The sequence below is a fragment of the Stenotrophomonas sp. 78350_Sma genome (assembly GCF_056482105.1).
Genome location: NZ_CM151182.1, coordinates 3568958 through 3625166 on the forward strand (window position 1 = coordinate 3568958; position 56209 = coordinate 3625166).

Genomic DNA, 56209 nt, shown 5'->3' on the forward strand with positions numbered 1-56209 from the left:
GTCGGCCGCGCCCTGGCGCAAGCCCCATGCCTTGTCGGTTTCCATCGCCTTTGTGCTGACGATGATCACCGGGATGTGCTTGATCGCCGCATCACGGGCCATCGCGCGGGTGGCCTGGAAGCCGCTCATGCCGGGCAGGACCACGTCCATCAGCACCAGCTGCGGCACCTGGTCGCGGACCAGCTGCAGTCCATCCTCGGCGTTGTCCGCTTCCAGCACCTCGTGGCCGGCACGGCGCAGCCACTGGGTGAACACCGCGCGGTCGGTCGGTGAATCCTCGATCAGAACGATACGAGCCATTGTGCCTTTCCCCCCTGGTCAGGCGTTGACGTATGTGCGGATGGCACCCAGCAGTTCTTCACGCGTGAAAGGCTTCGTCAGGTATTGCTCCGAGCCGACGATGCGTCCCCGCGCCTTGTCGAACAGGCCATCCTTGGACGAGAGCATGATGACCGGGGTCGCCTTGAACAGCTGGTTGCCCTTGATCAGCGCACAGGTCTGGTACCCGTCCAGGCGCGGCATCATGATGTCGACGAAGATGATCTGCGGTTGCTGGTCTGCGATCTTCGCAAGCGCTTCAAAGCCGTCGGTGGCGGTCACCACCTCGCAGCCTTCGCGCTTGAGCAGCGTTTCCGCAGTCCTGCGGATGGTCTTCGAATCATCGATGACCATCACCCGGAGTCCTGCGAGTTCCCCGCCCGCAGTCGTGTTTTCAGTCATTGCCTATCCCCAAGCGCACGGCCCGATCTCTGGCGGGGGCCGCTACGAAAGCGTATCTATATCGCACTTTCCGCGCCCGCTTCAAGGCCGCCCCATGGCGCGGGGCATGGCACCCTCCTGAACGTGACGGGTTTCGCAATGACTGCGCGAGCGCCGGGCGGACGCTGCGTTGCAGTACGGCGGGGAGGCGCGCGACCGGCGTTGCCGCTACCATCAACGCCTTGCCTGACAGGTGCGCCCATGCCGTTGAACGTCATCGTGGTGATGGATCCCATCGCCCACATCAAGATCGCCAAGGACACCACCTTCGCCATGCTGCTGGAAGCCCAGCGCCGCGGCCATGCCCTGCACTACGTGCGCCCGGGCGGCCTGGCCCTGGAGGGCGGCGTGGCGGTGGCCCAGACCGCGCCATTGCAGGTGCGCGACGACCCGGCCGGCTGGTACGAGCTGGGCGCGTTCAGCCGCACCGAATTCGGCCCCGGCCAGATCGTGCTGATGCGCAAGGACCCGCCGGTCGACGCCGAATACATCTATGACACCCAGGTGCTGGACGTGGCCGCAGCGGCCGGCGCCTGCGTGGTCAACAACCCGCAGGGCCTGCGCGACTACAACGAGAAGCTGGCCGCCCTGCTGTTCCCGCAGTGCTGCCCGCCGACCCTGGTCAGCCGCGACGCCAAGGCATTGAAGGCCTTCGCGCTGGCGCATGGCCAGGCCGTGCTGAAGCCGCTGGACGGCATGGGTGGCCGCTCGATCTTCCGCAGCGGCCAGGGCGACCCGAACCTGAACGTCATCCTGGAAACCCTGACCGACGGCGGCCGCAGGATGGCACTGGCGCAGAAATTCATCCCGGACATCACCGCCGGCGACAAGCGCATCCTGCTGGTCGATGGCGAGCCGGTCGACTACTGCCTGGCGCGCATCCCGCAGGGTGATGAATTCCGCGGCAACCTCGCCGCCGGCGGGCGTGGCGAAGGCCGCCCGCTGAGCGAGCGCGACCGCTGGATCGCCGCCCAGGTCGGCCCGGAAATGAAGCGCCGCGGCATGCGCTTCGTCGGCCTGGACGTGATCGGCGATTACCTGACCGAGGTCAACGTGACCAGCCCGACCTGCGTGCGCGAACTGGATGCGCAGTACGGCCTGAACATTGCCGGCACCCTGTTCGACGCACTCGAGGCCGGCCTGCGCTGATGCCGTCCGCACCTGCCGTACTGCCCCCGCCGCCGCGCGAAGCGCAACGGCTGGGGGCAACCATCGCGCTGTCGGTGCTGGTCCACGCCCTGCTGATCCTGGGCGTGGGCTTCGCCGTGAAGGGCGATGCGCCGCTGGTGCCGACGCTGGAAGTGATCTTCAGCCAGACCCGCACCGCGCTGACCCCGAAACAGGCCGATTTCCTGGCTGCGGCCAACCAGGAAGGGGGTGGCGAGCACGACCGCGCGCAGCGTCCGCGCGACAACCAGGCCGGCATCGTGCCGCAGGCCCAGTCCGGAATCAGCCCGGTTCCACAGCAGCAGCAATCGGCCGCGCCGGTTCCACCGCCACAGGCACGGGTGGTCAGCAGCCGCAATGGCGAAGAGGTGGTGGCGCAGGCACAGTCCCGCCCCACGCCGGATCAGCCCGAACCGGATGCGCCGTTGAGCGCACGCGAGCAGCGCGATGTGGAGATGGCGCGGCTGGCTGCCGAAGTGCATCTGCGCTCGGCGCAGTACGCCAAGCGTCCGAACCGCAAGTTCGTGTCGGCCAGCACGCGCGAGTATGCCTACGCCAATTACCTGCGCGCCTGGGTCGACCGTGCCGAGAAGGTGGGCAACCTGAACTATCCGGACGAGGCCCGGCAGCGCCGCCTCGGCGGCCAGGTGGTGATCAGCGTGGGCGTGCGCCGCGATGGCAGCGTGGAGAGCAGCCGGATCCTGCGTTCAAGCGGGACGCCGTTGCTGGATGAGGCGGCGCTGCGGGTGGTGAAGCTGGCGCAGCCGTTCCCGCCGTTGCCGAAGACCGAGGATGAGATCGACATCCTGCAGGTCACCCGTACGTGGGTGTTCCTGCCGGGCGGCACCCTGCACGACGACCGGTAGGGGTTTGTTGCCCGGGCCTGCGGCCCGGGACCCGCTGCAAGGCTGGAGCAACGTCAAAATCAACGTCAACAGCAGCGGTCAGGATGCTGGGCTTGGCGGGGCGGTGTCGGGTGGCGGGGACGCCGCAAGTACGTCCCTGTAAGCTTAGCCGCGGCATCCATGCCGCGGATACCCCGCAACCCGACACCGCCCCGCCTCTGACAGATCGCGGCGCACCATTGCTTTGGTAGGTGTCGACCTTGGTCGACACACATCCACGCCACGCGTGGATGCGAGCGAAGCGACCCGCTTTTGACTTTGAATTTTCTTTTCTTGATTTTCCGTGGCGGACGCACACGGAAACTGTCAAAGGCCGGGCGGGTGGGCTGCGCAGGGGCGTGAGCCGCATGGATGCGGCGACCGAGCTTACATGGACGTACTTGCAGCGCCCCCTGCGCAGCCCACCCGCCCGGCCAAACCACGGCTTGTGCTTTCGCCCTCCGCCACGAGGGGCTCAGCCGTTGGCCTTCGCCTTCGCCTCGCGCGCGGCCTGCTGCTCGGCCAGGGTCAGTGCCACGTTGTCACGCAGGTACGCCGGCTCGACCTTCTCCGGTGCAATGGCTTCGCCGCGAGCGAACGCCGGCACCGCCAGTGCCAGTACATCCGATGCCCGCGGCAGCGCCGTCGCATCAAAGCCGCGCAGGCCGTTGCCCAGCTGGGCCACCAGTGCCCCCTCTGCTGCACCGAAACCGGTGCCGACACCGTAGGCCGACATCCCTCCCGGCAGCGCAACCGCAGCGGGTGCGCACACGCGTTCGGCATCACGAGCCACCGGCAGGCCGTCCACACGCTCGAAGCGCGCGAAATACAGCTCGCCCATCCGTGCATCGATCGCCGACAGGATCTGCGTTTCTTCTGCCGGTGCCCGCAGCGCCAGCACCTGCAGCGTCGAGACCGGCAACAGCGGGCGGTCCAGAGCCAGTGCGATGCCCTGGGCAATGGCGATCGCCAGGCGCACGCCAGTGAACGCACCGGGGCCGCGGCTGAGCGCAATGCCGTCCAGCTGGCGGCGGCTGATGCCGGCGTCGGCCAGCAGCGCCTCGGCCCACGGCAAGCTCAGTTCGGCATGCCGGCGCGGGGCGATCTCGAAGCGTTCCAGCACCTGCCCATCGACATGCAGGGCAACGGAACAGGCTTCGGTGGCGGTTTCAAAGGCGAGCAGTTTCATCGGATCGGGTCAGAACAGGGGGAACGTGGCACCGGGCGCCGGCTCGGGGCCGGTCGCAACAGCGGCCGGGGCAGCCGCATCATCGGCCACGGGCGCCCATTGTGGCGTAAAGAAGGCCTGCACATCGGCCAGGCTGCGGGTACGGCGGAACGGCGGCAGTGAATCGAGGAAGACCCGACCATAGCCACGGTTGAGCAGGCGCGGGTCGCACAACACCAACACACCACGGTCGCTCTCGCTGCGGATCAGGCGGCCGACGCCCTGTTTCAGCGCAATCACCGCCTGCGGCAGCTGCTCATCGCGAAACGGATTGCCGCCCTGGCTACGGATCGCCTCCAGCCGTGCCTCGTACACCGGATCGTCCGGTGCCGCGAACGGCAGTTTGTCGATCATCACCACGCTCAGCGCCTCACCCACCACGTCCACGCCCTCGCGGAAACTGGCCGACCCCAGCAGCACGCCATTGCCCGATTCGCGGAAGCGCTGCAGCAGCGTCGCGCGCGGCGCCTCGCCCTGCACGAACAACGGCCATGGCCCATCACGCAGTGCCTCGGCGGCCTCGCGCAATGCACGGTGCGAGGCGAACAACAGGAATGCCCTGCCGTGCGAGGCCTGCAACACCGGCCGCAGGGTCTGGATCAGCGCAGTGCCGAAGCCACGTGCGGCCGGATCGGGCAGGCCTTCGGGCAGGTAGCACAGCGCCTGCTCGGGCCAATTGAATGGACTCGGCTGGACCAGCGTATGCGGGTCGTCCAGGCCCAGGCGGGTGGCGATGTGGTCGAAGCCACCGCCCACGGTCAGTGTCGCCGAGGTGAAGATCCATGCCGCGCGACTGCGCTCGCGATGCTCACGCAACGGGCCAGAGACATCCATCGGCGTGCGCTGGCAGCGGAAACCACGTGGCGTGAGCTCGTACCAGAGCACATCAGCGGCACTGGCTGTGTCCGCCGGATCGGTATCGAAGTCGAGCGTGGGCTCATCATCGCCCAGCCAGCGGCTGAGTCGCGAGACCGCCTCGCGCGCCCGCGCGTGGCAGGCATCCAGGCCCGCAGCCGCTTCGCGCAGCGGCTGCAGTGCCCGCTCCAGGGTCACCAACCCCGCCATCACCGTATCGAATCCGTCGCGCACCTGTGGCATCGCCAGCGCGCGCCATTGCGTGCCACGCGACGGCAGTCCCTCCATCGCCGAGCGCAGCGCCAACAGCGACTGCTGCAACTGGTCGACCGGTTCCTGCAGCGCCGACTGCGCGCCTCCCACGCCACGCGCTTCGGCCAGGCAGTCGCGGCCCAGTTCCTGCCACGGGCGCATGCCGAAACCTTCGCCGAAGAACTGCGCGGCCAGCTCGGGCAACTGGTGTGCCTCGTCGATGACGAAGGCCTGGGCCCCCGGCAGCAGTTCACCGAAACCGTCCTGCTTCAGGGCCAGATCGGCCAGCAGCAGGTGATGGTTGACCACGACCACATCGGCGGCCTGCGCACGCTGCCGCGCACGCACCACGAAGCAGTCATCCCAGAACGGGCAGTCGGTACCCAGGCAGTTGTCGACGGTGGAGGTGACCATCGGCAGCAGCGGCGAATCATCGGCCAGGCCTTCCAGTTCGGCGATGTCACCGAACTCGGAACGACCGGACCAGGCCAGGATGCGCTGGAACTGCGCCGCCTGTTCAGGGCTGGAGAACCGCGGCTCGCCCCGCGCCTGCTGCAGGCGATAACGGCACAGGTAGTTCGCGCGTCCCTTCAGCAGCGCACTGCGCAGGCCGACACCGAGCGCCTGGCGCACGCGCGGCAGGTCACGGTGGTAGAGCTGGTCCTGAAGCGCGCGGGTACCGGTGGAAATGATGGTGCGCAACCCGGACAGCAGCACCGGCACCAGATAGGCGAAGGTCTTGCCGGTGCCGGTACCGGCCTCGGCCAGCAGCAGATCGCGCTGCTGCATCGCGTCGGCGATGGCTTCGGTCAGGCGCAGCTGGGCCGGGCGCGGGACGAAGGCGTCCAGATGCGAGGCGAGCGCGCCGCCGTCGCTGAGGGCTTCGCGGCTGGCATGGACAAGGTCGGACATCAGAGGGAAAGGATACCCGGCCGGGCGCTGCCCGGCACCCGTTTCAAGCCAGAGCACCAGCAAAAGCAACGGCAACAGCTTGGTTCATGGCTCTGGGTTTCTACGTGCTGGGCGGGTCGGGAGGGGCAGGCAGGACACGCCGTAAACCCATCCCTGGGGGCTCGATGGCGCCATCCATGGCGCCAACGGTCCTGCCTGCCCCTCCCGACCCGCCTTCGACAGTTTCCCGGTGACGGAGGGACGCGCTCCGTAGCGTCGAGCCTGCTCGACTGGCAGCTCAGAAGCTGTGGCAGGAACGGGAAAAGAAGATGGACTACTGCGAGCGCGCGCAGCGCGCGACCCGCTTTTGATTTTCTTTTTCTTTTCCGTGGCTGGCCGCACACGGAAATTGTCAGAGGTCGGGCGGGGTGGGTTCGCGGGGGTGTCCGCGGCATGGATGCCGCGGCCAAGCCCCCATGGATGGGTTCACGGCGTCCCCCGCGAACCCACCCCGCCCGGCCAAGCGCGGCTTTTGCTTCACGCGGCCAAACAGCCAGCCACGAGGGGCTGCGCCGTTGGCAGGAAACCTAGTACCGCTTGATCCCAGGCACAGTGCAGCCTTCCAGCTGCGCATGCGCCGACACCGCATTCTCCTTCTCGCCCCGCGCCAGGCGCGACTGCTCGATCGTCGCCCAGTGCCGCCGGCACAGCGGCCCGGTCTTCGAGCCCAGATCCACCGCCTTGCGCGCGAACGCCTCCGCCTGCGCCCACTGCCCCTGCAGCAGTGCCAGTTCGGCACGTTCCTGCAGCACTGCCGGGTCGCCGGCGACGATTTCCAGCGCGTGGTCCAGGCTGCTGGCGGCACCGGCCAGGTCGTTCGCCTGGCGTTGCGCCTGCGCGGTCACCCGCAGGTCTTCCACCTGCGAATCACGCAGCGGCTGCACCGACAGCTCCTTGTCGTCAGGACCTGCGGCCGCATCCACCGCCGCCAGGCGCTGTGCCGGCGTAGTGGTATCGACCGGTTTGATCACCGTCGGTGCACTGCTCACGCAGGCGGCCAGGGCCAGGCTGAGGCCGGTCAGGGCCAGGGGCTGCAGCAGGGATCGCATGTTCATCGGCATCATCGGCTCGGGGGAGGAGTGGCGGCGGGCGCCGCAGCAGGTTCGGCAGGCGGTTCCGGCTTGCGGTCCAGGCCGAACCAGCTGCGCCAGCCACCGCCCTCGCCTTCGGCACCCTGCCCGTCCGGCGACACCGCCGGCGCACACGGAGCATAGGCCGGCGCATAGCCGACCACGAACGGGAAGCGGCGCGCTCCCGGGCAGCCCTCATCAGTCGTGTTGAGGCCGGTGGCGGCCACCGACTGCCAATCCAGGCCCTTGTTGCTGACCCGCAGCGGCGCACTGGGAAGGCGCTGGAAGATGCCCGACCAGACCCGCATCGCGCCGGTGGCACCGTACAGGCCGGCCTGCTCGTTCTGGTCGTTGCCGATCCAGATCACCGCCAGGTGATCACCCGTGTAACCGGCATACCAGCTGTCGCGACCATCGTTGGTGGTACCGGTCTTGCCGGCGGGCTGCAGGCGGCCCAGGCCATCGGCGTTCAAGCGCTGCGCGGTGCCGCTGGAAACCACCTGCTGCAGGCCGACACTGATCAGGTTGGCGGCAATCGAGTCGCCCTCCTGCGCCGGTGCGGGGGTCTTGTCATAACGCTTGAGCAGCTTGCCCTGCGGATCGAGCACGCCACGCACCGCGTGCAGCGGCTGGATCTCGCCACCGGACGCCAGGAACTGGTACAGCTGCGCCATCGCGTACGGGCTCTGGTCGGTCGAGCCGAGGATCACTGCAGGGTTGGCCTCAGCCTTGATGCCCGCCAGCACATGGATCAGCTGGGTCACGCGCTCGGGACCAACCTGCATGCCCACGCGCACCGTGGCCTGGTTGTAGGAATGCGCCAACGCATCGATCAGGCGCACTGTACCGTGGCTGCGGTTGTCCGCGTTGCCGGGGTTCCAGTTGCGGCCGCGGCCGAGCTGCACGGTCACCGGTGAATCATCGACCCAGCTGGCCAGCGAGTAACGATCCGGCTGCGCCAGCGCCAGCAGGTAGACGAACGGCTTCAGCAGCGAGCCGACCGGGCGCTGTGCTTCGATCGCGCGGTTGAAGCCCACCTCGGACACTTCACGGCTGCCGATCACCGCCAGCACGTCACCGTTGTGCACGTCGGTCAGCACCATGCCGGCCTGCAGTTCGGGACGGCGCTTGCTTTCCAGCGACTTGATGGTGCGGGTCACCGCGCCTTCGGCATAGGCCTGCGCGGACGGCGACATGCCGGTCATCACGCTCAGGCCGGCGCCCTGCAGCGCCGATTCCGGATAGTCATGGCCGAGCTGGCGGCGAACCAGGTCCACATAGGCCGGGAAGCGGTTGGCTGCCACCAGGCCCGGCGTCTTGGGCACGCCCAGCGGCGCCTTCAGCGCACGCTGGTACTCGGCATCGTCGATCAGCGTCGCCTCGTGCAGCTTGCCCAGTACGAAATTGCGGCGATCCAGCGCGCGTTCCGGGTTGCGCCGCGGGTCGTAGAAGGACGGGCCCTTGACCAGGCCGATCAGCAGCGCGATCTGCTCGGTTTCCAGCGACTGCAGGTCACGGCCGAACCAGAACTCGGCGCCGGAAGACATGCCGTGGATGGCCTGGCTGCCGCGCTGGCCCAGGTACACCTGGTTGAGATAGGCCTCGAAGATGGTGCGCTTGTCGTAGCGCGCTTCCATGATCAGCGCGTACAGCACTTCGTTGAACTTGCGGGTGACCGTCTGTTCCTTGCCGATCCCGAGCAGACCGCTGCGGGCCAGCTGCTGGGTCAACGTGGAAGCACCCTGGCGGCTCTGGCCACCGGAGCGGATCGTCACCCACACCGCGCGCGCGATGCCGGACAGATCGATGCCGTGGTGACGATTGAAGTCCTTGTCCTCCACCGCCTGCAGGCCGGTCACCAGCAGGTCCGGCGCCTCGTCCATGCGGATCAGGCGGCGTTCTTCCTGCTTCTGCCCGTACAGGGTGGCAATACGTGCCGGGTCCAGGCGCGCAGCCTTCAGCGCCTTGCGGTTGTCGGCGTCACGCAGCGAGGCGACCGCACCGTCGGCCAGCGACAGTTCCAGCCGGCGCGGTGCGACGCGGCCATCCACGTCGTTGTAGCCACGGCTGGAAATGACGAAGCGCCCGCCGTTCACCGCATAGGTGGCCGGCTCCTTGCCCTGCCCGTCATCGCGGTAGGCGGATGCGGCGAGCTCGGTCTTCAGGGTCGCCGCGTCCATCGCCTTGCCCGGCGTGAGCACCAGCGGGCGTGCGTACACGCGGGTCGGAATCTGCCAGCGAAGTTCGCCGAAGCGCTGGGTCACCTGTTGGTTCAGGTACAGCGTATAAGGGATCAGGAAGCCCAATCCCAACGCGACCGCAGCCATGCTCCAGGTGATCAGGCGACGCCGCCACAGCGGGCTGTCGTCCTGCTGGTCGTCGTCGTCGAAATCGTCGATGTCGTCGGAATCGTAGCGTCGGGGCACGGGGATGCAGGCAGGTAGGGTCTGGCGAGTCTAACGCAGGCGCCGCGGTGGCTGGCAGGCGATGGCCCGCGGTTTCACTGCAGTTCAAGCAGCGCGCGGCGCCCGCCACCCGGCCCAGGCGCCCGCAAGCGCTGCCCAGCCCCCTTTCCAGCCGCCCCCCGCCAGGCAGACGTTGGCCAGGCGTGCGATCAACCGCGGCGCATCATGGGCGATCCAGCCTGCCGGCACATCCACGCGGCGATACAGCTGCAGTCGCGACCAGGCCATGCGCCAGGCGAGCGCGTGAAGTCCCTGGAAGCGCTCCGGCGCCACCACCACGCCACGCTGCCCCAGCAGATCGGCCAGGGCGAGCAGGCGCCGGGCCGTGCGCTGGCGTGCCTGCGAATCGAACAGATCGAGATGGCGCAGGCGTTGCAGGAAACCGCGGCGACTGGCACCGATCTGGTTGTTGCCATGCTGCCGGTAGTCGATGGTCGGTTCGGCCAGCATGTCCAATCCTCCACGCAGCGATGCGTGGACCGCCAGCCATTCGTCGTGGCTCCAGCCCGGCGGGACCGGCAGCGATTCGGCCAGCAGGCCACGGCGCAGCGCACAGGTGGCACCGGTGATGAAGTTGCGCAGCAGGATCGCGTCGATCGCAAGGCCCGAGCGTTCCAGCTCGACTTCAGCCGGATGGACCACCAGTACCTCCAGCAGCCGCTGGCCCAGCGGCGCGCCCTGCGCGTCCACCAACCGCGCATCGCTGTGCAGCAGCAACAGGCCCTGATCGGCGTGGAAGCGCTCCACGTAGCTGCGGACACGCCCCGGATGCCAGACATCATCCTGGTCGCACAGGAACAGGATGTCGGCCTGGCAACGCATCAGTGCGTCGGCGAAATTGCGCACATAGCCGAGATTGCGCGCGTGCTGGACGATCTCGACACGGATGCCAAGCGCCTGTGCGCGCGGCACGAAGGCCTGCAGCAGCTGCGGCGTCTGGTCGCTGGAACCGTCATCGCCGATCATGATTTCGTTCACCGGAAGATCCTGGTCGAGGATGCTGTCCAGCTGGGCCTGCAGGTAGCGCGCACCGTTGTAGGTGCACAGCGCGACGCCAATGCGCTCGGCAGGGGCCGATCGGGATGGCGCGTCAGGCATCGAACGTACTCGCGGAAACAAGGGCCGGGGGATGGTAGCAGAGCCCCCCAGGCGGATGGATACGGTGGCTGGCTAGCCGTTGCCGGGATGCGCAGCGATCCGCTGCAGGGCCTGGGCCGCGCTCATCGGTCGCCACGTGTCCGCGTCAGGCTGGAACGGCCGCGGATGTACGCCCAGCAGCGCCTGCAGCGGGCCGTTGTCCGCAATCAGATCCTGCTGCAGGCGTGACACCGGACCACGCGCTCGCGGCAGCACCGCAGCCAGGCCTCGCAGTGCACCGCCCGGCAACGGCAGCGCCAATGTTGGCTGTGCCAGGCTGGCGTGCACGCGGCGGAACATCGCTTGGTACGGCAGGCGCTCGCCGCCGCCGATTTCCAGCACCCGCGCCGACGCTGCGCCGGTGGCGATGCAGGCCACCACGGTGCGGGCGATATCGTCGGCATGCACCGGTTGACGCAGGCCTCCCACCAGCGGTATCGGAAACAGGCGCAGACGCAGCGCACGCTGCACGATCGGGGTGATGCTGCGGTCGATGCCGGCCCCATAGATCAGGGTTGGCCGCAGGATCGTCCACCCCATGCCAAGACGTTCGGCCTGCGCAATCAGGCCCGCCTCGCCCCGCTGCAGCATCGCCACAACGTCCTGTTCGTCGGCCTGCTCGGAATGCTGCTTGCTCAGCACGCTCATCGAACTGGTGGCGATGACCTGCCGCGCCGGGGCCGCCGTTTGCCGCGACAACCATTGTGCCAATGCTTCAAGGGGGCCAAAGCTGGCAATGGCCTGCCACTCCGGAGACGGCACGCTGTCCAGCGCAGCCGCCAGGTCCCCACACAGCCACTGCACGCCGTCCTGTGCCGGTTGCGGTCGCCGGCTCACCGCCTGTACACGCCCATGCGCCTGCACCAGGCGCGGCAGCAGGAACCGGCCGATCTGGCTGGTGGCTCCGGAAACGAGGACGGTCATCGGCACTCCGTGGGGATGTTGCGAGGGGTGGCTACTATAGCGGCCCCTCCGGCAGCGGCGGGCTCAGGGCGACGACACCCCGATGTCACGCAGCCGCTGCCGCAACTGCTGGTACTCACTGCTGGAAGTGCCAACGCCAAGCTCGCCCGCCTGCTGGAGCGCACGTTCAGCAAAGGCGACATCACCGTTGCCCAATCGCTCGCTGCCGATCGCAAGCCAACGCTGCGCGAGGCGCTGGCGGGCAGCAGGCAGGCCACCCGCGGTGGGGGCCAGCGTCTGCCAAGCCTGCAGGCAGGCACCTGCAGCCTGCACCCGGTTCTGCCGCAGGTTGTCGTCGAAGCAACTGCGACTGGCGGGCAGCAGGCGCGCGGCAGCGGCCTTCACCCGTGCATCGCGCGGTGCCAGCGCCTGTGCTTCGCGCAGGGCATCGAATGCGCTGTGCCCCGGCGGGCTGATCCATTGCCCTGCGCGCTCGGCGCGTTCGATCCGGCGCAGGTGATCGCGCAGCTCGCGTTCACGCTGCGCGTTGCCCACCGCGGGCTGCTGCAGTGCCCCACGGGCCTGCCGTGCACGCTGCAGGCGCTGCGCCAGTTGCTGTTGTGCCGCCTGCGAAGCGCCCAGCGCTTCCGCCAGCACGGCATCACGCTGCGCCGCCTCGAACTGGAAATCGTCGGCCTGGACCTGGCTTCGCGCCAGCACCGCCTGCAGCACCTGCTCACGGCCCCGCTGGGCAGTGGGATCATCCGGCGCCACCGCCAGCACGGCCAGGAACCCCTTTGCGGCACCTTCCAGCTGCTGTCGTTTCAGTGCGCGCTGTGCCTGCCGCAAGCGCTCGTCGACCGCCCGTGCCAGTGCCTCCTGGCTGGCGGGCAGATCGGAGTGGCCTGCGTCGAACAGGCGCGCGCGCTGCAACGTCGCAGCGGATTCAGCCAGTTCCCCGCGTCCGGCCAGCGTGCGCGCGTGCTGCAGCAGATCGCTCAGCGCGTCCTCGCGCCCCTCCAGAGCAGGCAGGTTGTCCGGCTGCAGTGCCAGGATGCGCTGGAACAGCGGCAACGCACTGCTGTCGCCATCGTCCAGCCGGCCGGCCGCGAACGCGTTGCGGGCCTGGGCCAGCAACGCGCCTATACCGGCGCCGGCGCTACGCCGCGCCTGCAGTTGCCGGGCCACGGCGTCGGCGTCGCCCTGCGGCACCTGCAGCTCGCGGGCCAGCGCCAGTGACTGCGCGCTGCCGTCAAGATCGTCGCGCTGCAGCTTGTCGCGGGCCTGCTGCAGGGCCGCCGCTGCGGTTCGTGCAAGGCCCTGGCGGGCCTGCGGCCGATCACCATCCAGTGCCAGCACCGCCTGGTAGCGCTCCCGCGCACCACTGCCGTCGGCCGCACTCAGCCGGCCGGCGGCGAGCGCACGATCACCTTCGACCAGCAGCTGTTCGATCTGCGGCTCATCCCAGAACCAGTCGGCCAGCGGCTTGCGCAGCAGCACCAGCAGCACGAACACCGCCAGCGCCGCGACCAGCGCCCAGCGCCAGACCCGCCGCGCATGACGTGCCTGCAGCCACCACCAGCGGCCTTCGCGACGGACGCGATCCAGCGCAGGATGTTCAGCGCCATGCGGGCGATGCGGGGGCTCGCGTTCCATGCGTGCAGGGTAGCCGGGGCAGCGTGAAGCTCAGCCGAGGCGACGCGCCTCGCTCACGCCCGGCAGCGCGTCCAGCTTGCCCAGCAGGTTCGACAGCTGGTCGTAGTCGCTGACCTTCAGCCGCAGGCGCAGATGGGCACGGCCACTGTTGCGCACGTTGTCACTGTGGATGTCCAGCACGTAGGCGTCTTCCTGGGCGATCAGGTTGGTGATGTCCTTCAGCAGCCAGCGTCGGTCGACCGCATCGACCACCACGTCCACCTCGTAGCCGCCCCCGGCCTGGCCCCATTCCACCGGCAGGATGCGCTGCGGGCTGGTGGCCGCCAGCCGGGCCAGCGCGGCACAGTCTGCCCGGTGCACGGTGACACCGCGGCTACGGGTGAGGTAGCCGACGATCGGTTCGCCGGCCACCGGCTGGCAGCAGCGCGCCAGCTGCACCAGCAGGTTGCCCACGCCCTGCACCGTGAACTTGGACTTGCCCAGGTTCTCGCGGCGGGCGGTCGGGCGCGGAAGCGTCGGCGCAGGGGCCGGCTGGCTGGCCGCGCGTTCTGCTTCCAGCAGGGTTCGGCTGACCTGGTTCGGGCCGGTATCGCCCAGCGCCACCTGGATGTAGAGGTCATCAACGCTGTCGGCGTGGAACTTCTTCGCCGCCACCACCAGATCCGAATGCTGCAGGCCCAGGCGCTTCAGCTCGCGCTCGAGCAGTTCGCGCCCGGCCTGCACGTTGCGCGCGCGGTCCAGCTTGTGGAACCAGCTGCGCACCTTTTCGCGCGAGCGGTTGCTGGCCAGGAAGCCCAGCGCCGGCATCAGCCAGTCGCGGCGGGGGTCGGCTTCCTTGCCGGTGAGGATCTCGACGCGATCGCCGCTGCGCAGGCGATAGGTCAGCGGCACGATGCGGCCATTGACCTTGGCGCCACGGCAGCGGTGGCCTACCATCGTGTGTACCTGGTAGGCGAAATCAAGCGGCGTGGCTCCCTGTGGCAGGTCCAGCACCTCGTCCTTCGGGCTGAGCGCATAGACCCGGTCCTCGGTCAGCTCGGCGTCGAGTGCGCCGGCCAGCTCATTGCCCTGCCCGTCCTGTGCCTGCTCCAGCAGCTGGCGCATCCAGGTGATCTTGCGATCGAACGACTTTTCCGCGCCCTTGCCGCCTTCCTTGTACTTCCAGTGCGCGGCCACGCCCAGCTCGGCCTGCGAATGCATCTCGTGGGTGCGGATCTGCACTTCGATCGTGCGCCCTTCCGGGCCGACCACGGCGGTGTGCAGCGAACGGTAGTCGTTGGCCTTCGGGCGTGCGATGTAATCGTCGAACTCGCTCGGCACCGGCGCCCACAGCGCATGTACCACACCCAGCGCGGCGTAGCAGGCGGCCACGTCGTCGACCATCACCCGCACCGCGCGGATGTCGTACAGCTGGTCGAACGCCAGCCGCTTCTTCTGCATCTTCCGCCAGATGCTGTAGATGTGCTTGGGGCGGCCACTTACTTCGGCATGGATGCCCTGTGCGGCCAGCTCGCGCGACAGCTGCTTCTTCACGTTCTGCACGTAACGCTCGCGCGCCACGCGGGTTTCGTCCACTTCACGCGCGATGCGGCGATAGGTTTCCGGCTCCAGGTGGCGGAACGCCAGATCCTCCAGCTCCCACTTCAGCTGCCAGATGCCCAACCGGTTGGCCAGCGGCGCGTGGATGTCGCGGGTCAGCTGTGCCAGCGCCCGGCGCTGTTCGTCGTCCAGCTTGTCGGCAGCGCGCATTTTCGCAAGCTGCCGGGCCAGCAGGATCGGCACCACGCGCAGGTCGCGGATGATCGCCAGCAGCAGGCGGCGCAGGCCCTCGCTGTTGCGCCCGGCCTCCCGGCCAGCATGCAGCGCCCAGACCGGATCGGCGGCGTCCTGGCCGTCGAGCAGGCCGATCACCGCCGCCTTGTGGTTGCCCAGCGGCAGCTGGTCCAGGCTGGCGCGCAGGCCGGGAAGGTCGAACAACAGCGCGGCGACCACCGCGCCTTCGTCGGCCGAGAGCATCGACAACGCATCGAGGGTATCGCCCAGCACCGACCAGCTGGCGCGCATCTGGTGGTCGCAGTCCGGTGCTTCCCAGTGCTCGCGCAGGGCCTGGCGCAGCGGAGCGGGCAGCACCGCTGCGGAGGGACGGTTCAACAAGGCATCCAGGCCGGGGACAGAAGCGCGGTTCACAGCATCGAGCAGGCAAGACAGAGGTTCCTACACTAGCGCCGGCGCCGTTCAGGGACAATCACCGCGGCCACCATCACCCGGCATGAAGACATGCCGCTACACTCGCGGGCAAACCCAGGAGAGTTCCGCCATGCCCTCGATCGCCCCGCGTTTCCGCCCACGGCTGCTGGCCTGCGCCGCACTGCTGCTGTCCCTGTCGGCACCTGCGCTGGCCCAGCGCGTGGTGGACGGTGACCTGCAGCAGCAGATGTCGCCGACCGAGTTCAAGGCGGCCGGCCTGGACAAGCTGAGCGCGCAGGAACTGGCCACGCTCAACCGCTGGCTGCAGGGCAAGGTCGAAGCAGCGACGACCCAGGCGGTAGCGGCGGTGCGCGAAGAAGCCCGCGAACAGGGCCGCCAGGAAGTGATCGTGAAGAACCGCGGGTTCTTCGATTTCGGCAGCAGCGAGCCGATTACCGGCGTACTGCAGGGCGAGTTCCGTGGCTTCGGCAAGGGCCGTGTCTACGTGCTGGACAACGGCCAGGAATGGGAGCAGACCGACAGCACCAGCGTGGTCGGTGTGCGCAAGCAATCGCCCAAGGTCAGCATCAAGCCTGGCGTGATGGGCGTGTGGTACATGAAGGTGGACGGCGTGAACAGCCAGCCCAAGGTGCGCCGCTCCAAGTAATAGATCCACGCCACGCGTGGATGACATTCCACCGCACCCCGCCGGTCATTGTCCGGCGGGGTCGGGCCGGGGGTTACGAGGCCTGGCGCAATGCGCTCACCCGCTGCGCCAGCTTCTTCGCGGAGATGCCGGTGCGCGCGCCCAGCTCCTGCGCGAACAGCGACACCCGCAGCTCTTCCAGATCCCAGCGCAGCGCCTGCCATTGCGGGCGATCGCGCAGGCCCTGCTGCTCGCCCACCTCCAGCGCTTCCAGGAATGGGTGCAGTTCCAGCATGCGCGCCTGATCACGCGGCGGATCACGCTTGGCGCGCTCGGTGCGCAGGATCATCGCCTTCAGGTAACGCGGGTACTGGGCAAGGGCATCGGCCGGCGTATCGCGCAGGAAGCCGGGGTGGATCAGCCCGGCCAGCTGCGCTTCCATGTCGTCCAGGTTGCCGCGCGCCCAGCCCATCAACGGCGCCTCCAGCATCGGCTTCAGTTCCGCCACCAGCGCCAGGATGGACTCGGCCAGTTTCAGCCGCGACATCGCCTCGCCGAACAGGGTCTTGGCCGCATGCTCGCGGCGTTGCTCGAAGGCTGCCGCATCGCGGATGTCTTCCAGGCCTTCGGCCAGCACCGCGTTCATCGCCGCATCCACCAGGTCTCCACGCAGGCGTTCCTGCGATTCGATCGCGGCATACAGCAGGCCGGTCTTGGCGCCCACCGGCAACTGCTTGCGCGCCTGCTTGACCTTCTCGGCCAGGGCAATCTCCAGCAGCCGGCGCACGCCCAGCGGGTGTGCCTCCTGTGCCTGCTGCCGATCGGCGAAGATGCGCAGCGCCACGCTGTCGCCCTCGTCCAGCAGCGCCGGATAGGCCGGAACGCCGGCTTCACCGGGTACCTGCAGCGGAATCGGCGTGGCCGGGAACGTGCGCAGGCCGTCAGCCGCCATTTCGCGCCCGGCACGCGCTGCGAAGGCATCGCCGGCACGGCCACCAAATTTCGCGCGCAGCGCTTCCAGATCGCGCGAAGTGGCCAGCACCTTGCCCTGTTCGTCGCGCAGGCGCAGGTTCATGTGCAGGTGCGGTTCGATCGAACCCGGCTCGAAATCGAGCGCGGTCACCGTGGCGCCGGTTGCGCGTGACAGGAAACGCGCCAGCTCGCCAGTGATGGCATCGGCGCTGGGCTGCGGGAACGCCTCGAAGAACGCGCGTCCGAAATCCGGGGCCGGCACGTAGTTGCGGCGCATTGCCTTGGGCAGGCTGCGGATCAGCGCCGACGCCTTGTCGGCGACGAAGCCAGGTGCCAGCCAGCCCAGCTGCACCGGGTCCAGTGCATTGAGCAGGTGCAGCGGCACATCCAGGGTCACGCCGTCATCGTCGGCGCCCGGCTCGAAGCGGTAGTGCAGCGGCAAGCGCGCCTGGCCGAGCGCCAGGTACTTCGGGTAGCGCTCCTGCTCGCTGCCCTCGCCGGGCAGCAGGTCTGCCAGCGACCAGTGCAGGGTCTTGCGCTGTTCCGGCGCCAGTCCCTTCCACCAGGTATCCAGGCCCGCGGACGAATGGATCTGCGGCGGCACCCGGTCCAGGTACCAGCGTGCCTGCCAGTCTTCGTCGGCAACGATGCCGGCACGGCGCAGCTTGGCCTCTTCCTCGCGGGCCAGGTCCAGCACCTTCTGGTTGTCGGCCACGAAGCTGGCGCGGGTGTTGATCTCGCCGGTCACCAGCGCCTGGCGCACGAAGATGTCGTGCGCTTCAATGGGCTCGATGCGGCCGTAGTGCACCGGCTTCTTCGGTGCCAGCACCAGGCCGAACAGGCTGATCTGCTCGGACGCCAGCACCTGTCCCTGCGCGCGCGACCAGTGCGGGTCGAAGTGCTTGCGCAGCAGCAGGTGCGGCAGCTCGGCGATCACCCAGTCCGGCTCGATGGCGGCCAGGGTCATGCCCCACACCTTCTGCGTGTCCAGCAGGTTGGCCACCAGCAACCACGGCGGCGGCCGCTTGGACAGCGCCGAACCCGGGAACGGCAGGAAGCGGCGCTGGCGTGGTGCCTGGAAATCGCCCTTCTCGGTGCGGTGGCCGATCTGCGTCGGCAGGCCCGCCACCAGCGCCCGGTGCAGGGTCTGGTAGGCGGCAGCGCGTGCACGTTCGCTGAAGCCCCCACCGGCGGGCGCCTGTTCCTTCTGCGCGCGCACCGCCACCGGTGCGGGTGCAGCCTCCGCTTTGCCTTCGCGGGCCAGGCGTGCAGCGCGGTGCAGCTGGCCGCGGGTAGCCTTTACCGCGGCTGCGTCATCACGCGCCGGGGCCGGCGCACTGCTGCCGGCCAGCAAGGGTGCCATCGACGCATCGACAGCCTCTTCCTTCCAGCCCAGTTCTTCGCACAGCAACCGCAGCTGCCGGTGCAGCTCACGCCACTCGCGCATGCGCAGGAAACCGAGGAAGTGGCGGCCGCACCAGTCGCGCAGCTTGGACTGGGTCAGGTCTTCATGGGCCTGCCGGTAGCCATCCCACAGGCGCAGCACGCCGACGAATTCCGAACGCCCATCGGCAAACTGCGCATGCGCGCTGTCGGCCGCACCACGCGCTTCGGGCGGGCGTTCGCGTGGGTCCTGGATGCCCAGGAACGAGGCGATCACCAGCATCGGCCGCAGGCAGCCGGCGGCCTGCGCGGCCACCAGCATGCGCGCCAGCTTCACGTCCACCGGCAGGCGGGCCATCTGCTTGCCGATGGTCGTCATGCGCCGTTCGGCGTCGATCGCGCCCAGTTCGGTCAGTTGCTGCCAGCCATCGGCCACCGCACGCTCGTCCGGGGCTTCCAGGAACGGGAATTCCTCGATGCGGCCCAGGCCCAGCTGCAGCATGCGCAGGATCACCCCGGCCAGGCTGGAGCGGCGGATCTCCGGATCGGTGAACTCCGGCCGCGCCTGGAAATCGGCTTCGGCGTACAGGCGGTAGCAGATGCCCTCGGCGATACGACCGCAGCGGCCCTTGCGCTGGTTGGCGCTGGCCTGCGAGATCGGCTCGATGTGCAGGCGGTCCAGCTTGTTGCGCGGGCTGTAGCGCTTGACGCGGGCGAAGCCCGGATCGACCACGTAACGGATGCGCGGCACCGTCAGCGAGGTTTCCGCCACGTTGGTGGCCAGCACGATGCGCCGGTTCGGTCCGGGATTGAATACCCGGTCCTGGTCCTGGTTGGACAGGCGCGCGTACAGCGGCAGCACCTCGGTGTTGCGGTACTTGCGCCGTTCCAGCGATTGGTGCGCATCGCGGATCTCGCGTTCGCCCGGCAGGAAGATCAGCACGTCGCCACGTGAATCCAGGCGGGTGATCTCGTCGATGGCCGACACGATGGCATCGTTGACGGTGCGTTCGCCCTGGTCTTCGCCCTCGCCTTCCAGCGCGCGGTAGCGCACCTCCACCGGGTAGGTACGGCCTTCGACGCTGATCACCGGCGCATTGTCGAAATGCTGGGCGAAGCGTTCGGTGTCGATGGTGGCCGAGGTGACGATCAGCTTCAGGTCCGGGCGCTTGCGCAGCAGCTGCTTCAGGTAGCCCAGCAGGAAATCGATGTTGAGGCTGCGTTCGTGCGCCTCGTCGACGATGATCGTGTCGTAGTTCGACAGCCAGCGGTCACTGGCGATTTCCGCCAGCAGGATGCCGTCGGTCATGAACTTGATGCGGCTGTCGTCGCTGACCTTGTCGTTGAAGCGCACCTGGTAGCCCACCAGCTGGCCCAGTTCGCTCTGCAGTTCCTGCGCCACGCGGCTGGCCACCGCACGTGCGGCAATCCGTCGCGGTTGGGTGCAACCGATCATGCCGGCCTGGCCACGGCCTGCGGCCAGGCACAGTTTCGGCAGCTGGGTGGTCTTGCCCGAGCCGGTTTCACCGGCAATCACCACCACCTGATGGTCGCGGATCAGCCCGATGATGGCGTCGGCTTCACGCGCAATCGGCAGCTGCGGGTCCAGAGTAATGGACGGCTGCTGTTGCGCCCGCACCTGCCGGCGCTGCACCGACGCCTGCAAGGCCTGCTCGAAGGTGGCGGCCAGCGCCGCATCCTGTGGCTTGGCCTGGCAACGCGAGAGCATCCCCAGCAAACGGCCCCGGTCGCGGCTCATGGCGCCGTCGATGGCGGCGCGCTGTTGGCGCAGGCGGGGCGATGGATTTTTATCGATAGAGTTCATCAATCGGTTCGTTCAAAACTTTGAAAGCGACCAGTCATCACGACCGGTTTATTGTGAAGGCCAACGATTCCACAAGGAGGAACCCCATGGCGAAGACCAAGAGCACGACCAAGGCCAAGACCGACAAGCAGAAGCTTGCAGCGGCGGCACCGTCGGCACCGAACATCGATATCGGGATCACCCAGGGCGACCGCAAGAAGATCGCCGACGGTCTGTCGCGCTTCCAGGCCGATGCGTTCACGCTCTACCTGAAGACGCACAACTTCCACTGGAACGTGACCGGGTCGATGTTCAACTCGCTGCACACCATGTTCGAGACGCAGTACACCGAGCAGTGGGCGGCACTGGACGACGTGGCCGAGCGCATCCGCGCGCTGGGCTTCAATGCCCCGGGCTCCTACCGGGAGTTCGCTGCGCTGACCTCGATCGCCGAGGAACCGGGCCTGACCGACAGTGCGGACTGGCGTGAAATGGTACGCCAGTTGGTGGTCGCCAACGAAGCGGTCTGCCGTACGGCACGTGAAGTGCTGGAGGTGGCGGCCAAGGGTGACGACGCTCCGACCGAGGATCTGATGACCCAGCGTCTGCAGACGCACGAGAAGTACGCCTGGATGCTGCGCTCCCTGCTGCAGTAAGGGGTGGGGGTGTTCGGCAGGGCTGCGCCCTGCACCCGCAGAGGCCGAAGCAACAGCAACTGCCAGAGCAAGAGCAAGAGCTGGTTTCCTGTGGGTTGGCGGGGTGGGTCCGGTTGCGGGAGACGCCGTAAACCCGTCCTTGGGGGCTTGGCAGCCGCATCCATGCGGCTGACACTCCCGCAACCGGACCCACCCCGCCCTTAGACAGGCTTCCGCGATCTGTCGGGCCAGAGCTGGGGGTCGGATCCGTTTTCCTACCGAAAACGGATCCGACCCCATTTTGTTTGTCGATATCTGACAGATTTCATCCACGCATGGCGTGGATCTACGAGCCGCCGGCCAACTGTCGAAGGTGGGGCGGTGTCGGAGTGCGGGGTGTCAGCCGCATGGATGCGGCTGCCAAGCCCCCAGGGACGGGTTCACGGCGTCCCCGCACTCCGACACCGCCCCGCCAACCCACGGATAGCCCGCTTTTGACGTTGACGTTGCCGTTGATTCGGCGGGTGCAGGGCGCAGCCCTGCCGACTCCCCCGCCGAGGTAAACTAACCGGATGGCTTCCCGTCCCGCGCACGACCTGCTCCAACGCGTCTTTGGTTACGACGATTTCCGTGGTCCGCAGCAGGACATCGTGGAGCATGTGGCTGCCGGTCACGATGCCCTGGTGCTGATGCCCACCGGCGGCGGCAAGTCGCTGTGCTACCAGGTCCCGGCCCTGCTGCGTGACGGATGTGGCATCGTCATCTCGCCGCTGATCGCGCTGATGCAGGACCAGGTCGAAGCCCTGCGCCAGCTCGGCGTGCGTGCCGAGTACCTGAATTCAACCCTGGATGCCGAGACCGCCGGCCGCGTCGAGCGCGAACTGCTCGCCGGTGAGCTGGACATGCTCTATGTCGCTCCCGAGCGGCTGCTGACCGGTCGCTTCCTGTCGCTGTTGTCGCGCAGCCGGATCGCCCTGTTCGCCATCGACGAAGCACACTGCGTGTCGCAGTGGGGCCATGACTTCCGCCCCGAATACCGCCAGCTGACCGTGCTGCATGAGCGTTGGCCGCAGATCCCGCGGATCGCGCTGACCGCGACCGCCGACCCACCGACCCAGCGCGAGATCGCCGAGCGTCTCGATCTGCAGGAAGCGCGCCACTTCGTCAGCTCTTTCGACCGTCCCAACATCCGCTACACCGTGGTGCAGAAGGACAACGCCCGCAAGCAGCTGACCGATTTCCTGCGCGGCCACCGTGGCGAGGCCGGCATCGTCTACTGCATGTCACGGCGCAAGGTCGAGGAGACCGCCGAATTCCTGTGCGGCCAGGGGTTCAATGCCCTGCCCTACCACGCCGGCCTGCCGCCGGACGTGCGCGCGAACAATCAGCGCCGCTTCCTGCGCGAGGACGGCATCGTGATGTGCGCCACCATCGCCTTCGGCATGGGCATCGACAAGCCGGACGTGCGCTTCGTGGCGCATACCGACCTGCCCAAGTCGATGGAAGGCTACTACCAGGAAACCGGCCGCGCCGGTCGCGATGGCGAGGCCGCCGAGGCATGGCTGTGCTACGGCCTGGGCGACGTGGTCCTGCTCAAGCAGATGATCGAACAATCCGAGGCCGGCGAAGAACGCAAGCAGCTGGAGCGGGGCAAGCTCGATCACCTGCTGGGCTACTGCGAATCCATGCAGTGCCGCCGCCAGGTGCTGCTGGCCGGTTTCGGCGAGACCTATCCCCAGCCCTGCGGCAACTGCGACAACTGCCTGACACCGCCGGCCTCGTGGGACGCGACCATTCCGGCGCAGAAGGCGCTGAGCTGCGTTTACCGCAGCGGCCAGCGCTTCGGCGTCGGCCACCTGATCGACGTCCTGCGTGGCAGCGAGAACGAGAAGGTGAAGCAGCAGGGCCACGACAAGCTCAGCACCTACGCCATCGGCCGCGATCTGGATGCGCGCACCTGGCGCAGCGTGTTCCGCCAGCTGGTCGCCGCCAGCCTGCTGGAAGTGGACAGCGAGGGCCACGGTGGCCTGCGCCTGACCGATGCCAGCCGCGACGTGTTGACCGGCCGCCGCCAGATCAGCATGCGCCGCGACCCGGCCAGCAGCACCAGCGGACGCGAACGCAGCGCACAGCGCACCGGCCTGTCGGTGCTGCCGCAGGACCTGGCCCTGTTCAATGCCCTGCGCGGCCTGCGTGCCGAACTGGCGCGCGAACAGAACGTGCCTGCCTTCGTGATCTTCCACGACAGTACCCTGCGCAACATCGCCGAGCAGCGCCCGACCAGCCTGGACGAACTGGCCCGGGTCGGCGGCATCGGTGGCACCAAGCTGAGCCGCTACGGCCCGCGCCTGGTCGAGATCGTGCGCGAAGAGGGGTAGCGCCTGGCCGTGTCCGGCGACCCGCTGATTGGCCGCGCTTCGCGCTCGCCGGGCGTGGCCCGGCGCTACCCTGGTCGTGCTCCAACCTTGAACCGGCCATTCAGCCGGAAGTGCATCCACGCCCGCTTGCGGCTAGATTAGCGCCATGTCCCTGGCCTCGACCCTGCTCCGTGTCGTGCTCATGCTCAGCCTGTTGCTCAACGGGCTGAACGCGGCCATGGCCAGCGGTCATGAGGAAATGGGGCGGATGGCCCATGCCATGGCCGCCACGGTTGGAGGCGGCGATGCCGACTGCCACCACCACGCCGCCATGCAGGCCGACGAGGCCCCGCAGGCCAAGGCCCCGGCCCACGACGCCCACTGCCAGATCAAGGACTGCGTGCGCAGTTGCGCCCAGCACCCGCTGCTGGTGGTGCAGCCGTTGCCGTACCTGGCGGGCCCGGCGTTGTCGCTGGCACCACAGCCGATGCCGGCCACCGGCCGCCCGTCGCCGCCGCTGCCGCCCATCTCACGCCCTCCCATCGGCTGATTCCCCACGCACTGTGCGCCCTGCGCACCGAAGCCGGCGGCCTGCCGGCGTCTTTCCGTGTCTGGAGTCTCCACCATGAATACCCGCAATCCCCCCGGTCCGGGCGCTGTGCCCATGCCGTCGCGACGCCTGTTCGTACAGGGTCTTGCCGCCGGTGGCGTGGTCGCCGGCATCGCTGCCGTCGGCGTGCCGCAGCGCGCGCTCGCCGCCGCCACTGCCGCCCCACGGCTGGCCGGCGCCCCCGCCGTCCTCACCGACACCCGCGTCGAACTGGCCATCGGCGAATCGCTGGCCAATTTCACCGGCCGCACCCGCCCGGCAATCACCGTCAACGGCTCGCTGCCGGCCCCGATCCTGCGCTGGCGCGAAGGCCAGACCGTGGACCTGTTCGTGCGCAACACGCTGGAACGCCATCCGACCTCGATCCACTGGCACGGCATCCTGCTGCCGGCCAACATGGACGGCGTGCCGGGCCTGAGCTTCAACGGCATCGGCCCCGGCGAGACCTACCACTACCACTTCCAGCTGAAGCAGTCGGGCACCTACTGGTACCACAGCCACTCGATGTTCCAGGAGCAGGCCGGCCTGTACGGCGCGCTGATCATCGACCCGGCCGAACCGGCGCCGTACCACCACGACCGCGAGCACGTGATCATGCTGTCCGACTGGACCGACATGGATCCCGGCGCGCTGTTCCGGCGCATGAAGAAGCTGGCGGCCTACGACAACTACTACATGCGTACGCTGCCGGACTTCCTGCGCGACGCGAAGCGCGACGGCTGGTCGGCGGCGCTGTCCGACCGCGGCATGTGGGGTCGGATGCGGATGACGCCGACCGACCTGTCCGACGTCAACGCAAACACCTATACCTACCTGATGAACGGCACCGCCCCGGCCGGCAACTGGACCGGCCTGTTCCGCAGTGGCGAAAAAGTGCTGCTGCGCTTCATCAATGGCGGGTCGATGACCTACTTCGACGTGCGCATCCCCGGTTTGAAGATGACCGTGGTCGCCGCTGACGGCCAGTACATCCACCCGGTCAGCATCGACGAATTCCGCATCGCTCCCGCCGAAACCTACGACGTGCTGGTGGAACCCACCGGCCAGGACGCCTTCACGATCTTCTGCCAGGACATGGGCCGCACCGGCTACGCCGCGGGCACACTGGCCGTACGTCGTGGCTTGCAGGCGCCGATTCCCGAGCGCGACCCACGCGTGCTGCTGACCATGGCCGACATGGGCCACGGCATGTCGGGCCACGACATGGGCGGTGGTGGCCACGGCGGTCACAACATGGCCGCGATGAAGGGCATGGAAGGCGGCTGTGGCGCCAGCATGGGCCACGGCGCGCCCGCCGGCGGCGATACCGCCAGCAAGGCACCGAAGCATCCGGCCAGCGAGCGTAACAACCCGCTGGTGGACATGCAGAGCTCGGCCACAGAACCGAAACTGGACGACCCCGGCATCGGCCTGCGCGACAACGGCCGCCAAGTGCTGACCTACGGCGCGATGCGCAGCCTGTTCGAGGACCCGGATGGCCGCGAGCCGAGCCGCGAGATCGAGCTGCACCTGACCGGCCACATGGAGAAATTCTCCTGGTCGTTCGATGGCATTCCGTTTGCCAGCGCCGAACCGCTGCGGCTGAACTACGGCGAGCGCATGCGCATCGTGCTGGTCAACGACACCATGATGCAGCACCCGATCCACCTGCACGGCGTGTGGAGCGATCTGGAAAACGCGCAGAGCGAATTCCAGCTGCGCAAGCACACCATCGACATGCCGCCCGGCACGCGCCGCAGCTATCGCGTGCGCGCCGATGCCCTCGGCCGCTGGGCCTACCACTGCCATCTGCTGTACCACATGGAAGCGGGCATGATGCGCGAAGTGAGGATCGAAGAATGAGCCGCTCACTCCTTTCCCCCAGCCTGCTGGCGCTGGGCCTGGCCGCCGCATTGCCGGTGTTCGCGCAGTCGCACGCCGGGCATGACATGGGCGCGATGGATCCGCCCGCGAAGGCCACGAAGTCCGCGAAAACCCCGGCCGAACCGGTCGATCATTCGAAGATGGATCATTCGAAGATGGACATGGACGCGGCAGATCACGCCGGCATGGACCACTCGAAGATGGACCATGGCACAACGCAGCCAGCGGCGATGGACCATTCCAGGATGGATCACTCCAGGATTGATCATGCGGCAATGGGTCACGGTACACCCGCACCGACCGAACCCCTCGAACCGATCCCGGTGCCCACCGATGCGGATCGCGCCGCAGCGTTCCCGCCCATCGCGCACGGTGCGATGGAACACGCGCCGGAGATCAACAGCCTGCTGCTGATCGACCGGCTTGAGCATTGGGATGGCAAGACCAGCAACGGCCAGGCCTGGGAAGCCACGGGTTGGATCGGCGGCAACATCAACCGCCTGTGGTTGCGCACCGATGGCGAACGCAGCCGCGGCCGCACCGAGTCATCGTCGCTGGAAGCACTGTATGGCCGCAGCGTGTCGCCGTGGTGGGACGTGCTGGTCGGTGTGCGCCAGGACTTCCGGCCGGCCGACTCGCGCACGTGGGCGGCCGTCGGCATCCAGGGCCTGGCGCCGTACAAGTTCGAAAGCTCGGCCACGCTGTACATGGGCTCCGGCGGCCAGGTGCTGGCCAAGGCCGAGGTCGAGTACGACGTGCTGCTGACCAACCGTTTGATCCTGCAGCCGCTGCTGGAAGCCACGGTGGCCGCCAAGGATGAACCGGCGTACGGCATCGGCCGCGGCCTGAACAAGGTCGAAGCCGGGCTGCGACTGCGCTATGAGTTCAGCCGCCGCTTCGCGCCGTACATCGGCATCAGCCACGAACGCAGTTTCGGCGACACCGCCGACTATGCCGGTGACCACGCGCGCGACACGCGTTGGGTCGCCGGCGTCCGCATGTGGTTCTGATCAGCGGATTGTGAGCAACCGCCAGCCCCGGCAACCGCCGGGGCCGGCTACACTGCGGCCCGTTCCATTGCAGGCCCCGCCATGTCGTTGCAGATCCGCCGCGCCACCCTCGCCGATGTCGACGCACTGTCGGCCATCGCCATCACCACCTACAACGAAACCTGGGGCGACTCGTACCCGGCGCAGGAGCTGCAGGATTTCCTGCAGGCGCACTACAGCAGCGAACCGCAGCGCGCCGAGCTGTCCGATCCGCGCAGTGCGATCTGGCTGCTGATGGACGGCGACAACGTGGTCGGCTACCTGGCCGCCGGTGCCAACACCCTGCCGCATGCCGAGGCCCGCGAAGGCGACATCGAACTGAAGCGCTTCTACATCCTGGCCGACTACCAGAATGGCGGTCATGGCGCGCGCCTGATCCAGGCGTTCATGGAGTGGCTGGACCACCCGCACCACCGCACCCTGTGGGTGGGCGTGTGGGAAGAGAACTTCGGCGCGCAGCGCTTCTACGCGCGCTATGGCTGCAGCAAGGTCGGCGAGTACGACTTCATCGTCGGCGACACCCACGACCGCGAGTTCATCCTGCGCCGACCGTGACCGCATCCCTGTAGCGTCGAGCCATGCTCGACCATGGCCTGCAACATCCAGTCGAGCGTGGCTGGACGCTACAAGTCAGAAATCGAACAGTTCCGACAGGAAGCTGTCCTTCTTCTTTTTCTTGTACCCATGGCCGTACTGCTGGCCGCGGTTGTCCTCGTAGCGCTGGCCAAGGTGGCGGGTATCGCGATGCATCACCGGCGGGGGCGCGGCGGCCGGCTGCGACTGCACCGGGGCCGGCGCTGGTACCGCAGCACCAGCACCGGCGCGCTCGATGATCTTGTCCAGCTCACCACGATCCAGCCACACGCCGCGGCAGCCCGGGCAGTAATCGATCTCGATGCCGTGGCGCTCGGCCATCTGCAGGGTCTGGGTCTTGCATACGGGGCACAGCATCGGCATTACTCCTGTCAGTCTGGCGTCGACTGTACCTGCCCGGTGATGACTGTGCGGCAACGCATGACCGATGGCACAGGGACTTCCGGCGCGTGCCGGCGGAAGCGGCCGGCCCGACACTGCGGCCTTGTCCCGCAGGGAGTGCGCGCATGACCATGCTGTCCCGCCTGCCCAACCCGGCGCGCCTGTTGCTGGTGCTGCTGGGCGTTGGACTTGGCCTGAACCTGCGCGATATCGCCGCGTCCGTCGGTGCGCCGATTCCTGCGCTGCCCATCCCCTATGGCGGCAGCCTGCTCGACAACGCGCTGGCCGTGCTGATGGCGCTGCTGCTGGCCGCGCTGCTGCATCCCCGCGGCACAGGCCTGATGGCCAGTCTCGGGCTGCGCGGCAACGGCTGGAGCGGCCCGGGGTGGGTGCTGCTGGCCAGCCTGCCGTGCTGGCTGGGCCTGGCGCTGCTCGGCACGCGCAACACTGCACTGACCGCCCTGGATGCGACGATGCTCACCGTGCTGTTCCCACTGGCCGAGGAAGTACTGTTCCGCGGCCTGGGTTTCATCCTGCTGGTGAAGATCGTGCGCGGCCCCTGGCCATGGCTCGCACTGCCGCAGGCGCTGCTGTTCGGCTGGGTGCACTGGCTGGGTTTCGGCGGCTTCGACGGCGGTGGCACTGCCCTGTTCGTCGGCGCGGTGATCGCCCTGGGCGGCTTCATCTTCGCCTGGCTGGACCATCTGGATGGCGACACCCTGTGGTGCGGTCTGTCCCTGCACATCTCGATGAACCTGGCGTGGAATGTGTTCAGCCTCGATGACGCCGTCGCGCTCGGCTGGCAGGCCACCAGCCTGCGCAGCGGCACCGCGCTGCTGGCAGTGGCGGTGCTGGCCTGGCAGGTGCGCCGCCGGCGCCAGCATCGGCTGTAACGCCCACTTAGCCTGGCGTGCACGCCGGGATCACCCCCGGCTTGCGCATACTTGCGCGCCTTTTCATTGCTGCTTTCCGGAGCTGTAGCGTCATGTTGTTGTCCAAGCGCCACGTCGAACCCTGCGTCCTTCTGATCGAGGACGCCGAGGAAACCCGCGAGCTGAGCCGTCTTGCGCTGGAAAGCCAGGCCTGCCACGTAATGGGCGTGAGCTCCGCCGAAGCAGCGCTGGGCCTGCTCGCCGCTGGCGAGCGTTTCGATCTGCTGTTCACCGACGTCAATCTGGGCCCGATCAGCGGCATTGAAGCCGCCAACCGGGTCCGCGGCCTGTATCCCCAGCTGCCGATCCTGGTGACGTCGGGCATGGACCAGCACCAGGTGCTGCCGCAGCTGCGCGATGGCATCCATTTCCTGCCCAAGCCCTACAACATGAGCGAGCTGCTCGATGCCATCCGGCTGTGCTTCCGGCATGCCGATGTGGGCGTGTTGACCGGACCGGACGCACAGGCGGCGTGAGGCATTGATCCACGCATGGCGTGGATCTACCGATTCCGCCTCTCGTCGGCGTGGATCCAGCCGACGATGACCCGCCTGCATCACGCCATACGTGGATTGAAGCAGTAGATCCACGCCATGCGTGGATGCAGCCAACCATCACCCGCCGCCATCACGCCATGCGTGGATGCCGCCCGCCATCAACCGCTGCTGTACGGTCCGGTACCCGGGAACACCTTCAACAGCGCGCGGGTGATCATGTCCGGATACACGGTGAAGTGGTCCTCGTCATCGATCACCATGTTCTCCACCTTCAACGATCGCCCGCTGCCGCGCAGCTGCTCGGCGAATTCGGCGTTGTGGCGCAGCATGTCGTTGCGGGTGAAATAGCGCGGTTCGGGCTTGACCGTCTCGAAGCTGCCGACTGACAGCACCACCGTGGTCGGCTGCGCGGGCGTCGTTGCCTCGGCCTGCAGGCGCGGCACAAGATGGTTGTCGAACCACAGCGACGGGCTGGACAGGATGTAGGTGCGGAACATGTCCGGGCGCGTGGTCAGCACATAGGCGCCGAACAGGCCTCCGTAGGAATGACCCGCATAGGCACGCCGCGCCGGATCGGTGCGGTAGCGCGCGTCGATCATCGGCAGCACCTGCTCGGCGAGGAAGTCGCGGTAGTGCGCCGCGCCGCCGTAGCTGACGTCATCACTGTAGTCACGCGGATCGGTACGCGCCGGGTCGCTGGGCGTGTAATCGCGCGAGCGGCTCTGCTTGGAGGTCAGGCCCTCCTGCGGCGGCAGCCCGACCAGGATGAAATCCTCCAGGTTGACGCCCTTCTGCCCCACCATGTTGCGCACGCTGCGCACCAGCGGGAAGCTGTAAAGCGCATCGGTCACGTACAGCACCGGATAGTGCTTTTCCGGATGCGCGGCGTAGTCGGCCGGCAACGCCACCCAGACCGGATAATCGCGGCCGATTGGATCGTGCACGCGCAATGCCTCGGTATCCGGCAGCACCACGCCCGGCGTGGCAGTCGCCGCACTTTCCTTCGCTTCACTCTGCGCTGCCGGCGGCGCCACCGACATCGCACAGCCACTCACGGCCAGGCAGGCCGCCACACTCCATCCACGCACACGCTGCATCCACACGCTCCCATTGCGGGCGGCGCACCGGACGGCGCCGCTGCCGCATCCTTGCATGCTGCGCAGGCCGGTGCCAGTGCGGTCAGGGCGAGGCCGGCGGCGGTGCCGGGAACAGCGTGCGCAGCGCCTGCAACGCGGCCGGATGATAGATGGTGGCGTGGGTTTCCTCCGGCAGCGGCAGGTACTTCACCAGCGGCGACGGCGACGCCTGCTGCAGCAGCGTGGCCAACTGTGCGGCGGACGCAGCCAGCTCCGGCTGACCACTGCTGGCCAGGAACACGCGCGGCTGCGCACGCGTCACCGCCGGCAGCTGCTTGGCCGCAGCACCCAGCATCGTGCCCCGGTTCCACCACAGGCTGGGGTCCAGCGCGATGTAGCTGTTGAACAGCGTCGGCTCCTGCAACAGCGTTTCGACCACGAACAGGCCGGCCAGCGATTCGCCGATCAACGCGCGCTCGTCGGTGGTCGGGTAACGCTGGCGCACCTGCGGCATCAGTTCATCGCGCAGGAAGCTGCGATAGGCCGCCGAACCACCGATACGCGGCGCGATCTTCTGGTCCTGCGGATCCTTGCTGGGGCCGGTCATGTCGCGGCGGCGCTCGGTGTTCTCGATGCCGACCAGCAGGAACGGACGCATGCTGCCATTGCCGCTCAGCACCTGCACCAGCCCCGCCACATGCAGGAAATCCTCGCCGATGCCACCGTCGGGCATGTAGAGCACCGGCAGCGGCGCCTTCGGGTCCAGGCCCCACGGCTGCGGGCGGTAGACATTGATGCGGCGGGTCTCGCCCAGCGCCTTCGACGCGATGGTGAAGGTCTCGCCGATGACCAGCGGCGTGGCCGGCGTTGTCTGCGCGGACGGCGCCGGTTCGGCGGCTATCAGTGGCGTGGCGGAGAGAGCGGACAACAACAGCGACAGCACGATGAGGCGCATGGGGAAAACCCATCCTGGGAAAGAGGCCGAGGATACCGCCCTGCCGCAGGCATTGGCGGCTTCGGCACGCTCAACACCCCTGCCAGATGCGTAGATCCACGCCATGCGTGGATGATCCCCCGCATGTAATCGGGTAAGGCTTGTTCCCCATGTAAACCGCAGCCGAGCATGGCTCGGCCCTACAGCGCGTCGCTGACGGGAGGACCTCAGCGCCTTGGCCGTCCCAAATGCACCGACATTGGGTGGCATGACGCGCTGACCATGCCAGCACTGCTTGCGAAGTTGACGCCAACTTTCCCTGCGACGCGTCAGAGCAGATGCGCCGCTACCGGCCGTTTTCGACTTTTCCCAACGCGATTGGCCGGGCCTAAGAATGAAAAGCCCCCGGGTGGAAGAGGCCGACTACGGCCCCACCCAGGCTCCGTTCAGCCAAATGGCCATGGCACTGAATAATGAATCAGCGCCACTTCGATCTACCGATCAATGGCCGCCCATGTCCTCTTGCAGAATCTGCTGGCGTTCATCGGTGCAAACCGTGCTCCTGCCACGCCCCGCGTCTACGCATCCAGAGAATACAGCCCGCAAAGGCCGTGATGGAAACCCAGAACCACAAATGGTACGCATCCGCTCCAAACATCGTCTGGTCCAACATTTCCCCAGCACCATCATGGGCAAGGTAGTAGCTCCAAAGGAAGGCGAGCATATTGAACGTGGCGTGGAACGCAAATGCAGGAACTATCGATCTGAAATGACAGAAGAGAAAGCCGCAGACCATGGAGAAGATGAAGGCATTGACGATGTGGCCCGACAACGCGTGGAACGCAGCGAAGATCAAGGATGAGACCACAATCCTCCTGACATTGCTGCCCCTGATCACACCCCGCCCGATCAGAACCCCGCGAAAAATGGCTTCCTCAACGAATGGGGCAATCAGGCACGTTACGACAACAAACGCCATTACCTTGGCGCTGAACATCGAATACGTGCCATGAGAAACGACAGCTGCCGGCGCCAGAAAATCTCCCGTTCCAACACGTGAAGCGACGTCCCTGATGACCTGTTGACCAGCCACTGTAACCCCCACGAATGCGGTGGCCAGGGCAATCGCGACAACGAGAGGTTTGCCAAGCCAGCTTCCGTCGTACACCCCAACGATCAAGGCATCTCTGCGCAGCAAGGCGAACATGACGCCATACATAACCAACTGGAACAGCAACGACCAGTAGTACGCGTCCCCTCGATGCACGGACCCAGCAAGAATTTCCAATGCGGCCCGCAGGAACACGGCGACGACCACAATCCCAACGACATCCCTGAGTCTGATGCTAGTACCCTCCGACGGCGAGGGATGATTGCGCTCTTCCCTCGCACTCATTTCGATTGGCGTTTAGTTGAACGTATCGTACAGCCAGATGCCGATGACCGACCCAATGTTGTCCGGCAGCTGAGCCGCCATCTCGCTGCGGAAGCAGCGCGTACACAGTGTGCCCGGTTTTGACACGAGTCTTTGGCGCGAGCACTGGCAGCTCCTGCTCCATGGCGTCGCACCAAGCTGCATGATGTAGTCGACCCAACCGAACTGAGCGGCCTGTGGTTAGCGTCCTATAGACAATCGCATACAGGAAACGCACACCCTCCCTGGCTGCCTTCAACGCGTTCACGCTGGCAAGGACGCGGATAACCTGCCTTGGCGTTGGACCTGCGTCTGGACGGAGACGTGGCCGAGGGGCTGTTCTTCGCCGTCCGCAGCCTGGCGGAACTGGTGTGCCGGGATGTGTAGCCGAAGTAGATACACCCGTGCCACGAACCGGCCCATACTGGGGCCGGACCGACCCCGAGTCCCATCGAAACCTACAAGGAGGTTTGCATGTTGAATGTCGTGATCGTTGCCGCGCTGGCTGCTGGCCCCGCTGCATCCGTACCGTACGCCGATTGCCTGCTCAGCAACATTCAGCCTGGCCTGTCCGATCGCGCTGTGCAGCTTGTGCAGCAGGCCTGTGCCGCGAAGCACCCCGACAGTTTCCTTGCCTCGCTGGAACTGGAGCGCACCTACAGCGTCCAGCGGCAGGCGCGGTTCGATGCGGATCGTGCCGCGGCCGAGCGGGCCGCCAACGCCGCAGCCTCTGCCGCACAGGCAGCGGCGGAGCGCGAGGCGGCGCGAGCGCAGGGTGCCAAGGCCAAGTAGGGGTTGGCGCAAGCAACAAAAAAGGCACCGCTTGACGGTGCCTTTCTGAATGACCTGGGTCATTGGATGCAATGGTGGGCCGTGAAGGATTCGAACCTTCGACCAAAAGATTAAAAGTCTTCTGCTCTACCGACTGAGCTAACGGCCCATTGCACTGCCCCAGCCTTTCGGCGGGGTGGGCATTCTACCCTACTTTGCCGGGCCGGGTGAAACCCTGGTGCGTCGAGGTTGCCGGCCAGCGGCCGGCACTACCCGATCTGGTGAGCCCGCTTAAACCTTCTGGGCCTCACGCGCATCCCAGCTGTGATTCCTGCCCGGAGCCACGGATGCGCCTGCCCTTCAGCCTGATTGCCGCCCTGCTGCTGCCCTGCACCGCTCTGGCCGCCCCATCCCAGGTCGTCACCGACGACATCACCCGCTTCTGGGCCACCTACGATGCGGTGCGCGCCGAACCCGATGCCGAGCGCCGGGTGGCCCTGGTCCAGCAGCACTACATCGACCCGGGCAGCCCCGGCCTGCATGCGCTGATGCAGGTGCGCAACTACACCGCCCGCGAGTACGCCGAGGCCATGCAGGCGTGGCCGCGCTTCTGGACCTCGGTACGCCCGCTCACCGCCAACGCGCAGCAGGCCAGTGCCACGCTGAAGCGCGATCTGGCCGCGTTCCGTGCGCTCTACCCTGCCCTGCGCCCGGCCACCATCACCTACGCGGTGGGCGTGCTGCGTACCGGTGGTACCACGCTGGGCGACAAGGTGCTGATCGGCGCGGAGATGGCGCTGGGCGATGAGCGCGTGGACGTGAGCGAGCTGCCGGAGAAGATGCGCGAGCGCCTGCGGATCTTCTACGACAGCCGTCCCGGCGCGAACAACGCGCAGAACAACCTGCACGAGTACGTGCACACGCAGCAGCGCGAGACCACCGGCAACCTGGCCCAGTACGCGGTACGCGAGGGCGTGGCCGAGTATGTGGCCGAGCGGTTGAGTGGGCGTCGCCCGGCATTGCCGATGTACACCTACGGGCCCGCGCACGAGGTGGAGATCCGCGCGCGTTTCGTCGCTGAAATGGACGGCGAGGATCTGGACAACTGGCTGTACAACAGCGCCCGCAACGCGTTCGGGGTGAGTGATGTGGGGTACTATGCCGGCTATCGCATCGCGCAGGAATATATGCGACAGCAGGTCGATGAGAAGGTGGGGATCGCGCGGATGATCGAATTGGATTACACAGATCCGGCTTCAGTGCGGGCGTTTATTGAAGCGTCGGGGTGGTTGCAGCGGCGGTAGCGCCGTGCCGTGCCCGGCGCACAGTGCCAACCAAGGTTGGCACCCACCGAGGGAAGTTCACATCCACCGGGGAAGCCAGCCAGCGGCCGGCTCTGCCGTGCAATCAGACGTACAGCGTGGGGTCGGCCACGCCGGCCTCGGCGAAGCCCTGTGCGCGCAGGCGGCAGGCGTCACAATGGCCGCAGGCGGCGCCGTTGGCGTCGGCGTTGTAGCAGGACACGGTCAGGCCGAAGTCCACGCCCAGGCGCACGCCTTCGCTGACGATCTGGCCCTTGCTGAGGAACTGCAGCGGGGCATGCACCTTGATGCCCGCGCCTTCCACGCCCGATTTGGTGGCCAGGTTGGCCAGCGCCTGGAACGCGGCCACGAACTCGGGGCGGCAGTCCGGGTAGCCGGAGTAGTCCACCGCGTTGACGCCGCAGAAGATGTCGTTGGCGCCGAGCACTTCGGCCCAGCCCAGGGCCAGCGACAGCATGATGGTGTTGCGCGCCGGCACGTAGGTGACCGGGATGCCGGCACCGCCGGCCTCGGGCACGTCGATGTCGTCGGTCAGTGCCGAGCCGCCGATGCTGCGCAGGTCCACGTCCACGGTCTTGTGCGCGACCACGCCCTGGGCCTTGGCCACGCGGGCGGCGGCATCCAGTTCGGAGGTGTGGCGCTGGCCGTAGCGCACGCTCAGGGCATGCACGGCGAAGCCCTGTTCCTGGGCCATGGCGATGACGGCGGCTGAATCCATGCCGCCGGAGAGAAGCACGACTGCCTTCTTCATGGGTAAAACATCCGGTTGGGAGGGGAAAGCCAGCACGCTGTCCCGCGCCGGAGTTACATCAGGGAACGTTGCCTGGGCTCATCGGCCCGGCTCGTCGTTCCACAGGATTTTATGCAACTGCATCTGGAAGCGCACCGGCAGCCGGTCTTCGACGATCCAGTCTGCCAGCTGCCGCGCAGTGATCTCGCCCTTGCTGGGCGAGAAGAACACGGTGCAACGCTTCACCAGCTCGTGTTCGGCCAGCAGGGCCTTGGCCCAGTCGTAATCCTCGCGGCTGCAGATGACGAACTTGATCTGGTCCCGGGCGGTCAGCAGCGGCAGGTTGTCCCAGCGGTTGCGCGCCACTTCGGCCGAGCCCGGGGTCTTGATGTCGACCACGCGCGATACGCGCGGGTCCACCGCGCTGACGTCCAGCGCGCCGGAGGTCTCCAGCGAGACGTCCATGCCGGCATCGCACAGCTTCTGCAGCAGCACCAGGCAGCGCTTCTGCGCCAGCGGCTCGCCGCCGGTCACGCAGACGTGACGCACGCCCTGCGCCAGCACCTCGGCCACGATGTCGTCGATGTCCCACCAGGTGCCGCCATGGAAGGCGTAGGCCGTATCGCAGTACTGGCAACGCAGCGGGCAGCCGGTCAGGCGCACGAACACGGTCGGCCAGCCAGCGGTATCGGCTTCGCCCTGCAGCGAGGTAAAGATCTCGGTGATCTTCAGGCGCGGCAGCGGCGACTGCACGATGTCGCTGGGGGTGGCGACGGCGTTGGACGGGGTAACGGCGGTCATGGCGGGCACTTCTTGGTGGGACACGTGGCGGGTGGGCTACCGTGGCCGGTAACGAAAGCAGCCGAGCATGGCACGGCCCTACAACAGCAACCGGACGGGTTTGCCGGTCCGGAAACGAAAGCAGCCGAGCATGGGCTCGGCTCTACAGGGCAGCTATTGTACGCCCGGTCAGCGGATCAGCGGATCTGCTTGCCCAGGCGGATGGACTGCAGCCGGTCCTGGGCGGTGCGCGCGGCGTCCGAGCCCGGGTACTGCGCCACGACGGTCTCCAGCGTCTGCTGGGCCTGGTCGACCTTGCCCTCGCCATACTGCGAGAGGCCAACCTTGAGCAGGCCGCCAGCGGCCTTGTCGTGGGTCGGATAGCGCGCGAGCAGTTCACGGAACTGGGTCTCGGCCATCGGGAAATTGCGGGTGGCGTAGTAGCTCTCGCCCAGCCAGTACAGCGCGTTCGGCGCGTAGACGCCGTTCGGATACAGCTGCAGAAAGCTGAGGAACAGCTGCGCCGAATCATCGTACTTGCCGGCCTTCAGCGAATCGAAGGCAACGTTGTAGGAGGTGCGCTCGTCGCCGGTGGCGGCAAGGCTGCCGGCATCACCATGGACCGAAGGCGGCCGCTCGGAAGTGGCCGCCACTGCGGGTTTTGCCGGGGCCGGTGCGGCCTTCGGCGCGCTCGCCGGAACGGGCGGCAGGGCTGGGGCGGCATTGCCCCCTTCCAACCGGTTCAGGCGGCTGTCCAGATCCAGGTACTGGTCCTGGGCGGACTGCTTGAGCTGGGCGTTGTCGTGCTGCAACTGCTCGATCGAGGCCTGCAGGCTGGTGACCTGCTGCCGCAGCTGGTTGATCTGGTTCAACAGGTCCTGGTTGGCACTGTTGTTGTACATCTGCTGCTCGAGCGCGCCGACACGGTCAGCCAGGCTCTGTCGCTGTGCATGCGCCGGTGCGGCAGCCACGAGGGCTGCCGCAACGACCAGCATCAGTTTGATGCCAATGCGCATGGATTACTGCGCGGTGTAGACGATTTCGACGCGACGGTTCTGCGACCAGCAGGACTCGTTCGACTCGGTGCAGACCGGACGCTCTTCACCGTAGGACACGACGGTCAGCTGCGAAGCCGAGCCACCGTTGGCCTGCAGGGCCGAGTTGACGCCGTTGCCACGACGCTCGCCCAGGGCCTGGTTGTACGCGCGCGAACCGCGCTCGTCGGTGTGGCCCTGCAGGGTGATGCGCGAGGACGGACGGTCACGCAGGTACTTGGCGTGGCAAGCCATGATTGCCTGGAATTCCGGCTTCACGTCTTCCTTGTCCAGGTCGAAGTAGACAACGCGCTGGCGCAGGCAGGCGTCGGTGTCCAGGTCGCCCGGGCCGTACAGGCCCGAGGTCGACGGACCGGTCGGGGTGGTGGTCGAGGTGCCGGTGTCGACCGGGGCTGCCGGCTCTTCCTTCACCTTCTTCGAGCAACCGGCCAGGACGGCCACAGACAGCAGGGAAACAAGCAGAACGCGGGTGGACTTGTTCATGGCGATACCTTTGTGGCTCCTAGGCCGATGAGGGGTTCAAGACAACGAAAATATTAACACTCTTTTAGCGCTGGGTACGGTATGGGGACCATGCCGGTTCGCGCACATCACCATCGGCCAGGACCAGGCGCTGGCGAACCCGCGCATCGGCCGAGACGGCATACAACACACCACGGCCACCTTCGCGGGCGGCGTACAACACCATGCTTGCGTTGGGCGCAAAGCTCGGCGATTCATCCAGCGAACCCGGGGACAGCGTGCTCCAGCGCGGCGAACCCAGCGAGCTGTCCATCATCGCGATCTTGTAGCTGTTGCCCGAACCCTGGGCGACGGCGATCTTCTTGCCGTCGTAGGACACCGAGGGCTTGGCATTGTAGTTGCCCTGGAAGGTCACGCGCTCGGCGCTGCCGCCGCCTGCGCCGACCTTGTAGACCTGCGGACGGCCGCCACGGTCGGAGGTGAAGTACACCGCGCTGCCGTCCGGCGCCCAGGTCGGCTCGGTATCGATGGCGAAGTGGTTGGTCAGCTGGGTCAGCTGCTTGCTGCCCAGGTCCATCACGTAGATTTCCGGGTTGCCCGAACGCGACAGGGTCAGGGCCAGCTTGCGGCCGTCCGGCGAAAACGCCGGGGCGCTGTTGATGCCGCGGAAGCTGGTGACCAGCTCACGCGCGCCGGTGCCGATGTTCTGGATGTAGATGGCCGAATTGCCACGCTCGAAGCTGACGTAGGCCAGCTTGCTGCCATCCGGGCTCCACGACGGCGACAGCAGCGGCTCGGCCGAACGCACGATGGTCTGCGGGTTGTAGCCGTCGGAGTCGGCCACCATCAGCGCATAGCGCATGGCGTCGCCCTTGCCGCTGGCGGTCACGTAGGCGATGCGGGTCCAGAAGGCGCCGCGCACACCGGTGATCTTCTCGTAGATGGCGTCGGCCATCTGGTGGGCAACGTCGCGCATGGCGTTGCCACGGGCGGTCATCGCCAGGCCCAGCAGGCGCTCGCCCTTGGGCACGTCGAACAGTTCGTACTCGACGCGGTAGGCGCCAGCACCGGCGTCGAGCACGCGGCCGACCACGATGTAGTTCTGCTTCAGCGCACGCCAGGTGGCGAACTGGATGTCACCGCCGCGCACCGGCTTCTCGACGATCTGCGCTTCGGGCAGCGTGCGGAACTGGCCCGAACGCTCCAGGTCGGCACGGACCACGCCAGCGACGTCGGTCTGCGGTGCAGCCGCCGAACCCTGGTAGGGCATCGGCACGATGGTGATCGGCAACGCGGAGGCATTGCCGCCGATGATGTCGATATCCAGCCCCTTCTGCTGCGCGACGGCAGCAAAGGGCAGCAACAGGGCCGCAAACACGGCAAGCCAGCGAGGCATCTTTTTCATGGAGCGCTCAATAGGGGGAAACCGGAACGAGGGATAACAAAGCGGAAGTGAACCGCTTCGCAATCATGAACCAAGGGTACGTGAATTCCGGGTCAGTTCCAGCCCGTCCTCTCACGCACCGTTAACGTCGTGGCTAACATCGCGCCCGCCTGCCCCGTCACGCCGCCCTGCGGGGCGGTGTTCGACAGCAGTCCACAGACTGCCCGGCCGGAACCGGGCCCACCAGAGGCAGGCACGACAATCGTGGGCACGAGCGGCCGCACTGGCCGCCCTGCCCGGCCGCCTCAGCGATCCTGGGCGGTGAAGGTGAAGTTGAGCGTGCGCGCGAACACCGATTCAAAGCCGCGATACGGCAGCGGCTGCGCATTGAGCACGGCGGCTTCGATCGAACGCTTGCCGGCCTCGTCATACGGGCAGTTCGGGCTGACCTTGGCCTGCATCACCGTGCCGCCCGGAATCTGGGTGATGGTGATCTGGCAGCGCTGGCCCAGCGGCACCGTATCCGGGCGCACCCACTGCGACAGCACCTTGGCCTGGATCGCGGCTGCGTACTTGGCCGAAAGATCGTCGCTGTTGCCACCCCCCCCGGCGGCCGGTTGGGAGGCACCGCTGGAACCGGCAGCGGCACTGCCGGCGGCATTGCGCGCGGCGGCCACCTGGCGCAGCTTCTGCTCGGCCAGCCTGGCTTCCTTCTCGGCCTGCTCGCGGCGGGCACGGATCTCGGCGATCTTCTTCTGCTTCTCGGCCTCGGCCTTGTCAGCGGCCACGCGCTCCTGCTCGGCCTGCTTCTTCTTCTCGTCCGCTTCCTGCTGCTTGGCCAGGCGCAGCTTCTGCTCCGCCTCTTCCTGGCGCTTGCGTTCGGTCAGGTCGATCTGCTCCTGGCGGCGCTTGGCTTCCTGTTCCTGCTTGGCCTTCTCCTGCGAGATGGCCAGCGCGCTCACCGCTTCCTGGTCCTTGGTGTCCGGCTGCGCGACGCGCTCCTGCGCCTGTTGCTGCTGCGGCGTGGGGGCGTCCTGCGGGCGCGGCTCGGGGATCGGCTGCGGCGGCGGGATGGTGTCTTCCGGCACCGGGACCGGCTCGGCCACCGGCGGCGGCAGGTCTTCCAGCTTTTCCGACTGGCGCAGGGCCTGGCGCGCGGCAGAAGCCTCCGACGCAGACAGCGCCAGGCTGGCCTCGACCGACGGATCACCCGCGGCGGCGTCGGTGTTGCGCTCGGGTGACCAGAACCAGGCCACGATGAAGACCAGCGCGACCAGCAGATGCACCAGCAACGCCAGCGCCAGGGGCAGGCCCCAGCCAGGTTCGCGCTGCTGTGGAGGTGGCAGGGCGTCAGCGTGCATCGGTGGCCAGGCCTACCTTGTCTACCTTGGCGCGCTTGATCACATCCATCGCGGCGATGACCTTTTCATAGGCCACGGCACGGTCGGCGGCGACGATCACGCGCACGCCCTTGTCCTGGGCGGCGATGCCGGCCAGGCGGCCTTCCAGTTCCTCGGCCGACACGGCGGTCGGGTCCTTGGCGTCGGGCAGCTTCAGGCTGAGCTGGCCGTCCTGGCGTACCGAGACGATCACCGGGTCCTGCTTGCTCTCCAGCGCCTTGGCGTTGGACTGCGGCAGGTCGACGTCGAAGCTCAGCGTGAGCAGCGGTGCAGTGACCATGAAGATGATCAGCAGCACCAGCATGACGTCGATGTAGGGAACGACGTTGATTTCCGATTTCAGCTTGCGGCGCTTGCGGCGACCGATGGCAGCGGACATGGCTTGGACTCCCGGGTCAGGCGCTTACTCGTCGCCAGCGCTCTGGCGCTGCAGGATGGAGCTGAACTCTTCGGCAAAGGTCTCGAACCGCACCGACATGCGCTCAACGCGGGTGGTGAAGCGGTTGTAGGCCCACACTGCCGGGATGGCCACGAACAGGCCGATGGCGGTGGCGAACAGCGCTTCGGAGATGCCCGGGGCAACGGCGGCGATGCCGGCCTGTGCGCCGCTGCTGATCATGTCGTGCATGGTCACCATGATGCCGAACACGGTGCCGACCAGGCCCACGTACGGGGCGGTCGAGCCGATGTTGGCCAACAGTTCCAGGTTGCGCTCGAGCTGGTCCACTTCGCGGGTGTAGGTGGTGCGCATGGCACGCTGTGCGCCTTCCAGCTGCGCGCGGCCGTCCAGCCGGCGCTTGTCGCGCAGGCGGGTGTATTCGCGGAAACCGGCTTCGAAGATGGCTTCCAGGCCGCCGACATTGCGGCTGCGGTCGGTGGCCGAGCTGTACAGCTTGCCCAGGTCGGCACCGGACCAGAAGCGGTTCTCGAACTCGTCGGCTTCACGGGTGGCCTGCTTGAACACGCGGGCCTTGCGGAAAATGATCACCCAGCTGACGAACGAGCCGACCAGCAGCAGCAGCACGATGATCTTCACCGGCAGGCTGGCCTTGGCCATCAGCTCGAGGTAGTTGATGCCGCCGCCGGTGGTGGCCTGGGCAAGGGTCTGGGTCGCGGCGTTGCTGACGTCGGCCGGCAGTGCCTCGGTGACCGTGGCCTGCAGGGCCAGGAGCGTTGCGATCATCCGTTGTTCCTCAAAGTTCGGATTCGGGGTGGAGGTGGGGTTGCAGCATGGCAAGGACGGCCTCGTCCATGCCACGCGGGCGGAAACTGGCCGCTTCCAGTGCGGCGATGCGGACCTGGGCCGACAGCAGCAGTTCGCCGTCGCGCAGGATCTGCTGCTCGAAGACCATGCTGGCCTTCTTCAGCTGGACCAGGCGGGCGCTCACCTGCAGGATGTCATCCAGCCGTGCCGGCCTGATGAAATCCATCTGCATCGAGCGCACCGCGAAGATCATGCCGTGCTCGATGCGCATGCGCTCCTGGCCGTAGCCCAGCGCGCGCATCCATTCGGTCCGGGCCCGTTCCATGAAGGCCACGTACCGGGCGTGGTAGACCACGCCACCGGCATCGGTATCTTCCCAGTAAATGCGTGTCGGCCAACTGAATCGCGGCTCAACCGACATCGGGAACCTCGGCGAACAGGTCCTGCGGCGGGTTCCTGGGTTTCAGGCCCATGTGCCGGTAGGCCTTGTGGGTGGCCATGCGGCCACGCGCGGTGCGCACCAGGAAGCCCTGCTGGATCAGGTAGGGTTCGACCACGTCTTCCAGCGTGCCGCGCTCTTCGGACAGCGCCGCGGCCAGCGATTCGATGCCGACCGGGCCACCATCGAAGTAATCCACCATTGTTTTCAGCAGGCGCCGGTCGAGCTCGTCGAAGCCTTCCGGGTCGACCTTGAGCATCTTCATCGCAGCCTGGGCCACGGGCTCGTCGATGTGGCCACCGGCCTTGACCTGCGCGTAGTCGCGCACGCGTCGCAGCAGGCGGTTGGCGATACGCGGCGTACCACGCGCGCGGCGCGCGATCTCCCCTGCCCCATCGGCGGTGCAGTCGATGCCGAGGATGCTGGCGGAGCGGCGCACGATCCGGGTCAGTTCCTCGACGCTGTAGAACTCCAGGCGCTGGACGATGCCGAAGCGGTCGCGCAGCGGCGCGGTCAGCAGGCCGGCGCGGGTGGTGGCGCCGATCAGGGTGAACGGCGGCAGGTCGATCTTGATCGAGCGCGCCGCGGGGCCCTCGCCGATCATGATGTCGATCTGGAAGTCTTCCATGGCCGGGTACAGCACTTCCTCGACCACCGGCGACAGGCGATGGATCTCGTCGATGAACAGCACGTCGTGCGGCTGCAGGTTGGTCAGCAGCGCGGCCAGGTCGCCGGCCTTTTCGATCACCGGGCCGGAAGTCACGCGCAGGGCCACGCCCAGTTCGTTGGCAATGACGTGGCTGAGGGTGGTCTTGCCCAGGCCCGGCGGGCCGAAGATCAGCACGTGGTCGAGCGCGTCGCCACGCCCCTTGGCCGCCTGGATGTAGATTTCCATCTGCTCGCGCACCGGCACCTGGCCGAGGTAATCGGCAAGGCGCTTGGGGCGGATGCTGGCGTCGGCGGCGTCATCCTCGCGGGTGGCGCCGGCACCGATGATGCGGTCGTCGGTCATGTGCTGATTATGCGGCAAAAGTACGGGTTTCGGCCGGGCTGCGCCCGGCACCCGCAGAGGCAACGGCAACAGCAACTGCCGGAGCAACAGCCAAAGCTGGCTTCCTGGGGGATGGCGGGGTGGGTCCGGTTGCGGGGGACGCTGCAAGTACGTCCATGTAAGCTCGGTCGCCGCATCCATGCGGCTCACGCCCCCGCAACCGGACCCACCCCGCCTTCGACAGGTTTCTGCGATCTGTCTGGATGGCGTGGCCTGTGCCTGCTCTTGGTGGGTGTCGACCTTGGTCGACACGGTAGATCCACGCCATGCGTGGATTGAACAGAGGGGGAGAGTTGGCTCAGCTTCTGGCGCGCGGTGCCTCCGCAAGCGGAGCCCCCTTGTTGTTCAAGGGGGCGCGCCGATAGGCGGGGGGATAAGGTGGAATGCGCGGAACGCCGGCGCCAAAGGCGCCTGCGTTTCAAGGGGGCGCGCCGACAGGCGCGGGGATAAGGTGGAATGCGCGCGGGGCCCACGGTTTGCGCAGCAAATCGTGGGACGTAGCGCAGGTGGAGATTAAATCTCCACCTGCGCACCGAGTTCGACGAGGCGGTTGCCCGGAATACGGAAGAAGCCCGTGGCCGGGGCCGCGTTGCGATGCATCAGCGCGAACAGCTTGTCGCGCCAGATCGGCATGCCGCGGTTGGCGGTGGCCACGATGGTCTCGCGGCTGGCGAAGAAGGTGGTGTCCATCGGGTCGAAGTAGATGCCGCCGTGGTCGCACGAGCGCATCAGCGCCAGCGGCACGTCCGGGGTCTCCATGAAGCCGAAGCGCACGTAGACCCGGTAGAACTCGTCGCCCACCGATTCGATCTTCAATCGCTGCCCCTCCGGCGCGTACGGCACCGGCAGCGTGACCACGTGCAGGAACACGTTGCGCTCGTGCAGCACCTTGTTGTGCTTGAGGTTGTGCATCAGCGCATGCGGGGCCACGGTCGGGTCGGCGGTGAGGAACACTGCGGTGCCCGGCACGCGCACCGGCGGTGCCAGCATCAGGCCCGGCAGGAAGGTATCCAGGCGGATGCCGTCCTTGCGGATCTCATCGCGTAGCAGTTCGCGGCCACGGCGCCAGGTGCGCATCATGGTGAACAGGAAGATGCCCAGCACCACCGGGAACCAGGCACCCTGCAGCAGCTTGGCGCCGTTGGCGATGACAAAGCCGAGGTCGATGATGAAGAACACCACGCACAGCGGCAGCAGCCAGGCGCGTGCCTTCGGCCACAGCGAGCGGGCCACCAGGGCCAGCAGCAGGGTATCGATCAGCATGGTGGCCGACACCGAGATGCCGTAGGCCACGGCCAGGTTGGACGAGCTGCGGAAGGCCAGCACCAGGCCGATCACCATCACCGCGATGCCCCAGTTGATGCCCGGGATGTAGATCTGGCCGATGGTGTCGTGCGAGGTGTGCTTGATGCGCATGCGCGGGATGTAGCCCAGCTGCATGGCCTGGCGCGAGACCGAGAACGCGCCGGTGATCACCGACTGCGAGGCGATCACCGCCGCCATCGTGGCCAGGATGATCATCGGGTACAGCGCCCACGACGGCACGGCCTCGAAGAATGGATTCTTCAGCGCCTCGGGATGGTTGAGCACCAGCGCGCCCTGCCCCAGGTAGTTCAGCACCAGGCACGGCAGCACGAAGAAGTACCAGGCATGGCGGATCGGCTTGGCACCGAAGTGGCCCATGTCGGCGTACAGCGCTTCGCCGCCGGTCACCGCCAGCACCACCGCACCGAGGATGAAGATGCCGTGCCAGCTGTGCTCCATGAAGAAGCGGATCGCCCACCACGGGTTGAAGGCCTTGAGCACTTCCGGCGCGTCGACGATGTTGTAGATGCCGATTGCCGCAAGCGAGATGAACCAGACCGAGGTGATCGGGCCGAACGCCTTGCCGATCTTCTCGGTACCGAAGCGCTGCGCGGCAAACACCATCAGCAGCACCACCACCGTGATCGGCACGATGAAGGCATGCAGGCCGGGGGCTGCCACCTCCAGGCCCTCGACCGCACCCAGCACTGAAATGGCCGGAGTGATCACGCCGTCGCCGAAGAACAGCGAGGCGCCGAAGATGCCGAGGATGCCCACCACGTAGGCCGAGCGCGACCCGTTGCGCAGCGTGCGCTGGGTCAGCGCCATCAGCGCCATGATGCCGCCCTCGCCGTCATTGTCGGCGCGCATGATGATGGTCACGTACTTCAGCGTGACCACGATGTTCAGCGCCCAGAATGCCAGCGAAAGCACGCCCAGCACGGTGTCGTGGTCGCTGTTGAGCCCGTAGTGCGGCGAGAAGGCCTCCTTCAGGGTGTACAGCGGGCTGGTACCGATATCGCCGAAGACCACGCCGATCGCACCGATGATCAGCGCCATGCCTCCGGCTGGAGGAGCGTGACCGTGGCCGCCGGGGGCAGCTGCGTGCGGGGTTTGACTGCTGGACATGGGACTCCTGGCGAAGCTCAGGCGGTTCGTTGTAGGAAAGGAATGCGGATCAGCGCAGCGCCGACTGCAGCGCCTTGCGGATCACGGTGGCCACTTCGTCGCCTTCATTGAAGGCGTCCCGGGCCATGCGGGCGGCTTCAGCCGGCTTGTAGCCCAGCTGCTGCAGCGCCACGGTGGCGTCGGACAGCGGGTCGGCCGGGGCCGGGCCGCTGCCGGTGGGCAGCGCGCCGCCGGCACCGAACTGGGCGGCGCGGTCGCGCAGTTCCAGCACCATGCGCTCGGCGGTCTTCTTGCCGATGCCCGGGATGCGGGTCAGCGCGGTGATGTCACCGGCCTGGACCATGCGCGCAAACTCCTCGACGGTGACGCCGGACAGCACGGCCAGCGCGATCTTCGCGCCGATGCCACTGACCTTCTGCACGTCGCGGAACAGGCGCCGCTCGCCTTCGCGCAGGAAGCCATACAACGAGACGCTGTCTTCCTTCTGCGAGTAATGGGTGTACAGGGTGACCTCGCGGCCGAGCTCGGGCAGGTCATAGAAGGTGCTCATCGGCGCCTCCAGCTCGTAGCCCACTCCGTTCACGTCCACCACCAGCCACGGCGGCGCCTTGTAGGCGACGATGCCGCGCAGTCGACCGATCATTGCGTGCAGCTCCTCATTTGCGGCCCCACGCCTGGCGGGCGCTGAGCCCCAGGCGGTTGGCCGTTGCCCTTACGTGGGCATGGGTGATCGCCACCGCCAACGCGTCGGCCGCGTCGGCCTGCAGCTTGGTTTTCAGGTTGAGCATGAGCCCGACCATGTGTTGAACCTGTTGCTTTTCGGCACCACCGCGCCCGACCACCGCCAGCTTGATCTCGCTGGCCGCGTACTCGTGCACCGGCAGGTCGCGCAGCACCACGGCCGAGATCGCCGCGCCACGGGCCTGGCCCAGCTTCAGCGCCGAATCGGGGTTGCGCGCCATGAACACGCGTTCGATGGCCACTTCCTGTGGCTCGTATTCGCGGCACAGGTCGGCCAGGCCCAGCACCAGCAGCTTCATGCGCTGCGGGAAGTCGTCGGCGCCCAGCAGCACCAGCGGCTGGTGATGCACGTGGCTGACGCGGCCGGTGGCATCGACATCAATGATGCCCACCCCGGTCCGCTGCGAACCGGGGTCGATGCCGAGGATGCGGGTCATGCTGCGCTCCTGGCGGGGCGGAACGGAATGCGCTGGCAGGCGTATGGGCTCATGACTGTCCGCGGTGACCGTTCAACGGCCCGCGCCCAGGCCGTCAAAGACGGCTCAGGCGTAGGCGTCGGCGCCGAGTTCGGCGTTGGAGTACACGTCCTGCACGTCGTCCAGGTCTTCCAGCATGTCCAGCAGCTTCTTGACCTGAAGGGCGACGTCGCCTTCGACCTTGATGTCGTTGTCGGCGCGGAAGGTGATCTCGGCGTGGTCGGCGACATGGCCCGCAGCGGTCATTGCATCCTTGACCGCGTTGAACGCGTCAGGGCTGGTGACCACATCGATCGAGCCATCGTCCGGATAGACCACGATGTCATCGGCGCCGGCCTCGATGGCCGCTTCGGTGATGGCTTCCTCGTCGGCGCCCGGGGCGAAGCTGAGCACGCCCAGGCGCTTGAACATGAAGGCCACCGAGCCTTCGGTGCCCATGTTGCCGCCGCACTTGCTGAACGCATGGCGGACATCGGCCACGGTGCGCACGCGGTTGTCGGTCAGGCAGTCGACGATCACGGCCACGCCACCCGGGGCGTAGCCCTCGTAGCGGATTTCCTCGTAATCGACGCCTTCCAGTTCACCGGTGGCCTTCTTGATGGCGCGTTCGATCACGTCCTTGGACATGTTCACGGCCAGGCCCTTGTCCATCGCCACGCGCAGGCGCGGGTTGTTGTTGGGGTCGCCTCCACCGCCGCGCGCGGCAACGCCGATCTCACGGATGATCTTGGTGAAAATCTTGCCGCGCTTCGCGTCGGACGCGTTCTTGCGGGCTTCGATGGAGGGGCCTCTACCCATGGGTGCTACCGTCTGGCTGCTTCAGGATCAAGGCGCGGATTCTACCTGATCGGGGGCGGCAACCGTGTCTAGGGCTGAAGTGGTGTCGGGAAGGCACCATCCCGCATGGCGTGGATCTACTGCCGCCGGGCATTGCCGGGCGAACAGCGTGCGAACCAAGGTTCGCACCCACCAGGGCAGGACGGTTCGCACCCACCAGGGCAGGACGGTTCGTACCTACCCAGACAGGCCGGTAGCGCCGGGCCATGCCCGGCGAACCGCCTCACGCGGCGGCGGCATCGCGGCTGTGGTCGAACTGGCCGTGGCGCAGGAAATGCGCGGTCTGCCGCGCGGCATCGGGCGATACCACCAGGCCGCTGTGGCTGGTACGCACCACGCAATGGTCGGCCAGGCCCGGCAGGCGGGTTTCGGCCAGGGCCACGGTGCCATCGGAGGCGTCGTCCATCGCGCCCAGCAGGCTGCCCAGTCCATGCGGTACCGAACCGGCAATCAGGCCGACCTCGGCCTTGCCCTGCCAGTCCGGCAGGCCGTCCAGCAGCAGCTCGCTGCTGCGACCCAGCGCCAGGCCCCAGCCATGATCGGACAACGAGCGCGCGGTGCCACTGCCGCGCAGCGGCGAGCCGAGACAGACCACACGCTGCACCGGCAGCTGAGGATTGCGCCGCAGCGCTTCCAGCGCCAGCAGCCCACCCAGGCTGTGGCCGACCAGCGACAGTGGGCCGGCGTCGGCCAGCCGCTCCAGCAGCTGCGGCACCGCCACGTCCGGGCCACCGAACACCGAGGAATAACCGAACGCATGCACCTGGAAGCCGCGCGCGCGCAGGCGCCAGGCCAGCGGCCCGACCCAGGCGCGGGCATTCCAGATGCCATGCAGCAGCAATACGGGGGGAGTCATGCAAACAGCCTGGCAGTCAGCGGGGCAGGAACGCAGGGTGATTGAACACGCGCGCGCAGCAAGCGGCGGTGAACATCAGGCCGCGCGCGGTGTTCGGCGCAGGATGAATTCGAGATCGTTCGTGTCGCCCACCGGGAACAGGTATTCGCCGGCCTTCTCGAAACCGTAGCGGGCGTAGAAGCGCTGTGCGCCGAAGTTCTCCGACCACACGCCCAGCCACAGGGTGCGTGGGCCTTCGTGTTCCAGCCAGGCCAGCGCGGTTTCCAGCAGGCGGCTGCCCCAGCCACAGCTCTGCTGGGTCTTGATCAGGTACAGGCGCTTGAGTTCGCCGTCACCGGGCTTCACGTCCGCATGCGGCAGGCCACAGGGGCCGGCGGCGGCATGGCCGACCGCCTCCCCGTCCAGCTCCAGCAGCCACACCGCGTAGTCCGGGTGGGCCAGGATCACGCGCTGGCGCTCGACCGTATAGGCCTCCTCAAGGAAGGCCTGAAGGTCCCGCGGCGGATACAGATGGCCGAAGGTTTCGGTGAACGTGCGGGCGGCCAGCGCCGACAGGGTCGGCGCGTCGTCCACAGTGGCGCGACGGATCGAATACATGCAGGAAGTTGACGTCAGCGCGAAGGGGCGGTCAAGCCTTTTCCGAAGATTCCGCTTCTTCGTCTTCCTCGTCCTCTTCCTCGTATTCCTCTTCGTCCTCTTCTTCCTCGCCTTCCTCGTCCTCGTCGTACTCTTCCTCTTCGTCGTCCTCGTAATCCTCGACGCCGAAGTCTTCACCGTCCCAGCGGCCTTCGCCATCGGCGACGAAGGTCAGGGCCATCGCCGCCGGGTTGGTACCGACGCGGACCAGCCAACCACCGAACACGCGTGCGCGCTCGGTGACCAGATTGGCCTCGGCGCCTTCATTGCCCAGCTTTTCCCACTCCAGCGAAAACGCGAACTCGGTCATTGCCTGGATCTCCTGATCAGTTGGTCTTGGGGCGAACCTGGATGTGCACTTCGGCCAGCTGCGCGTCGACGATCGGCGACGGCGCGTCGGTCATCAGATCCTGTGCACCGGTGGTCTTCGGGAACGGGATGACGTCGCGGATCGACTCGGTGCCGGCCATCAGCGCGGCGATGCGGTCGATGCCGAAGGCGATGCCACCGTGCGGCGGCGCGCCGTAGTTCAGCGCGTCGAGCAGGAAGCCGAACTTGGCGCGGGCCTCTTCGGCGCCGATGCCGAGCAGCTCGAACACCGCGCTCTGCATGTCCGGACGGTGGATACGGATCGAACCGCCGCCGATCTCATTGCCGTTGAGCACCATGTCGTAGCCGCGCGAAACGGCGGTACGGGCATTGGCGCGCAGGTCGGCGATGTCGTCCACGGCCGGTGCGGTGAAGGGGTGATGCAGGGCGACGTAGCGCTGCTCTTCCTCGTCCCACTCGAACATCGGGAAGTCGGTGACCCACAGCGGCGCCCAGCCATCGGCGACCAGGCCGAAGTCCTTGCCGGCCTTCAGGCGCAGCGCACCCATGAAGTCGGAGACCTTGTTGTAGCCACCGGCGCCGAAGAACACGATGTCGCCGTTGCCGGCGCCGACATGGGCGACCAGCGCGGCGAAGGACGCTTCGCTGAAGAACTTCTGGATCGGCGAGCTGATTTCGCCGTTGTCGGCGATCTTGATGTAGGCCAGGCCCTTGGCGCCGTACTTGGCAGCATGCGCGGCGTATTCGTCGATCTGCTTGCGGCTCAGCGACGCTCCGCCCGGGATGCGCAGCGCAGCGACGCGGCCGTCGGCATCGTTGGCCGGGCCGGTGAACACCGGGAACTCGCTGTCCTTGACCAGTTCAGCCACGTCCACCAGTTCCAGCGCGATGCGCAGGTCCGGCTTGTCCGAACCGTAGCGACGCATCGCCTCGGCCCAGGTCATGCGCGGGAAGCTGGCATCCAGCTGCACGTCCACCACTTCCTTGAAGATGGCGCGGATCATGTCTTCAACGAAGTCCTGCACGTCGCGCTCGCGGACGAAGGCAAATTCCATGTCCAGCTGGGTGAACTCCAGCTGGCGGTCGGCACGCAGGGCCTCGTCACGGAAGCAGCGCGCGATCTGGTAGTAGCGGTCGAAGCCGGCCACCATGAGGATCTGCTTGAACAGCTGCGGGCTCTGCGGCAGGGCGTAGAACTCACCCGGATGCATGCGCGCCGGCACCAGGAAGTCGCGCGCGCCTTCCGGGGTGGCCTTGGTCAGGATCGGGGTCTCGATGTCCTGGAAACCCTTCTCGTCCAGGTGGCGGCGCAGGGCCTGCACCAGCTTGATGCGGGTGCGCTGCATGCGCTGCATTTCCGGACGGCGCAGATCCAGGTAGCGGTACTTCAGGCGGGTTTCTTCGCCCGGGTTCTCGTGGGCGTGGAACGGCAGCGGCGCGGCCTTGTTCAGCACGGTGATGGCGGTGGCGATCACTTCCACCTTGCCGGTGCGCATCTTGTCGTTCACCGCGTGGCGGGCACGCACGACGCCTTCCACCTGCAGCACATCCTCGTAGCCCAGCGACGCGGCCACGGCGAACACCTCGGCGTTGTCGACCTCCACCGTCACCTGCACGATGCCCTCATGATCCCGGAGATCGATGAAGCAGACGCCGCCCTGGTTACGGGCCACGTCGGTCCAGCCGGCGAGGGTGACAGTCTGGCCAATCAGGGTCTCGTCGACCAGGCCGCAGAAGTGGGTACGCATGGGGGGAAGCTCCGCTGGAGAACGCCGGCACCGGATGGGGGCCGGAAAGCCTCGTATTCTGCGGCCGAGGCCCCGGCCGGGGCAAATCCGGCCAGTCACACCGGCTTGATCGCCCCCCTCCCTATAGTCGGGCACCTGCCACCGTATGGGATGCCGCCATGAAACCGCTGTCCCTGGCCAGCCTGGCCGTAACCCTCAGCCTGGGTGCCCTGGGCACCCTTGCCCTGCCCGCCCCGTCCGCCGCTGCGCAGAACGGGGTGATCCGCTGCGAAAGCCAGAGCAACCGCGAACGGGTCTGCAACACCGGCTGGCGCGGCGCGCAGCTGGTCCGCCAGTTGTCTGGCAGCCCCTGCGAGGAAGGGCGCTCCTGGGGCAGCCGCAATGGCAGCATCTGGGTCACCAACGGCTGCCGCGCCGAGTTCGTCGAGGCCCGTGGTGGCTGGGGCGGCGGCAATGGCGGTGGCTGGGGCGGCAACAACGGCCGACCCGGCGAGACCATCCGCTGCGAAAGCCAGAACAATCGCGAGCGCAGCTGCCCGGTCGGCTGGCGCAATGCCCGCCTGGTCCGCCAGTTGTCCGGCAGTCCTTGCGAAGAGGGCCGTACCTGGGGTGTGCGCAACGGCGCGCTGTGGGTCAGCAATGGCTGCCGCGCCGAATTCGCCGAGGCCCGCGGCTGGGGCGGCGGTGGCGGTGGCTGGGGCGGTGGCAACAGCAACTATTCGGTCACCTGCAGCAGCAACAACAACCGTTCGCAGACCTGCGACTGGGATGACCGCCAAGGCCGGCCGGTGCTGCAGCAGCAGTTGTCGGGCAGCGCCTGCCAGGAAGGCCGCAGCTGGGGTTACTCGCGTGGCCAGGTGTGGGTGAGCAACGGCTGCCGGGCGCGTTTCGGCACGCGGTGAGCATGAGGTCGGATCCCTGGCCAGCGGCCAGGGCTCTGACCCCATCAGGCATCCCGCATCCGCGCATGGCGTGGATCTACTGGGGATTTTCCCGGGTCCGGAGCCCAGCCCTCCGCAGGACGGATCCGAACCCGGGATCAGGGTGCGGGTGCCTTCTCGTCGCCCCACGGCGCCGGCGGCAGGTCGACCGGCTTGCTCAAGTCGAACTGCACACGGAACCGACGGCCCTCCGGGCGCGTCAGCTCGTAGACGAACGTCTGGTCCGGATCGATCTCCATCGCCCAGGTGTTGTGCGTGGAAGCAAGCATGTCGGCACGGCGGAACATCGCCACCGAATCCGCATCGGCCGGGAACTGCTGACGCTCGCCAGTTCCCGGCGGCGTGCTGTCGCCACCGTACAGGGTGATCGCGTCGGGGCTGCCGTCTTCATGGCGATGGTCGTGCTTCAGGCGCAGCCCGTTCGGCGTGCGGGTCAGCACCCAGGTCCGCGAGTGGTCATCACCGACATGGAACGGGATGCGCAGCTCATGCGCCGGATCGGCGCAGCCGCGCACATGCATCACCAGGCGCTGCCCGGCGAACGGGTCCTTGCCGGTCGGTGCCGGCGTGTCCTCCACCACCTTGCCGGCGTAGGCCTGGCCACAGTGGGCGGCGATCGCGGCCATGAAGGCATCGGCCGGTGCGGTCGCCAGATCATGGGCGACCGTATCGGAGCGCTGCGTGCACGCAGCGAGGCTGAGCAGGAGGGCGGCGGTAGCGGCAACGGCAATCGGTCTCATGCCCCAACCCTAACGGCCATGGCCGAAGTGCGCAAACCGCACGCGCAGCATCCGCTCAGCGATCGAGGGCAGGCGCCGCCGGCAGCGTTTCGGTGACCGCCACCGGCGCGGCTTCGCCTTCACCCGCAGGTTCCTGCTCGACCGGATCGACATCGAACGGGGTACGGAACACCAGCGACGGCAGCAGCGTGGTCAGCGCAGCGTAGAGCAGCAGCGCACCGAACAGCACCGCCGGGATCTGGAAACGCTCGCGCATGATCGCCGCCAGCACCAGGGTGAAGATCAGCGTCGGCGCCAGCGCCAGCGAGACCCGCAGGCTGCTGCGGAAGCTCTCGCCGAACATCACCCGGCGCTGCAGCCAGACCACGCCGATGCGCAGCGGCAGCACCACCAGGGTGATCACGATGCCCAGCCCCAGCGCCTCGAAGCTCAGCGCTTCGGCGGGCACCTTGGTGCCGGCGTTGAAGAAGTAGAACGGCACGAAGAACGAGGCGAACAGGCGCAGCGCATGCAGGTTCTCGTGCGAGGCCAGCAGCGGCATGCGCTGGTGCAGCAGGCGCGCGACCAGGCCGGCGATGAACGCGCCGACCAGGTAATACACGCCCAGCAGATAGGTGATGTAGGCCGCGACCATGCCGACCATCACCAGCAACGAGAACTCCGAACCCGGCGCATGCGGCGCCACCCAGCGGCCGAGCGCGATGAACAGCAGCGGCAGGCCGATCATCATCGCCAGCAGGGCCAGGCTGGACAGCGCCATGTGGCCTGGGTCACCGGCCTGCAGCACGATGAACAACGCCGCCAGCGCCAGCAGTTCGCCGGCAATGGCCTTGCTGGTCACCCAGAACCGCTCATCCTCGCTGAGGCCCAGTCGCGACAGCGAGTCCATGATGAAACCGGTGGAGGGCGTCAGCAGCGCCAGCGCCAACAGGCCCGCGGCCTGCCATGGCAGCCCTGCGTAACGCCAGGCCAGCCAGCCCACGCCGAACAACGTTGCAGTGCGGATCACCAGGTGCGCCAGCAGCGGCCACATGCCACGGCGCAGCGCCTGCAGGTCCACTTCCAGGCCGGCGAACAGGAACAGCGAGGAAATACCCAGCGTGGCCAGCAGGCCGATCACCGCATCATGGGCCTGATCGCCCAGCCAGAGCATGCCGATGATGCCGAACAGCAGGCAGGTCAGTGGCGCGGGCAGGCTGAAGCGCTGCAGCGCGCGCGGGATCACCAGCAGCGCGAAGATCAGCAGCAGGTAGATCAATTCATGGCTCATCGGGGTCTTCCGTGGGGTTCGAACGCGCGCAGGATGCGCGCGCCGAACCGATCCGGCAAGCCGTTTCTGGATGACTCCCGGTTACCTCATCCGATCAGTCGATCGGCGATGCGGCCCACCTGTGCCAGCACGGTAGCGCGTTGCTCGTAGCTGATCGCACCCGCCTGCAGATAGGCGGTCAGCACCCAGGGCGTGCCCCCGGCCACGGGCCACAGCACTGCAATATCGTTGCGCGCGTCCTCACCATTGCTGCCGGTCTTGTCGCCAACGCGCCAGCGCTTGCCGAGGCCCGCGCGCAGGCAGGCGTCGCCGGTTTCGTTGTCGATCAGCCAGTCGGCCAGCTGCTGCCGCGAAGCCGGTTGCAGCACCTCGCCCAGCACCACGCGCTGCAGGGTCGTGGCCATCGCCGCCGGCGTGGTGGTATCGCGTGGATCGCCCTTGGCGAAACTGTTCAGCTCCGGCTCCAGCCGATCACTGCGGCTCACCGTATCGCCGCTGGCGCGCAGGAACGCGGTCACCGCGGGCGGGCCACCGACTACGCCGAACAGCAGGTTGGCTGCAGTGTTGTCGCTGGTGATCAGGGTCGCCCGGCACAGGTCGCGCACGGTCAGGTCCTTGCCGGCATGGCGGCGGGTGACCGGTGCGTGCGAGAGCAGATCGGCGTCGCGCACCGGCACGCGCCTGTCCAGCAATGCCGGCATGCGTTCGGCCTGGCTGAGCACGGTGGCCGCCAGCACACTTTTGAAGGTGCTGCACATCGGGAAGCGCTCGTCCTGACGATGACCGATGCGGCGACCGCTGGCAGTGTCCAGCAGGGTCACGCCGAGGCGTCCGGCGCAGGCCTTTTCCAGCGCGGCGAAGTCAGTGGCGGCGGTGATGGCGGCATCGGTGGGTGCGTTGGCGGTGGCCTTGCCCGCAGCACGTGCCAGCAGCGGCAAGGCAAGCGAGGAAGCCACGGCGGCACCACTGAATTGCAGGAATCGGCGACGGGCGAGCATGCGGGTTCTCCTGGGGGACCGCTCGATTATTGAAGCCTTGATCGGGGGCGACCAGCGCAAAAAATCTGCGATAGACATTAGCTAAATTAATGTCTGACGCATTCAACCCCTTAATTTTCCGAAATGTATCGTTGAAGCGTTAGGATCAGCCATCATTCCAGCTCACGACTGCGCGATGTTGCACCCTACCCTGCCACTGAACGCGCTGCGCGCCTTCGAGGCCGCCGCCCGCCACCAGAACTTCACCCGTGCCGCGCTGGAGCTGTGTGTCAGCCAGGCCGCACTGAGCCACCAGATCCGTGGACTGGAGGACCGGCTGGGCATCCGCCTGTTCCATCGGCTGCCGCGTGGCGTGGCGCTCACCGATGAAGGTGCGGCGCTGTATCCCGTGCTCAACGAATCATTCGAGCGCATCTCTGCCAGCATCGCGCGCTACACCGGTGGCCCGGCCCGCGAGGTGCTGACGCTGGGCGTGGTCGGCACCTTCGCCACCGGTTGGCTGCTGCCACGGCTGGCCGCGTTCGAGGCCGCGCACCCGGATATCGAGCTGCGCCTGCAGACCCACAACAACCGCATCGACCTGGCCGGCGAAGGGCTGGACCTGGCGATCCGCTTCGGCGATGGTGACTGGCAGGGCCAGGCATGCACGGCGATCCTCGATGCGCCGTTTGCGCCGCTGTGCGCGCCGGCATTGGCGCGGCGGCTGAAGCAGCCACGCGACCTGGGCGCTCTACCATTGCTGCGCTCCTACCGCAGCGACGAATGGCCGCGCTGGCTGCAGGCGGCAGGGGTCAGCGGCGTGGAGGCACGCGGGCCGGTATTCGATTCCTCGTTGACGGTCGCGATGGCCGCGGTCGGCGGTGCCGGTGTGGCGTTGCTGCCGCTGCGCATGTTCGAACAGGAGCTGGCCGAAGGCCGTTTGCTGCAGCCGTTCAGCACCACGC

51 protein-coding genes and 1 tRNA gene (2 of these 52 cut by a window edge) are annotated in these 56209 nt (G+C 67.4%); 15 read left to right on the forward strand and 37 right to left on the reverse strand.

All coding sequences use genetic code 11. The annotated features are described in order from the left end of the window. Both ACZK4H_RS16580 and pilG read right to left on the reverse strand, forming a co-directional pair. Nucleotides 1-300, reverse strand: partial view of a response regulator gene (locus ACZK4H_RS16580; RefSeq protein WP_005410717.1) — the 5' portion only. 63 nt of this gene lie to the left of the window's left edge; only the first 300 of its 363 coding nucleotides appear in the window; the start codon lies at nucleotides 298-300; its stop codon lies off the left edge, out of view. 18 nt (nucleotides 301-318) lie between these two features. Further along, the gene (gene pilG / locus ACZK4H_RS16585; protein WP_005418455.1) at nucleotides 319-720 is read right to left on the reverse strand and encodes a twitching motility response regulator PilG; all 402 of its coding nucleotides are present in this window, start codon (nucleotides 718-720) and stop codon (nucleotides 319-321) included. A gap of 240 nt (nucleotides 721-960) precedes the next feature. On the opposite strand from pilG, the gene gshB reads away from it, so the two are divergent. After that, complete coding sequence (gene gshB, locus ACZK4H_RS16590) at nucleotides 961-1908, forward strand: glutathione synthase (protein ID WP_099552038.1); 948 nt, start codon at nucleotides 961-963, stop codon at nucleotides 1906-1908. Then, on the forward strand, nucleotides 1908-2792 hold the full coding sequence (locus tag ACZK4H_RS16595; RefSeq protein WP_099552037.1) for an energy transducer TonB family protein: 885 nt from the start codon (nucleotides 1908-1910) through the stop codon (nucleotides 2790-2792). The genes gshB and ACZK4H_RS16595 overlap by 1 nt, the downstream gene beginning before the upstream one ends. Before the next feature lie 493 nt (nucleotides 2793-3285). Here ACZK4H_RS16595 and tsaB read toward each other — a convergent pair whose 3' ends face one another. The 8 genes from tsaB to ACZK4H_RS16635 form a co-directional block, all read right to left on the reverse strand. Then, a complete protein-coding gene (gene tsaB, locus ACZK4H_RS16600) occupies nucleotides 3286-3999 on the reverse strand; it encodes a tRNA (adenosine(37)-N6)-threonylcarbamoyltransferase complex dimerization subunit type 1 TsaB (RefSeq protein ID WP_099555240.1) in 714 nt (237 codons plus the stop codon). Nucleotides 4000-4008: 9 nt separating this feature from the next. Next, nucleotides 4009-6057, reverse strand: coding sequence for a DNA repair helicase YoaA (locus ACZK4H_RS16605; protein ID WP_099555242.1), 2049 nt, complete (start codon nucleotides 6055-6057; stop codon nucleotides 4009-4011). Between the two features lie 566 nt (nucleotides 6058-6623). Further along, a complete protein-coding gene (locus ACZK4H_RS16610) occupies nucleotides 6624-7160 on the reverse strand; it encodes a hypothetical protein (RefSeq protein WP_099551951.1) in 537 nt (178 codons plus the stop codon). Next, a complete protein-coding gene (gene mrcB, locus ACZK4H_RS16615; RefSeq protein ID WP_099551952.1) occupies nucleotides 7157-9592 on the reverse strand; it encodes a penicillin-binding protein 1B in 2436 nt (811 codons plus the stop codon). The genes ACZK4H_RS16610 and mrcB overlap by 4 nt, the downstream gene beginning before the upstream one ends. A gap of 84 nt (nucleotides 9593-9676) precedes the next feature. After that, complete coding sequence (locus ACZK4H_RS16620) at nucleotides 9677-10729, reverse strand: glycosyltransferase family 2 protein (protein ID WP_099551953.1); 1053 nt, start codon at nucleotides 10727-10729, stop codon at nucleotides 9677-9679. A gap of 72 nt (nucleotides 10730-10801) precedes the next feature. After that, on the reverse strand, nucleotides 10802-11692 hold the full coding sequence (locus ACZK4H_RS16625) for an SDR family oxidoreductase (RefSeq protein ID WP_099551954.1): 891 nt from the start codon (nucleotides 11690-11692) through the stop codon (nucleotides 10802-10804). Between the two features lie 63 nt (nucleotides 11693-11755). Further along, nucleotides 11756-13327 (reverse strand): hypothetical protein, encoded by a 1572-nt coding sequence (locus ACZK4H_RS16630; protein ID WP_099551955.1) that lies wholly within the window; start codon nucleotides 13325-13327, stop codon nucleotides 11756-11758. Nucleotides 13328-13357: 30 nt separating this feature from the next. Then, on the reverse strand, nucleotides 13358-15514 hold the full coding sequence (locus ACZK4H_RS16635) for a bifunctional (p)ppGpp synthetase/guanosine-3',5'-bis(diphosphate) 3'-pyrophosphohydrolase (RefSeq protein WP_099551956.1): 2157 nt from the start codon (nucleotides 15512-15514) through the stop codon (nucleotides 13358-13360). Between the two features lie 130 nt (nucleotides 15515-15644). Between ACZK4H_RS16635 and ACZK4H_RS16640 the strand changes: the two genes are divergently transcribed. After that, complete coding sequence (locus tag ACZK4H_RS16640) at nucleotides 15645-16181, forward strand: hypothetical protein (protein WP_099551957.1); 537 nt, start codon at nucleotides 15645-15647, stop codon at nucleotides 16179-16181. Between the two features lie 73 nt (nucleotides 16182-16254). Here ACZK4H_RS16640 and hrpA read toward each other — a convergent pair whose 3' ends face one another. Next, nucleotides 16255-20340: an ATP-dependent RNA helicase HrpA gene (gene hrpA / locus ACZK4H_RS16645; RefSeq protein WP_099551958.1), complete on the reverse strand. Its 4086-nt coding sequence runs from the start codon at nucleotides 20338-20340 to the stop codon at nucleotides 16255-16257. A gap of 86 nt (nucleotides 20341-20426) precedes the next feature. On the opposite strand from hrpA, the gene ACZK4H_RS16650 reads away from it, so the two are divergent. The 6 genes from ACZK4H_RS16650 to ACZK4H_RS16675 all read left to right on the forward strand — a co-directional run bounded on the left by ACZK4H_RS16650 (nucleotide 20427) and on the right by ACZK4H_RS16675 (nucleotide 27388). Beyond that, the gene (locus tag ACZK4H_RS16650; protein WP_478472993.1) at nucleotides 20427-20975 is read left to right on the forward strand and encodes a Dps family protein; all 549 of its coding nucleotides are present in this window, start codon (nucleotides 20427-20429) and stop codon (nucleotides 20973-20975) included. A gap of 551 nt (nucleotides 20976-21526) precedes the next feature. Then, a complete protein-coding gene (gene recQ / locus ACZK4H_RS16655) occupies nucleotides 21527-23332 on the forward strand; it encodes a DNA helicase RecQ (protein ID WP_099551959.1) in 1806 nt (601 codons plus the stop codon). Nucleotides 23333-23477: 145 nt separating this feature from the next. After that, nucleotides 23478-23861, forward strand: a complete 384-nt coding sequence (locus tag ACZK4H_RS16660; RefSeq protein ID WP_099551960.1) for a CopL family metal-binding regulatory protein — start codon at nucleotides 23478-23480, stop codon at nucleotides 23859-23861. Nucleotides 23862-23936: 75 nt separating this feature from the next. After that, nucleotides 23937-25763 (forward strand): copper resistance system multicopper oxidase, encoded by a 1827-nt coding sequence (locus ACZK4H_RS16665; RefSeq protein WP_099551961.1) that lies wholly within the window; start codon nucleotides 23937-23939, stop codon nucleotides 25761-25763. Further along, entirely contained in the window at nucleotides 25760-26794 is a 1035-nt protein-coding gene (locus ACZK4H_RS16670) for a copper resistance protein B (RefSeq protein ID WP_099551962.1), read from the forward strand. The genes ACZK4H_RS16665 and ACZK4H_RS16670 overlap by 4 nt, the downstream gene beginning before the upstream one ends. An 81-nt stretch (nucleotides 26795-26875) precedes the next feature. Beyond that, nucleotides 26876-27388, forward strand: a complete 513-nt coding sequence (locus tag ACZK4H_RS16675; protein ID WP_099551963.1) for a GNAT family N-acetyltransferase — start codon at nucleotides 26876-26878, stop codon at nucleotides 27386-27388. A 75-nt stretch (nucleotides 27389-27463) separates the two neighbouring features. On the opposite strand, the gene ACZK4H_RS16680 is transcribed toward ACZK4H_RS16675, so the two are convergent. Continuing rightward, a complete protein-coding gene (locus tag ACZK4H_RS16680) occupies nucleotides 27464-27784 on the reverse strand; it encodes a TFIIB-type zinc ribbon-containing protein (RefSeq protein WP_099551964.1) in 321 nt (106 codons plus the stop codon). Nucleotides 27785-27933: 149 nt separating this feature from the next. Here ACZK4H_RS16680 and ACZK4H_RS16685 point away from each other — a divergent pair, with 149 nt between their 5' ends. After that, on the forward strand, nucleotides 27934-28701 hold the full coding sequence (locus tag ACZK4H_RS16685; protein ID WP_099551965.1) for a CPBP family glutamic-type intramembrane protease: 768 nt from the start codon (nucleotides 27934-27936) through the stop codon (nucleotides 28699-28701). A gap of 92 nt (nucleotides 28702-28793) precedes the next feature. Beyond that, nucleotides 28794-29216, forward strand: coding sequence for a response regulator (locus tag ACZK4H_RS16690; RefSeq protein WP_099551966.1), 423 nt, complete (start codon nucleotides 28794-28796; stop codon nucleotides 29214-29216). Nucleotides 29217-29395: 179 nt separating this feature from the next. Here the strand turns inward: ACZK4H_RS16690 and ACZK4H_RS16695 are convergent, their stop codons facing one another. The 3 genes from ACZK4H_RS16695 to ACZK4H_RS16705 form a co-directional block, all read right to left on the reverse strand. Beyond that, nucleotides 29396-30334 (reverse strand): alpha/beta hydrolase, encoded by a 939-nt coding sequence (locus ACZK4H_RS16695; protein WP_099551967.1) that lies wholly within the window; start codon nucleotides 30332-30334, stop codon nucleotides 29396-29398. Nucleotides 30335-30416: 82 nt separating this feature from the next. Beyond that, entirely contained in the window at nucleotides 30417-31268 is an 852-nt protein-coding gene (locus ACZK4H_RS16700; protein WP_099551968.1) for an alpha/beta hydrolase, read from the reverse strand. A 520-nt stretch (nucleotides 31269-31788) separates the two neighbouring features. Beyond that, complete coding sequence (locus tag ACZK4H_RS16705; RefSeq protein ID WP_158230205.1) at nucleotides 31789-32454, reverse strand: CPBP family intramembrane glutamic endopeptidase; 666 nt, start codon at nucleotides 32452-32454, stop codon at nucleotides 31789-31791. Nucleotides 32455-33135: 681 nt separating this feature from the next. On the opposite strand from ACZK4H_RS16705, the gene ACZK4H_RS16710 reads away from it, so the two are divergent. Continuing rightward, entirely contained in the window at nucleotides 33136-33453 is a 318-nt protein-coding gene (locus tag ACZK4H_RS16710) for a hypothetical protein (protein WP_099551970.1), read from the forward strand. Nucleotides 33454-33525: 72 nt separating this feature from the next. Here ACZK4H_RS16710 and ACZK4H_RS16715 read toward each other — a convergent pair. Next, nucleotides 33526-33601, reverse strand: a tRNA-Lys gene (locus ACZK4H_RS16715). Nucleotides 33602-33779: 178 nt separating this feature from the next. Between ACZK4H_RS16715 and ACZK4H_RS16720 the strand changes: the two genes are divergently transcribed. Then, nucleotides 33780-34736 carry a DUF2268 domain-containing putative Zn-dependent protease gene (locus ACZK4H_RS16720; RefSeq protein ID WP_099551971.1) on the forward strand — a complete coding sequence of 319 codons (957 nt, stop codon included), beginning with the start codon at nucleotides 33780-33782 and terminating at the stop codon, nucleotides 34734-34736. A 103-nt stretch (nucleotides 34737-34839) separates the two neighbouring features. On the opposite strand, the gene queC is transcribed toward ACZK4H_RS16720, so the two are convergent. The 18 genes from queC to aspS all read right to left on the reverse strand — a co-directional run bounded on the left by queC (nucleotide 34840) and on the right by aspS (nucleotide 51316). Further along, nucleotides 34840-35505, reverse strand: coding sequence for a 7-cyano-7-deazaguanine synthase QueC (queC, locus tag ACZK4H_RS16725; RefSeq protein ID WP_099551972.1), 666 nt, complete (start codon nucleotides 35503-35505; stop codon nucleotides 34840-34842). Between the two features lie 78 nt (nucleotides 35506-35583). Further along, complete coding sequence (gene queE / locus ACZK4H_RS16730) at nucleotides 35584-36285, reverse strand: 7-carboxy-7-deazaguanine synthase QueE (RefSeq protein WP_006438882.1); 702 nt, start codon at nucleotides 36283-36285, stop codon at nucleotides 35584-35586. A gap of 176 nt (nucleotides 36286-36461) precedes the next feature. After that, complete coding sequence (gene ybgF, locus ACZK4H_RS16735; RefSeq protein WP_099551973.1) at nucleotides 36462-37280, reverse strand: tol-pal system protein YbgF; 819 nt, start codon at nucleotides 37278-37280, stop codon at nucleotides 36462-36464. Between the two features lie 3 nt (nucleotides 37281-37283). Then, nucleotides 37284-37802, reverse strand: coding sequence for a peptidoglycan-associated lipoprotein Pal (gene pal, locus ACZK4H_RS16740; protein ID WP_005410748.1), 519 nt, complete (start codon nucleotides 37800-37802; stop codon nucleotides 37284-37286). A gap of 64 nt (nucleotides 37803-37866) precedes the next feature. After that, entirely contained in the window at nucleotides 37867-39186 is a 1320-nt protein-coding gene (gene tolB / locus ACZK4H_RS16745; RefSeq protein WP_032128528.1) for a Tol-Pal system beta propeller repeat protein TolB, read from the reverse strand. Between the two features lie 284 nt (nucleotides 39187-39470). Then, complete coding sequence (gene tolA, locus ACZK4H_RS16750) at nucleotides 39471-40526, reverse strand: cell envelope integrity protein TolA (RefSeq protein WP_099551974.1); 1056 nt, start codon at nucleotides 40524-40526, stop codon at nucleotides 39471-39473. Then, nucleotides 40516-40944, reverse strand: a complete 429-nt coding sequence (gene tolR, locus ACZK4H_RS16755; RefSeq protein ID WP_049400778.1) for a protein TolR — start codon at nucleotides 40942-40944, stop codon at nucleotides 40516-40518. The genes tolA and tolR overlap by 11 nt, the downstream gene beginning before the upstream one ends. 24 nt (nucleotides 40945-40968) lie before the next feature. After that, a complete protein-coding gene (tolQ, locus tag ACZK4H_RS16760) occupies nucleotides 40969-41748 on the reverse strand; it encodes a protein TolQ (protein ID WP_006438802.1) in 780 nt (259 codons plus the stop codon). A 10-nt stretch (nucleotides 41749-41758) separates the two neighbouring features. Next, on the reverse strand, nucleotides 41759-42190 hold the full coding sequence (ybgC, locus tag ACZK4H_RS16765) for a tol-pal system-associated acyl-CoA thioesterase (protein WP_099551975.1): 432 nt from the start codon (nucleotides 42188-42190) through the stop codon (nucleotides 41759-41761). Further along, nucleotides 42180-43220: a Holliday junction branch migration DNA helicase RuvB gene (gene ruvB / locus ACZK4H_RS16770; RefSeq protein WP_099551976.1), complete on the reverse strand. Its 1041-nt coding sequence runs from the start codon at nucleotides 43218-43220 to the stop codon at nucleotides 42180-42182. The genes ybgC and ruvB overlap by 11 nt, the downstream gene beginning before the upstream one ends. A 552-nt stretch (nucleotides 43221-43772) precedes the next feature. Then, on the reverse strand, nucleotides 43773-45623 hold the full coding sequence (locus ACZK4H_RS16775; protein ID WP_180848865.1) for a potassium transporter Kup: 1851 nt from the start codon (nucleotides 45621-45623) through the stop codon (nucleotides 43773-43775). Nucleotides 45624-45741: 118 nt separating this feature from the next. Further along, nucleotides 45742-46335, reverse strand: coding sequence for a Holliday junction branch migration protein RuvA (gene ruvA / locus ACZK4H_RS16780; protein WP_005410756.1), 594 nt, complete (start codon nucleotides 46333-46335; stop codon nucleotides 45742-45744). A gap of 13 nt (nucleotides 46336-46348) precedes the next feature. Next, on the reverse strand, nucleotides 46349-46870 hold the full coding sequence (gene ruvC, locus ACZK4H_RS16785) for a crossover junction endodeoxyribonuclease RuvC (protein ID WP_006386268.1): 522 nt from the start codon (nucleotides 46868-46870) through the stop codon (nucleotides 46349-46351). A 105-nt stretch (nucleotides 46871-46975) separates the two neighbouring features. Next, nucleotides 46976-47707, reverse strand: coding sequence for a YebC/PmpR family DNA-binding transcriptional regulator (locus ACZK4H_RS16790; protein ID WP_099552808.1), 732 nt, complete (start codon nucleotides 47705-47707; stop codon nucleotides 46976-46978). A 262-nt stretch (nucleotides 47708-47969) separates the two neighbouring features. Next, a complete protein-coding gene (locus ACZK4H_RS16795; protein ID WP_043035110.1) occupies nucleotides 47970-48602 on the reverse strand; it encodes an esterase/lipase family protein in 633 nt (210 codons plus the stop codon). Nucleotides 48603-48677: 75 nt separating this feature from the next. Further along, on the reverse strand, nucleotides 48678-49199 hold the full coding sequence (locus ACZK4H_RS16800; RefSeq protein ID WP_099552809.1) for a GNAT family N-acetyltransferase: 522 nt from the start codon (nucleotides 49197-49199) through the stop codon (nucleotides 48678-48680). Between the two features lie 31 nt (nucleotides 49200-49230). Next, entirely contained in the window at nucleotides 49231-49548 is a 318-nt protein-coding gene (locus ACZK4H_RS16805; RefSeq protein WP_099552810.1) for a DNA primase, read from the reverse strand. Between the two features lie 16 nt (nucleotides 49549-49564). After that, complete coding sequence (gene aspS / locus ACZK4H_RS16810) at nucleotides 49565-51316, reverse strand: aspartate--tRNA ligase (protein ID WP_099552811.1); 1752 nt, start codon at nucleotides 51314-51316, stop codon at nucleotides 49565-49567. Between the two features lie 158 nt (nucleotides 51317-51474). On the opposite strand from aspS, the gene ACZK4H_RS16815 reads away from it, so the two are divergent. Beyond that, nucleotides 51475-52218 carry a DUF3011 domain-containing protein gene (locus ACZK4H_RS16815; protein ID WP_099552812.1) on the forward strand — a complete coding sequence of 248 codons (744 nt, stop codon included), beginning with the start codon at nucleotides 51475-51477 and terminating at the stop codon, nucleotides 52216-52218. Between the two features lie 137 nt (nucleotides 52219-52355). On the opposite strand, the gene ACZK4H_RS16820 is transcribed toward ACZK4H_RS16815, so the two are convergent. From ACZK4H_RS16820 to blaL2, 3 genes are all read right to left on the reverse strand, one after another. Further along, nucleotides 52356-52997: a hypothetical protein gene (locus ACZK4H_RS16820; RefSeq protein ID WP_099552813.1), complete on the reverse strand. Its 642-nt coding sequence runs from the start codon at nucleotides 52995-52997 to the stop codon at nucleotides 52356-52358. A gap of 55 nt (nucleotides 52998-53052) precedes the next feature. Next, nucleotides 53053-54267, reverse strand: a complete 1215-nt coding sequence (locus ACZK4H_RS16825) for a cation:proton antiporter (RefSeq protein ID WP_099552814.1) — start codon at nucleotides 54265-54267, stop codon at nucleotides 53053-53055. A gap of 86 nt (nucleotides 54268-54353) precedes the next feature. Beyond that, on the reverse strand, nucleotides 54354-55265 hold the full coding sequence (gene blaL2, locus ACZK4H_RS16830; protein WP_099552815.1) for a L2 family extended-spectrum class A beta-lactamase: 912 nt from the start codon (nucleotides 55263-55265) through the stop codon (nucleotides 54354-54356). A gap of 175 nt (nucleotides 55266-55440) precedes the next feature. Here blaL2 and ampR point away from each other — a divergent pair, with 175 nt between their 5' ends. Then, on the forward strand, nucleotides 55441-56209 hold the 5' portion of the coding sequence (gene ampR, locus ACZK4H_RS16835; protein ID WP_099552816.1) for a LysR family transcriptional regulator AmpR. 98 nt of this gene lie beyond the right edge of the window; 769 of the gene's 867 nt are visible here — the first part of the coding sequence; the start codon lies at nucleotides 55441-55443; its stop codon lies off the right edge, out of view.

Bases quoted from the DNA above. Each gene is read 5' to 3' on its own strand.
- pilG (WP_005418455.1), bottom strand. From the start codon at position 720: ATGACTGAAAACACGACTGCGGGCGGGGAACTCGCAGGACTCCGGGTG.
- gshB (WP_099552038.1), top strand. From the start codon at position 961: ATGCCGTTGAACGTCATCGTGGTGATGGATCCCATCGCCCACATCAAG.
- ACZK4H_RS16595 (WP_099552037.1), top strand. From the start codon at position 1,908: ATGCCGTCCGCACCTGCCGTACTGCCCCCGCCGCCGCGCGAAGCGCAA.
- tsaB (WP_099555240.1), bottom strand. From the start codon at position 3,999: ATGAAACTGCTCGCCTTTGAAACCGCCACCGAAGCCTGTTCCGTTGCC.
- ACZK4H_RS16605 (WP_099555242.1), bottom strand. From the start codon at position 6,057: ATGTCCGACCTTGTCCATGCCAGCCGCGAAGCCCTCAGCGACGGCGGC.
- ACZK4H_RS16610 (WP_099551951.1), bottom strand. From the start codon at position 7,160: ATGATGCCGATGAACATGCGATCCCTGCTGCAGCCCCTGGCCCTGACC.
- ACZK4H_RS16620 (WP_099551953.1), bottom strand. From the start codon at position 10,729: ATGCCTGACGCGCCATCCCGATCGGCCCCTGCCGAGCGCATTGGCGTC.
- ACZK4H_RS16625 (WP_099551954.1), bottom strand. From the start codon at position 11,692: ATGACCGTCCTCGTTTCCGGAGCCACCAGCCAGATCGGCCGGTTCCTG.
- ACZK4H_RS16630 (WP_099551955.1), bottom strand. From the start codon at position 13,327: ATGGAACGCGAGCCCCCGCATCGCCCGCATGGCGCTGAACATCCTGCG.
- ACZK4H_RS16640 (WP_099551957.1), top strand. From the start codon at position 15,645: ATGCCCTCGATCGCCCCGCGTTTCCGCCCACGGCTGCTGGCCTGCGCC.
- hrpA (WP_099551958.1), bottom strand. From the start codon at position 20,340: ATGAACTCTATCGATAAAAATCCATCGCCCCGCCTGCGCCAACAGCGC.
- ACZK4H_RS16650 (WP_478472993.1), top strand. From the start codon at position 20,427: ATGGCGAAGACCAAGAGCACGACCAAGGCCAAGACCGACAAGCAGAAG.
- recQ (WP_099551959.1), top strand. From the start codon at position 21,527: ATGGCTTCCCGTCCCGCGCACGACCTGCTCCAACGCGTCTTTGGTTAC.
- ACZK4H_RS16660 (WP_099551960.1), top strand. From the start codon at position 23,478: ATGTCCCTGGCCTCGACCCTGCTCCGTGTCGTGCTCATGCTCAGCCTG.
- ACZK4H_RS16665 (WP_099551961.1), top strand. From the start codon at position 23,937: ATGAATACCCGCAATCCCCCCGGTCCGGGCGCTGTGCCCATGCCGTCG.
- ACZK4H_RS16670 (WP_099551962.1), top strand. From the start codon at position 25,760: ATGAGCCGCTCACTCCTTTCCCCCAGCCTGCTGGCGCTGGGCCTGGCC.
- ACZK4H_RS16675 (WP_099551963.1), top strand. From the start codon at position 26,876: ATGTCGTTGCAGATCCGCCGCGCCACCCTCGCCGATGTCGACGCACTG.
- ACZK4H_RS16680 (WP_099551964.1), bottom strand. From the start codon at position 27,784: ATGCTGTGCCCCGTATGCAAGACCCAGACCCTGCAGATGGCCGAGCGC.
- ACZK4H_RS16685 (WP_099551965.1), top strand. From the start codon at position 27,934: ATGACCATGCTGTCCCGCCTGCCCAACCCGGCGCGCCTGTTGCTGGTG.
- ACZK4H_RS16690 (WP_099551966.1), top strand. From the start codon at position 28,794: ATGTTGTTGTCCAAGCGCCACGTCGAACCCTGCGTCCTTCTGATCGAG.
- ACZK4H_RS16695 (WP_099551967.1), bottom strand. From the start codon at position 30,334: ATGCAGCGTGTGCGTGGATGGAGTGTGGCGGCCTGCCTGGCCGTGAGT.
- ACZK4H_RS16700 (WP_099551968.1), bottom strand. From the start codon at position 31,268: ATGCGCCTCATCGTGCTGTCGCTGTTGTTGTCCGCTCTCTCCGCCACG.
- ACZK4H_RS16705 (WP_158230205.1), bottom strand. From the start codon at position 32,454: ATGTTCGCCTTGCTGCGCAGAGATGCCTTGATCGTTGGGGTGTACGAC.
- ACZK4H_RS16710 (WP_099551970.1), top strand. From the start codon at position 33,136: ATGTTGAATGTCGTGATCGTTGCCGCGCTGGCTGCTGGCCCCGCTGCA.
- ACZK4H_RS16720 (WP_099551971.1), top strand. From the start codon at position 33,780: ATGCGCCTGCCCTTCAGCCTGATTGCCGCCCTGCTGCTGCCCTGCACC.
- queC (WP_099551972.1), bottom strand. From the start codon at position 35,505: ATGAAGAAGGCAGTCGTGCTTCTCTCCGGCGGCATGGATTCAGCCGCC.
- queE (WP_006438882.1), bottom strand. From the start codon at position 36,285: ATGACCGCCGTTACCCCGTCCAACGCCGTCGCCACCCCCAGCGACATC.
- ybgF (WP_099551973.1), bottom strand. From the start codon at position 37,280: ATGCGCATTGGCATCAAACTGATGCTGGTCGTTGCGGCAGCCCTCGTG.
- pal (WP_005410748.1), bottom strand. From the start codon at position 37,802: ATGAACAAGTCCACCCGCGTTCTGCTTGTTTCCCTGCTGTCTGTGGCC.
- tolB (WP_032128528.1), bottom strand. From the start codon at position 39,186: ATGAAAAAGATGCCTCGCTGGCTTGCCGTGTTTGCGGCCCTGTTGCTG.
- tolA (WP_099551974.1), bottom strand. From the start codon at position 40,526: ATGCACGCTGACGCCCTGCCACCTCCACAGCAGCGCGAACCTGGCTGG.
- tolR (WP_049400778.1), bottom strand. From the start codon at position 40,944: ATGTCCGCTGCCATCGGTCGCCGCAAGCGCCGCAAGCTGAAATCGGAA.
- tolQ (WP_006438802.1), bottom strand. From the start codon at position 41,748: ATGATCGCAACGCTCCTGGCCCTGCAGGCCACGGTCACCGAGGCACTG.
- ybgC (WP_099551975.1), bottom strand. From the start codon at position 42,190: ATGTCGGTTGAGCCGCGATTCAGTTGGCCGACACGCATTTACTGGGAA.
- ruvB (WP_099551976.1), bottom strand. From the start codon at position 43,220: ATGACCGACGACCGCATCATCGGTGCCGGCGCCACCCGCGAGGATGAC.
- ACZK4H_RS16775 (WP_180848865.1), bottom strand. From the start codon at position 45,623: ATGGCGCTGATCATCGGTGCGATCGGCGTGGTCTTCGGCGATATCGGT.
- ruvA (WP_005410756.1), bottom strand. From the start codon at position 46,335: ATGATCGGTCGACTGCGCGGCATCGTCGCCTACAAGGCGCCGCCGTGG.
- ruvC (WP_006386268.1), bottom strand. From the start codon at position 46,870: ATGACCCGCATCCTCGGCATCGACCCCGGTTCGCAGCGGACCGGGGTG.
- ACZK4H_RS16790 (WP_099552808.1), bottom strand. From the start codon at position 47,707: ATGGGTAGAGGCCCCTCCATCGAAGCCCGCAAGAACGCGTCCGACGCG.
- ACZK4H_RS16795 (WP_043035110.1), bottom strand. From the start codon at position 48,602: ATGACTCCCCCCGTATTGCTGCTGCATGGCATCTGGAATGCCCGCGCC.
- ACZK4H_RS16800 (WP_099552809.1), bottom strand. From the start codon at position 49,199: ATGTATTCGATCCGTCGCGCCACTGTGGACGACGCGCCGACCCTGTCG.
- ACZK4H_RS16805 (WP_099552810.1), bottom strand. From the start codon at position 49,548: ATGACCGAGTTCGCGTTTTCGCTGGAGTGGGAAAAGCTGGGCAATGAA.
- aspS (WP_099552811.1), bottom strand. From the start codon at position 51,316: ATGCGTACCCACTTCTGCGGCCTGGTCGACGAGACCCTGATTGGCCAG.
- ACZK4H_RS16815 (WP_099552812.1), top strand. From the start codon at position 51,475: ATGAAACCGCTGTCCCTGGCCAGCCTGGCCGTAACCCTCAGCCTGGGT.
- ACZK4H_RS16820 (WP_099552813.1), bottom strand. From the start codon at position 52,997: ATGAGACCGATTGCCGTTGCCGCTACCGCCGCCCTCCTGCTCAGCCTC.
- ACZK4H_RS16825 (WP_099552814.1), bottom strand. From the start codon at position 54,267: ATGAGCCATGAATTGATCTACCTGCTGCTGATCTTCGCGCTGCTGGTG.
- blaL2 (WP_099552815.1), bottom strand. From the start codon at position 55,265: ATGCTCGCCCGTCGCCGATTCCTGCAATTCAGTGGTGCCGCCGTGGCT.